This is a genomic window from Streptomyces sp. NPDC014676 (assembly GCF_043084105.1).
Taxonomy (GTDB): Bacteria; Actinomycetota; Actinomycetes; order Streptomycetales; family Streptomycetaceae; genus Streptomyces.
Window position 1 is genome coordinate 867,417 of the sequence record NZ_JBIBZI010000001.1, and the last position, 56,480, is coordinate 923,896.

The window sequence follows — 56,480 nt, forward strand, 5'->3', positions numbered from 1 at the left end:
ACGCGGCGTCTCTACGCCGAGAGCCAGGCGGCCCGCGCCTGGCACGCCGAGCGGGAACAGGAGCAGCGCGTCCGGCTGGCCGCGACCCGGGAGCGGGCCGAGATCGCCCGTGAACTGCACGACGTGGTGGCGCACAGCCTGGCCGTGATGATCCTCCAGGCCGACGGCGCCGAGGCCGTGCTGCGCAAGTCGCCGGACAGGGCGCAGTCCGCGCTGAGGACGATCGCCGCCACCGGCCGGGACGCGATCGACGACATGCACCGCATCGTCCGGGTGCTGCGCGAGGGAAACCCGGACCCCGGCGACCCGGACTCCGCCGACGGCGGCCCGCCACGACGGCTGGTCACCCTCGACGAGATCGAGGTCGTCGCCGAACGCGCCCGGGCCGCCGGGCTCACCGTGGACGTGTCGGTCGAGGTCGGCGAGGGACGGCTGTCCCCGGCGGAGGAGATGACGGCCTTCCGCATCGTCCAGGAGTGCCTCACCAACGTGCTCCGCCACGCCGGAGCCGGGGCCGGGGTCGACATCCGGCTCCACGAGGAGCAGGGCACCTTGCTGATCAGCGTGGTCGACGACGGGGCGGGCACCCTCGCCGGCCACGGCGTCGGCGGACGCTCCGGAGGGAACGGACTCGTGGGGATGCGGGAACGGGTGGAGCTCGCCGGGGGCAGCTTCGAGGCCGGCCCCCGGCTCGGCAGCGGATGGCACGTACGTGCCTCGATTCCGACAAGGACGAAGTGATGACGCAGGCGGACAGGCCGATCCGGGTGGCCGTGGTGGACGACCAGCCGCTGATCCGGGCCGGTTTCTCCATGGTGCTGGCCGGTCAGGACGACATCGAGGTCGTCGGCGAGGCGGAGAACGGGGCGGACGCCCTCGACCTGCTGGAGAAGGTCGAGGCGGACGTCGTCATCATGGACGTCCGCATGCCCGTCATGGACGGCATCCAGGCCACGGAGCGGCTGATGCGGCTCGACGATCCGCCCGGCGTGCTGGTGCTGACCACCTTCGACAACGACGAGGACGCGTTCGCGGCGCTGCGCGCCGGAGCCGGCGGCTTCCTGCTGAAGAACGCCCCCGCCGCGGAGGTCGTGAACGCCATCCGGGTCCTGGCCGCGGGGGAGTCGGTGGTGGCGCCGCGCATCACCCGGCTGCTCCTCGACCGGGTCTCGGACCGGCTGGCACCGGCGAACGGACAGGCCGAACGGCTGGACGTCCTCACCGCGCGCGAGCGGGACGTGCTCGCGCTGGTAGCCCGGGGGCTGTCCAACGCCGAGATCGCGGAGGAGCTGTACGTCGCGAGGGCCACGGTGAAGACGCACCTGGGCAACCTCATGGCGAAGCTGCACCTGCGGGACCGTGCCCAGGCCGTCGCGTTCGCCTACGAGTCCGGGCTGGTCCGTCCCTCCCCCTGAGGGTGCGGAAGCGCCCCCGGGTTCTGCCCCCGGGGGTGCAGGGGCACCCCGTCCGGTGTGCCAGATCCGCCGCCTCCGATCTCGGGTCCGTGGCCGATGTCCGGCGGGTCGCCGAACTCCAGACTTCTCACTGTCGCCGAACGCGGCCGAGAAGACATCCGGAGGATCCGATGAACGCCACGCCCACCACGCCCACCCCGCGGAACCGCGAGCGGAACCGTCTCGTCGTCGGCGCGGCCGCGGCCGTGATCGCCGCGGCCCTGGCCGCCGGAGCGGGGTACTGGTGGCTGGACCGCGACGAGCTCAGCCAGGCCTCCGCCGAGGACTGCCGGCTGGCGCAGCGCATCGTCACCGAGGCCGAGGAGGTCTCCACCGGCCCCGCCCCGGACGCGGAGAAGTGGTGGCAGGAGACCGGCGACGAGCGCCGCGCGCAGATGGAGGACGGCTACCTCGGAGCCAAGATCTCCCGGTACGAGGGCTGGGCGCTCGCGACCGCCCGGAAGTCCCCCGAAGCGCCGTCCGCGAAGGACGTGAAGAACCTCCAGGAAGAGGCGCGGGGACACTGCTCGGACTCCGGCGTCACCCTCACCATGCCGCCGCTCGGCGCCTGACCCGGATCACGGGAACCGTCCCCATGGCTGTCCACACCGCCGCCCGCGACCGCGCACCGGACGACGTCATCACCGCCACCGGCCTGGTGAAGACCTACCGCCAGGGCACCGCCGAGGTGCGGGCCCTCGACGGGGTGTCCGTCGGTATCCGGCGCGCCCGGTTCACCGCCGTCGTCGGCCCCTCCGGGGCGGGCAAGTCGACCCTGATGCACTGCGTCGCCGGACTCGACACCGTCACCTCCGGCAGCATCGTCCTGGACGGGACGGAGATCACCGGCCTGTCCGACCGGCAGCTGACCCGGGTGCGCCGGGAGCGGATCGGATTCGTCTTCCAGTCGTTCAACCTGCTGCCGCAACTCACGGCGTACGAGAACATCGTGCTGCCCGTCACCATGTCCGGCGGGCGCCCGGACCGCGCCCTGGTGGACCACCTCTGCGAGGTCCTCGGCATCGCCCACCGGCTCTCGCACCGCCCCGCCGAGCTGTCCGGGGGCCAGCAGCAGCGGGTCGCCGTGGCCCGGGCGCTGGTGGCCCGACCGGCCGTGCTCTTCGCCGACGAACCCACCGGCAACCTCGACTCCAGGGCCGGCGCCGAAGTCCTCACCATGCTGCGCCGGTCCGTCGACGACCTCGGCCAGACGGTCGTGATGGTCACCCACGACCCCGCGGCAGCACGGTACGCGGACCGGGTGCTGACCCTCGCGGACGGACGCGTCGTCAAGGACGAGCACACCGCTCCCGTCGGCGACGTCATGGGGAGGCGGCGATGAGCACCCCGTGGCGCGCGACCGTCCTGGGCTCCCAGGTGGCGGAACTCCTGCGGCGGCCCGGACGGTTCGCGGCGACCGGACTGTCGCTGCTGATCGCGGCGTTCGTCGTCTTCGGGACCGTCATGGCCCAGCAGATCATCACCGCGACCGTCGTCGAGAAGTTCCGCGGCACGCCCGAAGCGGTGTCGCTGGTGGTCACGCCCGGCGACGGGGAGGACATCGGCGAGGACCGCCTGCGCGAGATCCTGAAGACGCCCGGAGTCGCCGAGGCCGTCGGCCGGCTCGACGGCGGCAGCCCGCTGGACGGCAGCGCCGTCGAACGCTACCTCGCCCTGTCCGCGGACCCGGGCACCGGCGCCCTGGCGGAAGTCCGGCTGGTCGAAGGCACCTACCCCTCCGGCCCGGGCCGGCTCGCCGTCGACACGCGGGCCGCCCGGGAGTACGGCCTCGCCCCGGGATCGTCGCTCACCCTGCTGCAACCCGAGTCCGACGGCGAAGGCACCCGACGGGTGACGGTCGAGGTCAGCGGCATCGTCCGCAGCACCGTCACGGACGACACGGGGCCCACGGGGTACGCCCCCGGCCCGCGGATCGGGGAACTGCTCGGCGTGCCGGGCTACTCCCGCATCGACATCCGCACCGACACCGCGTCCGGTTCCGTGGATCCGGCGGAACGGATCCGGCAGGCGGTGCCCGGAGCACAGGTGCGGTCCGGGGACGAGGTGCGGGAGGAGGAGGCCCGCGAGGCGGTGGCGGAGGCGAAGGACACCCTGGAGCTGGTCACCGTCTTCCTCGCCGTCGCCGTCGGCGCGGCCGTCCTCGTCGCGACCTCCACCTTCCGCATCGTCTTCGCGCGGCGCGTAAGCCAGTTGGCGCTGCTGCGCGCCATCGGGGCGACCCCGCGACGGCTCGCCGCCGCGCTCGTCGCCGAAGGGGCGGTGGTCGGCCTGCTGGCCGGCGCGACCGGTGTGCTGGCGGCCTGGGGCTGCGGGCGGCTCGTCCCCCCGGTCGCCGGGCGGTTCGGGTACGACCTGTCCGTCCCCTCCCACCTTCCGCTGACGGAGGCCGCTCTCACCGTTCTCGGCACCGGTCTGCTCGCGGTCCTGGCGGTCCTGGCCCCGTCCCTGAGCGCCTCACGGGTCTCCCCGCTGCAGGCCCTGCGCAGTGCGGCGTCCGGTGAGGGCGCGGCGGGCGGTACCGGCCGGACTCTGCTGGGCCTGCTGTGCGCGGCGGGCGCCGCGTTCCTCGCCCGGCAGCAGTACGGCGGGCTGCCCCAGCCGGGCGACACGGAGTACGACCGTTTCGCGGCGCTGACCGTCGTGGTGCTCTCGGGCGGGCTGGCCTTCCTGGCCCTGATCGCCCTCGGCCCCCGTCTGGTCCGGCCGGTGCTGGCGGCCGTCGCCGTGCCTCTGCGCCGCACCGGTGCGGCCGGCCGGCTCGCGGTCGCGGGCGTCGGGGGCGCGCCGGGCAGGGCGGCCTCGGTCTCGGTCGTCGTGGCCCTCGGCGTCTGCCTGGTCGGCTCGACCCTGACCTGCCTCGCCTCCCTGCACGCCTACGAGCGCTACCGGCAGGCGGTGGAGGCACCCGCCGACTTCCACCTGTACCCACGGGACAGCGAGACGCTGGACCGGTCGCTCGCCGCCGATCTGGCCTCCCACCCCGAACTCGCCGACGTGACCGCGTTCCGCACGGCGGAGGTCGTCGAGGACTCCCGCAGCGCGACCCTCTCCGACCTCGACCTCGGCACCGTCGGCTCCGGCGTGGGCCTGACCGCCCGTACCGGCTCCCTCGACCACCTCGAACCCGGCCACGTCGTCGTGGACGCCGACCACGCCCACCGGCTCGGCGTCCGGGCCGGCGACCGCGTGACGCTGACGTTCGAGGACCGCCCCGTCGAACTCACCGTGGCGGCGACGCTGCCCGGAGCCGGGCCCTACGGAGGGAACTTCTTCGTCCCCGCCGCGGACCTCACCCGTATGGGAGCGGGCGCCGCGCCCACCACGGTCACCGCCAACGCCTCGCAGGACGACGCCCGGGGGCGGATACGCGCGCAGCGGGCCATCACCGACACGCTGACCGGCCCGGAGCGCGGCGACGGTCGCGTCATCGCCGAGGACTCGACCGCACAGGCCGGCGAGTCGGACGACCTGCGGACGATGGCCACGACAGTGATCATGGTTCTGGGGCTCACCGTCCTGGTGGCGGTCGCGGGAGTCGCGACCACGGCGAGTCTCACCGTCGTCGAGCGCAAGCGCGAGTTCGGGCTGCTGCGGGCCCTGGGGCTCAGCGGGGCGGCCGTGCACCGCATGGTCACGGTGGAGTGCGCGCTCTACGGCGTCCTGGGCGGGGTCCTCGGTCTGGCCCTCGGCCTGCCGTACTCCTGGCTGGTGGTCCGGGTCGCCGAGACGAGCGCCCCGTTCAGCGTTCCCGCGGGAGAACTCGCGGCGGTCTTCACCGCCCTCGTCCTGGTGACCGCCGCCGCGGGCACGGTGCCTGCCCTCCGCGCCTCCCGGACCTCACCGACGGTCGCCGTCGCCCGGGCCGACTAGCCGGGATCAGTACGGGCGGAAGCCGACGTAGCCGAGCAGCACGATCACCGCCACGACGCAGCCGAGCACCACGGCCGTCGACACCCACGACGAGCGCCCGGCCGATCCCCGGTACTCCGGTTCGCCGCGGAACGGGACCGGTCCGGGCGGGTTCTCCTTCCAGCGGGCGGCGAGCATCCGGGCCCGTGCCGACGGCTCCTTGTGCTCGGCGCCGTCCGCCCACTTGATGTCGAACTCCCGCTTCTCCTCGTCCTGTTCGGACATCCCCGTGACCTTCTCTCGAACAACGGTGTCAGATCAAGGATCCCTCTCCGCGTACGGAGAGGGAAGCTTTCCGGTCATACGACGGCAGCGGGGGAGGCGGAGAGCTCACGGCTCCGTCCCGTTCCCGGGGCGGACGACGCCCGGCAGGGTGCGGGACCGGGCTCGCCGTAGGTCCCGGAGGCGCCGTATCAGGGCAGGCAGCCAGGGCAGGGCACCGGACAGCGCCAGGAGCGACAGCAGCGGGACGCGCCACCACGCCGGGACGGTCGCCGGCGGCGGGGGCGGTACCTCCGCCACCCACGGCCGGGCGGTCTTCGACCAGGCCAGGAACGCGTCGCCGACCGGGAGCAGACCGAAGGCGTACCGCTTGGTCCACGGAGTGCCGACCGGGACGCCCGCCAGTTCGCTGACGCCCGCGAGCGCGCCGGCGAGCCGGGCGTCGCCGTGGACCTGGGCCGCGCCGATGGTGACGACGCTCGCCGACAGGCTCACCCCGAGCGGAAGCGGGCCGGAGTCGACGTCGGCGGGTCCGTCCATGCCGTCCGGGTACTCCCGCACCGCCGGTCCGAGACCGAGCGGTGTGGTGAGGTACAGGTCGCGGAAGCGGGAGTACTGCCCGGCCGCGAAGGCGGGGTCGATGTCGACCAGGAAGCGCTGGACGAGGCTCTGCGAGGTGCCCCTGGCCACTTCGGCCGGCTCCCCGGTGACCGGGTCGGCCCGGTGCGGGAGCAGTCCGGTGCGGGGATCGAGCCGCTCGCGCGACTCCCGCAGCCACCGCCGGACGGTGGGGCCGAACCGGTCCGGCAGCAGACGGTCGTGCAGCCGCAGCGACGCGACCGCCACGGTCGAGTCCACCGGCCACGCCTGACCGGGGTACGCCTCCAGGTACGGCGAGGACGAGGCGTCGAACGCCGCGCCGAGTTCGGCCGAGTCGCGCGCGAACCGGCGCACCTCGGCGACGTCGCGCTGCCCGGCCGGCTGGAGGCTCAGCACCCCGCCGCGCAGCCAGTTGCTCCACCCGCGGTGGAAGACGCCGTACGGCGGGGTGAGCTCCGGGCTGAACGGGGCCAGGCCCGCCGGGGAGTCCAGCTGCCGAAGCGCCCACCTGGCCTCCCGCAACGCCGTCGACCGCTCGCCGGCGGGGGCGCGCATGCCGAGCTCGACCCGGCTCAGCCCGTAGAGCACGTGCAGGAAGAAGTGCCCCTCGGGGAACATGGCCTGCGCCTCGTCACCGGCCCCGTCGTCCAGTGCCTCCCGCAGGAACGCCAACTGCCGCTCGACGCCGGGTGGTTCGCCGTCCGGTCCTGCGGTGGCGGGCGCCACCAGCCGCACCGCCCCCACCAGGGCGCAGAGGCTCACCGGCACGGCCGCGAGCAGGCGCAGCCGGCGCGCCACCACCCGGCGCCCCCGCGCCGTCGGCGTCACGCCCCGGCCCCCGGCGCCGTCCGTCCCGGCCTGAGCCCCGGGACGGACGACGGCCGTCCCCTCACCGGCGTCCGACATGTCGCCCCCTCGTCCGGATCCGCGGTCAGCAGTTGTACGCCTGCCGGACGCGGTCGAAGCGCTGTGCCAGCAGGTCGTCGCGGTTGATGATCCAGCCCACCTCGCCGTCGCCCCAGTCGAAGACGTCGGCCTGAGTGAGCTCCAGGAGGTTCAGCCACGGGCCTCCCTCCTTGGTCGCCGCTTCCGCCATGGCCCGGGCGTACAGTTCCTCGAACCTCTCGGGGGCGTCCCGGCAGACGACCACGGCCTCCTCGCACTTCCTCAGGAACTCCGCGTCGTACACGGCCCGGTAGTACGGAGGGTTCAGCTCCACCCCGCGCAGCCCGCCCCTGCGCTCCACGCGCGGGAGGGTCCCGGTCCGCTCGGCGTACTCCCGGACAGCGGCCAGGAGCAGGCCGAGCCCCTCCCGCCTGTCGTCGTCGAGCCCTTCCTGGAGGGACAGCAGCTCGATCGTCTGCCCCTCCCTGGGGACCTCGGGGTCCCATGACCAGCCGAGCACGTCCCACGACGTGCCGGGGTCACAGACCAGCACCTGCCGCCTCAGCGGCTCCAGCTCGTACGGTTCGCCGTCCCAGCTCTCGCCCACGGGAACGGGGCGCACGGCCGTCTCGGTACCCGGCGGAACGTGGATCACCGGCACGACGTCGTCCTCGGCGTGGCAGTCCTCGAAGGCGAAGAACAGCAGGTGCCCTTCGCGCGGGAGGCCGTCGTCCAGCGGCTGCCTCGGCAGCGCGGCGAGGTCGAGGGCCGCGACGAAGTGGTGCCCCGCGTCCCACTCGGCGTCCGCGGACAGCTCCGGCAGTCCGCCGACGTACCCCACCACGAGCTCCTCGGGGGCGACATCGCCCTCATCGACCGTGCGTGTGTGTATGTGGAAGGACGGCTGCATGTTCCACATGATCCGGGTGATCGCGTCGCTCGATACGCCGTGCCGGGAGGCGAAGGCGCGGAACTCGTCCGTGTATGACATGGCGTCATTCTGTGGTGCCCCACTGACAATCCATCCGGCCGGACCGCCGCCGGTCGCACGGCGAAGGCCGCCACCCCTGATCCGGGGTGACGGCCTTCGCGGGTGCGGCTTCGCTCTTTACACGTCGAAGTACAGCTCGAACTCGTGCGGGTGCGGGCGGAGCTGGAGCGGGGCGATCTCGTTGGCGCGCTTGAAGTCGATCCACGTCTCGATCAGGTCCGGCGTGAAGACGTCGCCCTGGAGGAGGAACTCGTGGTCGGCCTCCAGGCGGTCGAGGACCGCGCCGAGGGAGGTCGGGACCTGGGCCACGTTCGCGTGCTCCTCGGGAGCCAGCTCGTAGAGGTCCTTGTCGATCGGCTCGGCCGGCTCGATCTTGTTCTTGATGCCGTCCAGGCCCGCGAGCAGCAGGGCCGAGAAGGCCAGGTACGGGTTGCCGGAGGCGTCCGGGGCGCGGAACTCGACGCGCTTGGCCTTCGGGTTGGAGCCGGTGATCGGGATGCGCATCGCGGCGGAGCGGTTGCGCTGCGAGTACACCAGGTTCACCGGGGCCTCGAAGCCCGGCACCAGGCGGTGGTACGAGTTCACCGTCGGGTTGGTGAAGGCCAGCAGCGACGGGGCGTGCTTGAGGATGCCGCCGATGTAGTAGCGGGCGGTGTCCGACAGGCCGGCGTAACCCTGCTCGTCGTAGAAGAGCGGCTCGCCGCCCGCCCACAGCGACTGGTGGACGTGCATGCCCGAGCCGTTGTCACCGAAGATCGGCTTCGGCATGAAGGTCGCGGTCTTGCCGTTGCGCCAGGCGACGTTCTTCACGATGTACTTGAAGAGCTGCAGGTCGTCGGCGGCGGCGAGCAGCGTGTTGAACCGGTAGTTGATCTCGGCCTGGCCGGCGGTGCCCACCTCGTGGTGCTGGCGCTCGACCTTCAGGCCGGCCTTGGCCAGCTCCAGGGACATCTCGGCGCGCAGGTCGGCGAAGTGGTCGACCGGCGGGACCGGGAAGTAGCCGCCCTTGTAGCGGACCTTGTAACCGCGGTTGTCCTCCAGCGCACCGGTGTTCCAGGCGCCGGCCTCGGAGTCGATGTGGTAGAAGGACTCGTTCTCGGAGGTCTTGAAGCGGACGCTGTCGAAGACGTAGAACTCGGCCTCGGGACCGAAGTACGCGGTGTCCGCGATCCCGGTGGAGGCCAGGTACGCCTCGGCCTTCTTGGCCACGTTGCGCGGGTCGCGGGAGTACTGCTCGCCCGTGATCGGGTCGTGGATGAAGAAGTTGATGTTCAGCGTCTTGTCACGGCGGAACGGGTCGACCCGGGCGGTCGACAGGTCCGCGCGCAGCGACATGTCGGACTCGTGGATGGCCTGGAAGCCGCGGATCGACGATCCGTCGAACGCCAGCTCCTCGTCCGGGTCGAACGCCTCGGCAGGGATCGTGACGTGCTGCATCACACCCGGGAGGTCGCAGAACCGGACATCGATGAACTTGACGTCCTCGTCCGCGAGGTACTTCTTGGCGTCGTCGGCGTTCTGGAACATCCAGCTCCTCCTACTCCCGACCGTCCCGCCGGGGTGGTAGATCGTTCGTGTGACCAGTGCGGGTGGCACACGCTCCCCTCGACCCTAGGGACGGGTCATTTCTCGGGCGTGACCCATTTGTTTCGCACAAGTTAACCGGGTTCTCTCCCACGGTAGCCCCGGCGCACCCCGCCGTCCTGCGGGCATATCCGGGCGCAGTACCGTGGACGGGTGGACAACAGGCAAGCAATCGGATCATGGCTCTCGGGGCCCCGCGCGGCCCTGGAGGACGCCGGTGCCGAGTTCGGCTACCGGGGTGAGCAGCTGGGGCTGCCGGAGAACGGACCGGGCTCGATCGCGGGCCCCGGCCGCAGGCTCGGCGCCCTCGCCGTGGACTGGGGTCTGTGCGTCCTGATCGCATACGGTCTGATCACCGAGGGCTACGAGGGGCAGGCGACCAGTAACTGGGCGCTGCTGGTGTTCCTCGTGCTGAGCGTTCTCACCGTCGGCACGGTCGGCTTCACCCCCGGCAAGCGGCTGTTCGGGCTGCGGGTGGTCGCCCTCGACAGCGGCCGGATCCAGCCGCTGCGCGGGCTGGTGCGCTCGGTGCTGCTGTGCCTGGCCGTCCCCGCCCTCGTCTGGGACCGTGACGGCCGCGGACTGCACGACCGGCTGGCCCGCACGGTCGAGGTGCGGATCTGACAGCCGCTTTTGACGGGATGCGACGATCGGTCCCGGGATACGACGACGGGGGCGCCGGAATCACTTCCGGCGCCCCCGTCGTCGTATCGGGAGAGGGTGGGTCAGCGGCCCCTCGGGCCGCCGCCCTTCGGCAGCCTCATGCCCTTGGGCATCGGGCCCTTCGGCAGCGGCATGTTGCTCATCAGGTCGCCCAGGGCGCGCAGCCGGTCGTTGGTCGCGGTGACCTGCGGGCCGGTGAGCACGCGGGGCAGCTTGAGCATGGTCGTGCGGACCTTCTTCAGCTCGACCTGGCCCTCGCCGGTGCCCACGATCAGGTCGTGCACCGGGACGTCCGCGACGATGCGGTTCATCTTCTTCTTCTCGGCGGCCAGCAGGCCCTTCACCCGGTTCGGGTTGCCCTCGGCGACCAGCACGATGCCGGCCTTGCCGACCGCGCGGTGCACCACGTCCTGGTTGCGGTTCATCGCCACCGCGGGGGTCGTCGTCCAGCCCCGGCCGATGTTGTCGAGCACGGCCGCGGCGGCGCCCGGCTGTCCCTCCATCTGCCCGAAGGCGGCCCGCTCGGCCCTGCGCCCGAAGACGATCGCCGTCGCGAGGAAGGCGAGCAGGAGGCCCAGGATACCGAGATAGATGGGGTGCCCGATCAAGAAACCGATCGCGAGGAAGACACCGAAGGTGACGATTCCGACAGCCGCGAGTACAAGACCGATCTTCTTGTCGGCCCTGCGGGTCATTTTGTAGGTCAGGGCGATCTGCTTCAGTCGCCCGGGGTTCGCAGCGTCCGCTGCGGTTTCCTTCCTCGCCATGTCATGAAGTCTACGTGTCCCGGCGGGGGGCGGTAGGTCAGGGGCGGGTCGGCAGGGACGGGGCGCTCAGGGGCGGGGCGCTCGGGGTCTGGTCGAGGACGCGCTGTGCCTCGACCCGGTCCCTGGCGCGACGGCGGTCCTCCAGCACCGAGGTCCAGGCGTTGCGGCGGGCGGTGCGCTGACCGCCGCTCATCAGCAGCGACTCGACGGCGCGCAGTGCGGTGGCGAAGGACGGGATGGCGGTGGCGCGGACGGGCGCGGCCTGCATGGTGGAGGTCTCCCTCGGTGCCGGCGGACAGGGGTGCACGTGCTGTGATTCCAGGCTCACTGACTGGTGTTACCAGGGCGTGACCGGCCGGTCAAACAGGCATGAAGCTCCGGTGGGAGGGTCCGGAGCGCCGACGCGGCCCCGACCTGTTCCCTCATCTGCGAGGACGGTCGGGGCCGCGTGGTCTCGGCCACTACCGGCGGGTAGGGCCTTGTGTGTGAATTCACACGCCGTCGGCGGTGTGCCGCCGGACGGCTCCGGGCGAGGTCAGACGGCCTGGGAGGCCACGTACGCGCCCCGCTTCTCGACCGCCATCCGGTAGAGGCGGCCGGCGCGGTACGAGGAGCGGACCAGCGGGCCGGACATCACACCGGAGAAGCCGATCTGCTCGGCCTCCTCCTTCAGCTCCACGAACTCCTGCGGCTTCACCCAGCGCTCCACGGGGTGGTGGCGCACGGAGGGCCGCAGGTACTGCGTGATGGTGACCAGCTCGCAGCCCGCGTCGTGCAGCTGCCTCAGCGCGTCACTGACCTCCTCACGGGTCTCGCCCATGCCGAGGATCAGGTTCGACTTGGTGACCAGGCCGTAGTCGCGGGCCTCGGTGATGACCTTCAGGGAGCGGTCGTAGCGGAAGCCGGGGCGGATCCGCTTGAAGATCCGGGGGACCGTCTCGACGTTGTGCGCGAACACCTCGGGACGGGAGGAGAAGACCTCCTCCAACTGCTCGGGGACCGCGTTGAAGTCGGGGGCGAGCAGCTCGACCTTGGTGCGGCCCTCCGCGCGGCCGGCGGTCTGCGCGTGGATCTGGCGCACGGTCTCCGCGTACAGCCAGGCGCCGCCGTCCTCCAGGTCGTCGCGGGCGACGCCGGTGATGGTGGCGTAGTTCAGGTCCATGGTGACGACCGACTCGCCCACGCGGCGCGGCTCGTCACGGTCCAGCGCCTCGGGCTTGCCGGTGTCGATCTGGCAGAAGTCGCAGCGCCGGGTGCACTGGTCGCCGCCGATGAGGAAGGTCGCCTCGCGGTCCTCCCAGCACTCGTAGATGTTCGGACAGCCGGCTTCCTGGCAGACCGTGTGCAGCCCTTCGCTCTTGACGAGGTTCTGCATCTTGGAGTATTCGGGGCCCATTTTCGCCCGGGTCTTGATCCACTCGGGCTTGCGCTCGATGGGGGTCTGGCTGTTGCGGACCTCCAGGCGCAGCATCTTGCGTCCGTCGGGTGCGACTGCGGACACGACCGGCTCCCTAGCGATTGATTCTTCGGCGTGCTCAAGGGTACGCCCGTTGATTTGAAACCCGGCGTGGGTGCCGGGGCTGCCGGGGACTGCCGCCCCCGGGCCCCGCCCCGGCCCTGGACGGGCCCTGTCCTGGAACGCCGGACGGGCTGTCTCTATGCCGGTGTCCTTTCGATGACCCGGGGCTTGGGTTCCGCGTTCTCCAGGACGTCCCGGAGGTGGCGTTCCGCCACCGGGAGCACCTCGGCGATCGTGATGTCGCGGCCCAGCTCGTTCGCCAGGGAGGCGACGCCCGCGTCGCGGATGCCGCACGGGATGATCTTGTCGAACCACTTGTTGTCGGGGTTCACGTTCAGCGCGAAGCCGTGCATCGTGACGCCCTTGGCCACCCGGATGCCGATCGCGGCGATCTTGCGGTCCTCGCGGCGCTGGCCGGCGTTGGAGGGCGCGTACTCCGGGCCGTTGAGGCGGGGGTCGAACTCGTCGTCGGTGAGCCGGGGGTCGAAGTCCAGGGAGAGTCCGCCGAGCGCGGGGCGCCGCTCCACCGGGTCGCCGAGGACCCAGACGCCGCTGCGGCCCTCGACCCGGGTGGTCTCCAGGCCGAACTCCGCGCAGGTGCGGATCAGGGCCTCCTCCAGGCGGCGGACGTGTGCGACCACGTCCACCGGGCGGGGCAGCTTCTGGATCGGGTAGCCCACGAGCTGGCCGGGGCCGTGCCAGGTGATCTTGCCGCCGCGGTCCACGTCGATGACCGGGGTGCCGTCGAGGGGGCGCTCGTTCTCCGCGGTGCGCCGGCCGGCCGTGTAGACCGGGGGGTGCTCCAGGAGGATCACGGTGTCGGGCACCTCGTCGGCGAACCGTGCCGCGTGCACCCGGCGCTGCTCGTCCCAGGCCAGCTGGTAGTCCACGGCCTCGGCCCCGAAGCCCATCCGTACGAACCGCACATCGCTCACGGCAAAGCGCCTCCCTAGAAGGTCGTCAGGCACGAAACGCGCCCACGCCACTGTACGACCGTTCGAGCGGAGGATGACCGGGGGCCGGTCGGGGCTGGTCGGGCCGGCCGAGTCGGCCGGGGCTGGTCGGGGCGACTGTCAGCCTTCGGGTAATCCTCACACGATCGGATGAATGCCGGTCGAATTCTGCGATCGGGTGCTTACTCTCCGCTACATTCACGCCGTCCGTGTGTCCATAAGGGCTGCTCACAGGCAATCCGGGCACCTCGCTCAGCCGGAAGGCAGGAGACCGCACCGCAGATGACGGAACGACCCGCGCAGCGCACCCCCAACCGACAGCTCGCCGCGCTCATCGCAGAAGCGGGGTTCTCCAACGCGGGACTCGCCCGTCGCGTGGACCAGCTCGGTCTCGAACACGGGCTCGACCTGAGATACGACAAGACCTCCGTCACCCGCTGGCTGCGCGGGCAGCAGCCCCGCGGTACGACGCCGGCGCTGATCGCCGAGGTCTTCACCCGGCGTCTGGGCCGCCGCCTGACCGCGCAGGACCTGGGGCTGGACGCCTGTGCGCCGGTCTACGCGGGACTGGAGTTCGCCGCCACCCCCGAGGAGGCCGTCGACATCGTCAGCGGGCTGTGGCGCAAGGACTCCGGCAGCCACGCCGAGCTGCGGAAGATCGCCTTCACCTCGGCGGGGCTGGTCGTGCCGAGCCGGGACTGGCTGATCGGGCGGGCGGACGAGAAGGTGGCCCGGGCGGAGCCGCCGGTACGGGTGCCGGCGCAGGGCCGGCCGCCGCTGCGGCCGGCCGAACCGCTCGCGCGCCGGCGTGCCGCGGCCGAACGCGGTCCGGGCCACCGGGTCACCGGCGGTGACATCGCGGCGCTGCGGTCGGTCGGCGAGCTGTTCCGCACGCTCGACGACGCGTACGGCGGCGGGCACGCCCGCCAGGCCCTCGTGCGGTACCTGGAGCACGAGTGCGAGCCGATGCTGCGCGGCACGTACGGCGAGCAGACCGGGCGGCGGCTGTTCGCGGCCGCCGCGGACCTGACGCGGCTGGCCGGGTGGACGTCGTACGACATCGCGGCGCACGGGCTCGCGCAGCGGTACTTCGTGCAGGCGCTGCGGCTGGCACAGGCGGCGGGGGACCGGGCGTACGGCGCTTACGTCCTGGTCACCATGAGCCGGCAGGCCGTCTACCTCGGGCACGGACGGGAGGCCGTGCAGCTCGCGCGGGTCGCCCAGCAGGGGGCGGGCGGGTCGGGACCGCCGGCCGTGCAGGCGCTGCTGCACGCGGCCGAGGCGCGGGGGCACGGAGTGCTGGGGGAGGTGCGGGCCTGCACGGCGGCGCTGGTGCGCGCGGAGCGGGCGCTGGAGGGGGCGCGGCCCGGTGACGAGGTTCCGTACTGGGCGCGCTTCTTCGACGAGGCGCAGCTCGCCGACGAGTTCGGGCACTGCCACCGGGATCTGCAGCAGTTCCGGGCCGCCGCGCAGCACGCGGAGCGGTCACTGCGGTTGCGGGCGCCGGGGTACGCCCGCAGCCGGCTCTTCTGCCGGGTGGTGCTGGCGACCGCCCGGCTCGGTCTGGGGGAGCTGGACCAGGCGTGCCAGCTGGCGGCCGAGGCGGCCGGGGCGGCGGCGGAGATGCGCTCGGTGCGGGCCGTCGAGTACGTCCGGGACTTCGAACGCAGGCTGGAGCCGTACCGGGACGCCGCCCCCGTACGCACGTACCGCGACAGGGTCGCGGCCTACGGCTGACCGGGGCAGCGCCCGCGGCTTCCGTCACCCACGCCGGGGCCCCGCGAGGTGCCGGGCGGTGCGAACACCCCGGCCCGCACCCACGCGGGGCACCCGCGAAGCGCCGCCCCCGGCTCACGCCGCGCGAGCGCTCGGTACAGGATCCGCCCGGTGCATCGACCGCCCCACCCCCAGATCCGCCAGGATCGCCGCGGCCGCCCGGTGCGCCGAGTGCAACGCCCCCTGCACCGTCCCGGTGTCCCGGTGATCACCACACACGTACAGCCCCGCCAGCAACCGCACCGGCCGCAGCAGATCGTGCGGCGGCCGCATCGCCGGCACCGCCTCCGCCGTGTGGTACACCCCCAGCGTCTCCCACCGCGCCGTCGACGCCCCGTACAGCCGGGCCAGATGCATGCGTACGGCCGTGTCCACCCCCGGCGCCGGCGGCCCCAGGACCGTCGAGCTGACCAGCGTGCGACCGGCCGGGGCCCGGGACGGGTCGACCCGGCTGACGACCGCCGTGTGCGCCACCGGCCCGCCCCGCTCGGCGTCGAGCAGCAGCGAGGCACCGGCCCCCGGGACCTCGTCGACGCTGTGGTGCACCACCGTCACGGGGTGGAAGTCCGGCACCCGCAGCCCGGGCAGCAGCTCGGCGGCGGCCCGCGCCCCGGTCGCGATCAGCACCGCGCCGCACCGGAACTCCCCGTGCTCCGCGGTGGTCACCGAGGTCGTCGACACGGAGGTGACCCGCACCCCCGTGTGCACCGTGCCCGGCGGCAGCGTCCGCGCCAGTGCCCGCGGCAGCGCCTCCGCACCGCCCTCCGGCACGCACAGCCGCCCGCTCGCGAACGCCCGCAGCGCCAGATCCGCGCACCGGCTGGACGTGGTGAGGTCCGGGTCGCACAGCAGAGCGGCGAGGAGAGGGCGCAGGAAGCCGTCGATGGTCCGGGCGGGCAGGCCCCGGGCCGGCAGCGCCTCGGCCGCCGTCGTCTCGGGCCGGGCCAGCAGCCGTTCCACCGGCGTGCCCGCGAGTTTGCTGAACGCGGCGCCCAGGCGGGCCTGGTCGACCGCCGTGCCCAGCGGGGCGCCGGTGCGGCTGCGGGGCACGGACACCTGCCGTCCGGGCACGGCCACCGGCCTTCCGGGCCCGCAGCCCGGCCGTGGGGCGCTCGCCAGGGCGCGCACGGCATGGAGTGCGCCCCTCGCGCTCCGCGCCCCTCTCGCGCCCGGCTGCACGCCCGCACGGTGGTGCCGTCCGTCGCTGTGCAGCAGGACACCGGGTGCGAAGGGCCGCAGCACCAGCCCGTCGAGGCCCGAGGCCGGCCGTAGTTCGGGATACGCCGTGGACAGCAGTCGTCCGACCCGGTCGAGCCGGAAGCCGTCGATCTTCTCGGTCGCCATCCGGCCGCCCACCTCATGGGCGGCCTCCAGGACCAGGGTGGTGACTCCTGCGCTGGTCAGTCGTCGCGCCGCGGAGAGTCCGGCGACCCCGGCTCCCACGACGACGACGTCCGCCTGGTACGTGGGCTCAAGCACGTGCCCCTCCTCGAGGTTGCGCGGGCGCTGGAGACGTCATGCCCTCAACAGGCCCCAGGGATACCCGAGTTCGGGTCGAGGTTAGGGCCGTGGCCGAGTACCTGGTCAGTCGCGCATGGACAGAGCACGGGCGCACGACGGTCGCATACGCACGCCGGACGGGCACGAGGTGGTCGCAGAGGGCTCGGAGACGGATCGGTTCCGGGCGGATCGTGGTCACGCGGGCGCGCCCTCCCGCCTTCACGCGGGCGTGCCCTTCCGCCTCCGTACGGGCGTGCCCTTCCACCTCCGTACGGCCGTGCCCGCCCGCCCGTACGCCTTCGCGCCCGCGCGCTCACAGCGCCGCCCGGACCGCCCCCTCGATCCGGGGGAACGCGAACCGGAAGCCGGACTCCAGCAGCCGGGCCGGCAGCACCCGGGCGCTGCCGAGGACATCCCCGGCCATCTCCCCGAGCACGGCCCGCAGCACCGGCGCCGGCACCGCGAACACCGCCGGGCGGCGCAGCACGCGCGCCATCGCCGCGGTGATCTCACGGTTGGTCACCGGGTGGGGCGCGGTCAGGTTGAACGGTCCGGACAGCCCGTCGGTGTCGAGGAGGTGGCGCAGGGCCGCCACCTCGTCGTGCAGGGCGATGAACGACCAGTACTGGCGTCCGTCGCCCATCCGTCCGCCCAGCCCGGCCCGGAAGAGGGGGAAGAGCCTGCCCCACGCCCCGCCCCCGCGCGCCACCACCAGGCCGGTGCGCGCGAACACCGTCCGTACGCCCGCCTCCCGCGCCGGTGCCGCGGCCGCCTCCCACTCGACGCACAGCTCCGGCAGGAAGCCCTCGCCGGGCGGCGCGCTCTCGTCCACCGGCCGGTCGCCGGTCTCGCCGTAGTAGCCGATCGCGCTGCCGTTGAGGAACACCCGGGGCCGTACGTCCCCGGGCAGCCCGGCGACGGCCTCGGCGAGCGCGGTCGTGCCGCCGACCCGGCTGGCCCTGATCCGTGCCTTGTAGGCCGCCGTCCAGCGCCGGCCGCCGACCCCGGCGCCCGCCAGATTGACCACCGCGTCGCACCCGGCGAGGCCGGCCGCGTCCACCGACCCGCGCTCCGGGTCCCAGCGGACCTCGTCCGCCGCCCGCGGAACGCGCCGCACCAGCCGGACCACCTCGTGCCCGTCCGCCGTCAGGGACCGCGCCAGCGCGCCACCGATGAGCCCGGACGCACCGGCCACCGCGATTCGGGAACGTTCCATGGCGTCCATCCTGCCCCTCGCGGCACGGAATCACGGCCGGGGCGACGCGATCCGCCCGTACAGTGGCACTCATGTCCGAGCCGTCCATACGCGTCGCCCGTTCCGACGACGAGCGGGAGCTGGCCCGCCTCGACCGGGAGACCTGGTCCACCGTGCACGCCGTCGTCCCGCCGCCGGCGGACGACTCGTTCTTCAGCGAGCGGTCCGGGCCCCGGGACCACCGTGTCGCCGAGTACGGGGGCCGGATCGTGGGGTACGTCCGTCTCGGCTTCCCCACCGAACTCGCCAGCAACGCGCACGTACGGCAGATCCGCGGCCTCGCCGTCGCCGAGGAGGCGCGCGGTCTGGGCGTGGGCCGGGCCCTGGTGCGGGCCGCCGTCGCGGAGGCACGGGAGCGCGGCGCCCGCCGGATCACCCTGCGCGTGCTCGGCCACAACACCGCCGCACGCGCGCTGTACGCGTCCGAGGGCTTCGTCGTGGAGGGCGTGCAGCCGGGGGAGTTCTTCATCGGGGGCGAGTACGTCGACGACGTCATGATGGGGCGGTCGCTGGTCTGACGGGGACCGCGGGGTCTATGACGTCACCGGCTCCCCCGTGTCCACCGGCGCCGTCGCGTCCGCCGCGCGCTCGGCGTCGTCCGCCACCTCGTCCGCCGTCAGCACGTAGCCGGTCTCCGCGTCCGAGGTGGAACGCGCGAACACCACGCCGTACACCCGGCCCTCGGTGGTCAGCAGCGGGCCGCCGGAGTTGCCGGGGCGGACGGTCGAGCGGATCGAGTAGATCTCACGGGTGACCACAGCGTCGTTGTAGATGTTCTGCCCCCGGGCCCGCACCCGGTGGGCGACCGTCGCCGCCTGAAGGTTCAGGTCGCCGTCCTGCGGGTAGCCCGCGACGACCGCGGAGTCGCCGCGATCGGCGTCGTCGTCGAATTCCAGGACGGGCGCCCGCAGCTCCGGCACGTACAGCACGGCCACGTCCTTGCGCGGGTCGAAGAGCACCACCCGTGCCGCGTACGTCCGTCCCACCCCGCCCACGCGCACGGTCGGCTCGTCGATGCCGGCCACCACGTGGGCGTTGGTCATCACGTGCTCCGTCGCGTACACGAAGCCGCTGCCCTCGCGGCCCTGGAGGCCCGTCACGCCCTCGACCTTCACCGTGCCGCGCTGCGCGGCCCGGGTGGCGGCGGCGGTGACGCTGTCGCCGGTGGGTGCGGCGACCTCGGCGGTCGACTCGTTCTCGAACGGGTTGAAGACCTGTGGGAAACCCGCCTCGGTCAGCGCCGACGTGGCCCGGGAGAACCAGCCCGGAGTGGTGTCCGGCATCGCGTCCTGCACCGCGCCCAGCAGCCGTGAGTCCCGGATCGCCGACGTCACCAGCGGGGAGGAGGAGGCGCCCAGCACGCTCGCCACCACCCACGCCACGATCAGCACGGCCACCGAGTTGGCCGCCGCCCCGCCGACCCCGTCCGCCACCCGCAGCGGGCCCCGGTCCAGCTCCCGCCGCAGTCTGAGCGCCAGCCGCCCCGCCAGTTCATGGCCCGTCACGGCCGGCAGCAGCACCGTGAACACGGCCGTCACCGTCGCCCGGGTCGTCCCCGGCGTCACCAGGTCCATCACCCACGGCAGGATCCACACACCCACGACCGCACCGCCCACGAAACCGGCCAGCGAGACGCAGCCCGCCAGCAGCCCGCGCCGGTAACCGGACGCCGCGTAGGCCAGGACCACCAGCAACAGCAGGATGTCGAGCAGGTCCACGCACGCCGCCTCTCTCTCGGGACCACCGGACCATCAGTACGTGGGGGAGGGGCCCGGTGATCAGCCACGCGCGGTCGACCACCGGAAAGCGGCCGCACGCGCGTGTACCCGGAAGAACGCCGCGGACCCGGACGATGGTTCCGCCGCTGACCGGACGGCGGGTCCACCGGTTGGCACGGCCACGTCGCGGGCTCGCCCGATCGGCTCCACAGTGAAGAGCATGCGTGTACTCAGAAGACCGAACGGGGGAGCACGGCTGCGTCTCGCTCCCCGAATATCCCGCAGGACCGGCGGCGCCGGCATGCCCCGAACCCTCAAGGTGCTGCTCGGCTGCGTGCCGGGCTTCGCCGCGGCGGTCGCCCTGGTGCTGTGTGCGTACGGCGTCGAGCGGGCCGCGGAGCCCTCGGCCGCAGCCCCCGCACGCAAGACGGCCGCCCACACGGCGCCCAGGCCGCACATCGTGCCGAGAACGGTCTGGGCGGGCGACACCGACCGCGAACAGCCGCCCCCGCGCTACGACGACAAGGTCGTCGCCGTCTTCGTACACCACACCGACTCGCCCAACGACTACGACTGCGCCGAGGCCCCCGCCCACATACGCAGCCTCTACGAGGGCCAGACCACCGCTCGGGGCTGGGACGACATCGGCTACAACTTCCTGGTCGACCGCTGCGGCACCATCTACGAAGGCCGCGCGGGCGGCGCGGGCCGTCCCGTCACCGGCGCCCACACCTTGGGCTTCAACCACCGCAGCACCGGCATAGCCGCGCTCGGCACCTTCACCGCCGGGGTGCCCGTGCCACCCGCGATGGAGCGCGCGATCGCCGAACTGGCGGCCTGGAAGCTCGGTACGTCCGGCACCGACCCGCGATCCGACGTCCGGCTGGTCTCCAGCAACGGCGGCAGCCGGTACGCGACCGGCACCACCGCGATGCTGCCCGCCCTCGCGGGCCACAGCGACGGCTTCATGACGAGCTGTCCGGGGGCCGCCCTGCAAGCCCGTCTGCCGCGGATCAGGGAGATGGCGGCGGAGCTGCAGGGCCGCAAGCCGGACGCCGGAGGCCGTCAGGAGCGGCAGGAAAAGGCGCAGAAGGCGACGCGGAAGCAGAACGGCCGGATCGCGGGGGCCCCGAGGTGAGCCCCGTTCCACTGAGCGGCTCCCCGTCGCTCAGCCCCCGAACCGCTCCCACAGCCGCGGGTAGCGTTCGGCGAGCAGGGCCTCGTTCTCGAAGTCGAGCGGCGTGCCCTCCGGCTCCGCGGGGGCCGGGGGCAGGTCGAGGTCGGGTGCCACCGTCCCGGTGAGCTGCTCGTACGCCTCGTCCGCGGCGTAACCGAGGTCCTCGCCGTCGCCGTCGACCTCCTCGTCGAACTCGTCCAGCAGATCGGCCAGCGCGTCCGGGTCGTGCAGCGCCCCCTCGAACACCTCCCGGCCCTGGCCGATCAGCCAGCACCGGAAGTAGTCGAAGGCGTCGTCGCTCGCCCCGCCCAGCAGCACCCAGGCGGCGCCCCACAGATCCCAGTGGTAGGCGCGGTGGTACCGGGACTCGAAGTGACGGGCGAAGTCCAGGACCGCCTCCGGGTCCAGCCGCAGCAGCCGCTCCACCAACAGATCGGCCTGCTCCTCCGGATCACCCCCGGCGTCCTCACGGGCGGCGTCCACCAGCTCCCAGAACTCCGTCTCGTCCATCACGAGGTCAAGCATCGACCCTACGGTCCACGGACGCACCCGCAGCGCATGAAGGGGGTCCGGGCAAACAGGGGCGCGGGGAACCGCGCACGGGGGTCTGGGGGCGCAGCCCCCAGGGACGGGACGGGAAGGGGCGGCGGGGGGCGAAACCCCCGGAAGGCATCCCACCCCCGCACCAGGGAATCGAAAGGACCCCCTTTTCACAACCCGTACAGCTCCGCCAGCCGCGCGGCCTCCGCCACGAACCGCTCCCGCAGGGTCAAAGGCGCCAGCACCTCCACCTCCGCCCCCAGCGCCGCCAACTGCTCATGGGCGACCTCCTCGGACTCCACCGGCAGAGTCACCGTCACCCACCCGCCCCCCTCCGGCTCCCCCGCCCGCGCCAACGCCTCCCGCGCCGCGACCGCGTCCACGGCATACGGCAGCCGGCGCGCCCCCTCCGCCGACAGCCGCACCACGACCTCCGCCCGCAGGATCGACCGCGCGAACTGTTCCGCCCGCTCCCCCCAGAACGCCGGCAGATCGAAATCCTCCGCCCGCTCGAAACGTTCCGCGCCCGCCTCCACCGCCGTGAACCGGTCGATCCGGTACACCCGGAAGGACCCCTGCCCGGCCACCCGCGCACACAGGTACCAGACCCCCGCCTTGAGCACGAGCCCGTACGGCTCCAGCTCCCGTTCCACCTCGCCGCCGTCACGCCGGTACCGGGCGGTGACCCGCCGGTCGTCCCACACCGCGTCCGCGACCGCCGGCAGCAGCCCGGGCGTCTCCGGCTCATGGAACCAGTTCGGCGCGTCCAGATGGAACCGCTGCGCCGCCGTACGGGGGGCGTCCCGCAGGGACGGCGACAAGGCCGCCGACACCTTCAGCCGGGCCGCCGACGCCGCGTCCTCCAGCCCCATCTCGCGCAGCGCCCCCGGCACCCCGGACAGGAACAGCGCCTCCGCCTCCCCGCGCGCCAGCCCCGTCAGCCGCGTCCGGTACCCGCCGACCAGCCGGTAGCCGCCGATCCGCCCCCGGTCCGCGTACACCGGCACCCCGGCCTCCGACAGCGCCTGCGCGTCCCGGGTGACCGTCCGCTCCGACACCTCCAGTTCCCGCGCCAGCTCGGCGGCGGTCATGGAGGGCCGGGACTGGAGCAGCAGCACCATCTTGATCAGCCGGGCAGCGCGCATGCGCCCATCATGCAAGAAGCCCCCGCCCGGGGTGGGCGGGGGCCTCCTGCACGGTCAGGCCGTCACAGGCCGTACTTCTCGCGCGCTTCCTTCACCGAGGCCGCCTGGACCTCACCACGGCGGGCGAGCTGGGCCAGGGCCGCGACGACGATGGACTCGGCGTCGACGCCGAAGTGGCGGCGGGCCGCGTCACGGGTGTCCGACAGACCGAAGCCGTCGGCGCCCAGCGACGAGTAGTCCTGCTCGACCCACTGCGCGATCTGGTCCGGGACCTGGCGCATGTAGTCGGAGACCGCGAGCACCGGACCCTCGGCGCCCTGGAGCGCCTGCCGGACGAACGGCACCCGGTCCTCGCCGCGCAGCAGTGCCTCGTCCGCCTCCATGGCGTCCCGGCGCAGCTCGGTCCACGAGGTGGCGGACCACACGTCGGCGGCCACGCCCCACTCCTCGGCGAGCAGCTTCTGCGCCTTCAGCGCCCAGTGGATCGCCGTACCGGAGCCCAGGAGCTGGATGCGCGGCGCGTTCGCGGCCGGGGACAGGCCCGCGGACTCCGCCGTGTTGAAGCGGTACAGGCCCTTGACGATGCCCTCGTCGATGCCGGCCGCCTGCGGTTTGGCGGGCTGCGGCAGCGGCTCGTTGTAGACCGTCAGGTAGTAGAAGACGTTCTGGTCCTCGTCCGGCTTGGCCTCGCCGAACATCCGGCGCAGACCCTCCTTGACGATGACGCCGATCTCGTACGCGAACGCCGGGTCGTACGTCAGTGCCGCCGGGTTGGTCGCGGCGATGACCGGCGAGTGGCCGTCGGCGTGCTGGAGGCCCTCGCCCGTCAGCGTCGTACGGCCGGCCGTGGCGCCGACGAGGAAGCCGCGGCCGAGCTGGTCGCCGAGCTGCCACATCTGGTCGCCGGTGCGCTGCCAGCCGAACATCGAGTAGTAGATGTAGAACGGGATCATCGTCTCGCCGTGCGTCGCGTACGACGTCGAGGCGGCGACGAACTCGGCCATGGCACCGGCCTCGGTGATGCCCTCGTTGAAGATCTGGCCGTTCTTGGCTTCCTTGTAGTACATGAGCTGGTCGCGGTCGACCGGCTCGTACGTCTGGCCCATCGGCGAGTAGATGCCGAGGGACGGGAAGAGGCTCTCCATGCCGAAGGTGCGCGCCTCGTCGGGGACGATCGGCACCCAGCGCTTGCCGGTCTCCTTGTCGCGGACCAGGTCCTTGACCAGGCGGACGAAGGCCATGGTGGTGGCCACGTTCTGCGAGCCGGAGCCCTTGTCGAAGGCGGCGAACGCCTTGTCGGCGGGCTGCGGCAGCGGCGCGACCGGGTGCACGCGGCGGGCCGGGGCCGGACCGCCGAGGGCGGCACGGCGCTCCTGGAGGTAGCGGACCTCGGGGGAGTCGGCGCCCGGGTGGACGTAGGGGACCTGGCCGTCGACGAACTGCGCGTCGGAGATCGGCAGTTCCAGCCGGTCGCGCATCGCCTTGAACTCGTCCACCGTCAGCTTCTTCATCTGGTGGTTGGCGTTCTTGGAGGCGAAGCCCTCACCGAGGGTGTGGCCCTTGACCGTCTGCGCCAGGATCACGGTCGGCGCGCCCTTGTGGGCGAGCGCGGCCTTGTACGCGGCGTACACCTTGCGGGACTCGTGGCCGCCGCGCGAGAGGTGGAAGCACTCGAGGATCTTGTCGTCGCTCAGCAGCTTCGCCATCTCGACGAGCGCCGGGTCCTTGCCGAAGAAGTCCTCGCGGATGTAGGCGGCGTCGCGCGTCTGGTACGTCTGCACCTGCGCGTCGGGTACCTCGCGCAGGCGTCGTACGAGAGCGCCGGTGGTGTCGAGCCGGAACAGCTCGTCCCAGGCCGTGCCCCACAGGGTCTTGATGACGTTCCAGCCGGCGCCGCGGAACTGGGCCTCCAGCTCCTGCACGATCTTGAAGTTGGCGCGCACCGGACCGTCGAGGCGCTGCAGGTTGCAGTTGATGACGAAGGTCAGGTTGTCGAGCTGCTCGCGGGAGGCGAGGGTGAGCGCGGTCGTCGACTCGGGCTCGTCCATCTCGCCGTCACCGAGGAACGCCCAGACGTGGGAGTCGGAGACGTCCTTGATGCCGCGGCTGGTCAGATAGCGGTTGAAGCGCGCCTGGTAGATCGCGGAGATCGGCCCGAGGCCCATGGAGACGGTGGGGAACTCCCACAGCCAGGGCAGGCGGCGCGGGTGCGGGTACGACGGCAGGCCGTTGCCGCCCGCCTCACGGCGGAAGTTGTCGAGCTGCTGCTCGCCGATCCGGCCGTCGAGGAAGGCGCGGGCGTAGATGCCGGGGGAGGCGTGGCCCTGGATGTAGAGCTGGTCGCCGGAGCCGTCACCCTCCTTGCCGCGGAAGAAGTGGTTGAAGCCGGTCTCGTAGAGCCAGGCCGCGGAGGCGAAGGTGGCGATGTGGCCGCCGACGCCGTACTTGCTGCCGCGGGTCACCATGGCCGCCGCGTTCCAGCGGTTCCAGGCGGTGATCCGCTGCTCCAGCGCCTCGTCGCCGTCCACGGCGGGCTCGGCGGCGGTGGGGATGGTGTTGACGTAGTCCGTCTCGAGGAGCTTCGGCAGCGCGAGGCCGGCTCCCTCGGCACGCTCCAGCGTGCGGCGCATCAGGTACGCGGCACGGTGCGGCCCGGCCGCCTTGGTGACGGCGTCCAGGGAGGCCTGCCACTCGGCGGTCTCCTCGGGGTCGCGGTCCGGGAGCTGGTCGAGCTCGCTCGGCTGGATGGCGTTGGGGTCGGTCGTCATGTCGCCGCCTTCCTCAGTCGAAGGGGGGTGCCCTTGTGTCTTTGGCAGGACAGGGCGGAGGGCTCGGGTGCAAGCCCGCTGGCGACTGTAACTCCCTGATCGATGATCGATCAAAGGGTTGAGGGGCAAAATCTCTCGATCTCGAGAAAGTAGGCACGGGGTGCCTCCGGCGGTGGCACGGGGTGACTGTTCAGTCGGGGTGTTTGCGCAGGTGAGGGGGTGTGCGCGCAGAAGAGCTCGGGCGGCTCGGTGGTATGACGGCTGCGGCCCGTCGGTGGCCGATCGCGCAGTTCCCCGCGCCCCTGCAGGGGCGCGGGGCTGTGCCGACATGCGGCTCCGCCGCGCGGGCGCGAAGGGGGTCCGGGGGCGAAGCCCCCAGGGACGGGACGGGAAGGGGCGGCGGGGGCGAAAAAAGCTCCCGGCGCTACGCCCGAGGCGCGCATCCCAGCACATGCGCCTTCACCAGCTCCGCGATCCGCGGATCCCGCCTCCGGAACGCGGCGACCAGCTCCTCGTGCTCCTCCGCGTAGGACTGCTGCACCGTCCCCAGCCACCGTATCGACAACGCCGTGAACACCTCGATCCCCAGCCCCTCCCACGTGTGCAGCAGCACCGAGTTCCCGGCGGCCCGCACCAACTCCCGGTGAAATCCCACGGTGTGCCGCACCTGCCCCGTCCCGTCGGACAGCCGGTCGGCTTCGTACAGCGCGGCGACGTGCGGCTCCAGCGCCGAGCAGTCCTCCGCCAGCCGCCCCGCGGCCAGCTCCGCCGCGATCGCCTCGAGACCGGCCCGCACCGGGTAACTCTCCTCCAGGTCGGCCGCCGTGAGGTTCCGCACCCGTACGCCCTTGTTGGGCGCCGACTCGATCAGCCGCAGCGACTCCAGCTCGCGCAGCGCCTCCCGTACGGGAGTCTGGCTGACCTCCAGCTCGGTCGCGATCCGCCGCTCCACGATCCGCTCGCCCGGCTGCCAGCGTCCGCTGATGATCCCTTCCAGGATGTGCTCGCGGATCTGTTCGCGCAGCGAGTGGACGACGGGCGCGGTCATGAGGGGCTCCTTAGCGGGGCCCACGGGCCCCCGGGGGGCTTTGACGCTTAGACAATACGGCGACCGGCCCGCCCGGGAGGGGCGCACAGGGGCGCTTTCGCCCAGGTGAGACGAGACTTACATGTTCCATACGCCGATGCCCCCGCCCGGGAAGCCGTGAGGACTTCCCGGGCGGGGGCACCGTAGGACCGTGTCAGCGACGGCGGGTCACCCGGTCACAGACCGAGCTCGACCTCGAACTCGCCGGCCTCCAGGATCGCCTTGACCGCCGTCAGGTAACGGGCCGCGTCGGCACCGTCCACCAGGCGGTGGTCGTAGGAGAGGGTCAGGTAGGTCATGTCGCGGACGCCGATGACCGTGCCCTCCTCGGTCTCGATGACGGCCGGACGCTTGACCGTGGCACCGATGCCGAGGATCGCGACCTGGCCCGGGGGCACGATGATCGTGTCGAACAGCGCACCGCGCGAACCGGTGTTGGAGATGGTGAAGGTCGCGCCGGCCAGCTCGTCCGGGCTGATCTTGCTGGCCCGGACCTTGCCCGCCAGGTCGGCGGTCGCCTTGGCGATACCGGCGATGTTGAGGTCACCGGCGTTCTTGATGACCGGGGTCATCAGGCCCTTCTCGGAGTCCACCGCGATACCGATGTTCTCGGTGTCGAAGTAGGTGATGGTCCCCTCGGCCTCGTTGATCTTGGCGTTGATCGGCGCGTGCGCCTTCAGCGCCTGGGCGGCGGCCTTGACGAAGAACGGCATCGGGGAGAGCTTGACGCCCTCACGTGCCGCGAACGCGTCCTTGGCGCGGGCGCGCAGCTTCATCAGGCGGGTGACGTCGACCTCGACCACCGAGGAGAGCTGGGCCTGCTCGTGCAGGGCCTTGACCATGTTGTCGCCGATGACCTTGCGGATCCGCGGCATCTTCACGGTCTGGCCGCGCAGCGGGGAGGCCTCGAGGGACGGGGCCTTCTTCGCGGCGGGCGCCGCAGCGGCGGCCGGGGCCGGGGCGGCGGTGGCGGCCTTCGCGGCCTCGGCGGCGGCGATGACGTCCTGCTTGCGGATGCGGCCGCCGACGCCGGTGCCCTTGACGGTGGACAGGTCGACGCCGTTCTCGGCGGCGAGCTTGCGCACCAGCGGGGTCACGTAGGCGCCCTCGTCCGTGGGCTGGGCGGCGGCCGGAGCGGCCGGAGCGGCAGCCGGGGCCGGGGCGGGCGCCGGAGCGGCCGGGGCTGCGGGCGCCTGCGGGGCCGGAGCCGGGGCGGCCGGGGCCGCAGCGGGGGCCGGGGCGGCCTGCTGCGGGGCCGGAGCCGGAGCCGGGGCAGCCGGGGCGGGAGCCGGGGCCGGGGCGGGCTGCGCCGGGGCCTCGGGGGCGGCCGGGGCCGGGGCGGCGGCCGGAGCGGCACCCGCCTCGCCGATGACGGCGAGCTTGGCGCCGACCTCGGCGGTCTCGTCCTCGCCGACCACGATCTCCAGCAGCGTGCCGGACGCGGGGGCGGGGATCTCGGTGTCGACCTTGTCCGTCGACACCTCCAGCAGCGGCTCGTCGGCCTCGACGGTGTCACCGACCGACTTCAGCCAGCGGGTGACGGTGCCCTCGGTGACGGACTCGCCGAGCGCGGGCAGGACCACGTCCGTGCCCTGGGCGGAGCCGCCGCCGGCCGTGGCCTCGGCGGTGGGCGCCGGGGCCGGGGCGGCCTGCTCGGTGGAGGGCTGGGCCTGAGGCTCCGGGGCGGGGGCCGGCGGGGCGGCCTGCTCGGCGGCCGGGGCCTGCTCGGCCGCGGGGGCGCCGGTGCCGTCGTCGATCAGCGCCAGCTCGGCGCCGACCTCGACCGTCTCGTCCTCGGCGACCTTGATGGAGGACAGCACGCCGGAGGCGGGAGCGGGGATCTCGGTGTCGACCTTGTCGGTGGAGACCTCGAGCAGCGGCTCGTCGGCCTCGACGCGCTCGCCCTCGGCCTTCAGCCAGCGGGTGACAGTGCCCTCGGTGACGCTCTCGCCGAGCGCCGGAAGGGTTACGGAAACCGCCATGGTTTCGGTTGCTCCTTTAAAAGTGCGGAAGTCTGTGTCGTCGCGCCCGATGCCCGAGAGCGTCAGTCGTGGGAGTGGAGGGGCTTTCCGGCCAGCGCCAGGTGGGCCTCGCCCATCGCCTCGTTCTGCGTCGGGTGGGCGTGGATGAGCTGGGCCACCTCGGCCGGCAGCGCCTCCCAGTTGTAGATCAGCTGGGCCTCGCCGACCTGCTCGCCCATACGGTCGCCGACCATGTGGACGCCGACCACCGCACCGTCCTTGACCTGGACGAGCTTGATCTCGCCCGCGGTCTTCAGGATCTTGCTCCTGCCGTTGCCCGCCAGGTTGTACTTCAGGGCGACGACCTTGTCCGCGCCGTAGATCTCCTTGGCCTTGGCCTCGGTGACGCCGACGGAGGCGACCTCCGGGTGGCAGTACGTCACCCGCGGGACACCGTCGTAGTCGATCGGAACGGTCTTCAGACCCGCCAGACGCTCCGCCACCAGGATGCCCTCGGCGAAGCCGACGTGCGCGAGCTGGAGCGTCGGGACGAGGTCACCGACGGCGGAGATGGTGGGCACGTTGGTGCGCATGTACTCGTCGACCAGGACGTAGCCGCGGTCCATGGCGACGCCCTGCTCCTCGTAGCCCAGGCCCTGCGAGACCGGGCCGCGGCCGATGGCGACGAGCAGGACCTCGGCCTCGAACTCCTTGCCGTCGGCGAGGGTGACCTTGACGCCGTCCTGGGTGTACTCGGCCTTCTGGAAGAAGGTGCCCAGGTTGAACTTGATGCCCCGCTTGCGGAAGGCGCGCTCCAGCAGCTTGGAGCTGTTCTCGTCCTCGACCGGGACGAGGTGCTTGAGGCCCTCGACGATCGTGACGTCGGCACCGAAGGACTTCCACGCGGAGGCGAACTCGACGCCGATGACGCCGCCGCCCAGGATGATCGCGGACTTCGGCACGCGGTCCAGGACGAGGGCGTGGTCGGAGGAGATGATCCGGTTGCCGTCGATGTCCAGGCCCGGCAGCGACTTCGGCACGGAGCCGGTCGCCAGCAGGACGTGGCGGCCCTGGACGCGCTGACCGTTGACATCGACGGAGGTGGGGGAGGACAGCCGGCCCTCACCCTCGATGTAGGTCACCTTGCGGGAGGCGACCAGACCCTGCAGGCCCTTGTACAGGCCGGCGATCACGTCGTCCTTGTACTTGTGCACGCCCGCCATGTCGACGCCCTCGAAGGTCGTCTTGATGCCGAACTGCTCGCTCTCGCGGGCCTGGTCGGCGATCTCGCCCGCGTGCAGCAGGGCCTTGGTGGGGATGCAGCCGTTGTGCAGGCAGGTGCCGCCGAGCTTGTTCTTCTCGATCAGGGCGACGTCCAGGCCCAGCTGCGCCCCGCGCAGGGCCGCGGCGTAGCCACCGCTTCCACCGCCGAGAATCACTAGGTCGAAAACGGTGCTGGCGTCGTTCGCCACGTCACGTCCTCCATGCATGTGCGCCACGCCGGTCTCCAGTGACCGGTCGGCGGCTGGTGTCCGGCCGCTCTATGTTCTCGGCCCTTAGGTGGGGCCCTGTCCTGCCGAGCCCCATCTTCGCACCTGCGGGACCCGAACGAGACGCCGGGCCGTGGTGTGAGACACCCCACTTCCTCGAAGGGGGGTGCCCCTTCGATCCCGGACCGCCCGGGCGGGCGGGGCCTGCCCGGGCCTCAGAGGGGGCGCTGCCCCTTGATTTCGGACGCGCGGGCGGGTGGGGGTTGCTCGCGCAGTTCTCCGCGCCCCTGAGGGGGCGCGACCGGCGGACGGCACCTGCCAGGAGGGGCCGTCCGCAGCCGCCCCAAAGGGGCGCGGGGCGGTATTTGATCTGCGGCTCCGCCGCGCGGGCGCGACCGGCCACAACGGACCCGCAGTCGCGCAACTCCCCGCACGTCCGACCTCTTGGGCGCGCCCAAGAGCCCTTAGCCGAGATCCCCCGAAGCCGCCAGCTCGGCAACCCGCACCAGCGTGCGGACAGCCGACCCCGTTCCGCCCTTCGGCGTGTACCCGAACGGCCCGCCCTCGTTGAACGCCGGCCCGGCGATGTCCAGGTGCGCCCAGGTGATCCCCTCACCCACGAACTCGCGCAGGAAGAGGCCCGCGACCAGCCCGCCGCCCATTCGCTCACCCATGTTGGCGATGTCGGCGGTCGCCGAGTCCATGCCCTTGCGCAGGTGCTCCGGCAGCGGCATCGGCCATGCCGGCTCGCCGGCCTCCTCCGCCGCCTCGAGCACCGCGGAGCGGAACGCGTCGTCGTTCGCCATGATCCCGAACGTCCGGCTGCCCAGCGCCAGCACCATCGCCCCGGTCAGCGTCGCGACGTCCACGATCGCGTCCGGCTTCTCCTGCGAGGCCGCCCACAGCGCGTCCGCGAGGACCAGCCGGCCCTCGGCGTCCGTGTTGAGCACCTCCACCGTCTTGCCGCTGTACATGCGCAGCACGTCACCCGGGCGCGTCGCCGAGCCGGACGGCATGTTCTCGGCCAGCGCCAGCCAGCCGGTCACGTTGACCTCAAGGCCCAGCCGCGCGGCGGCGACGACCGCGGCGAACACGGCGGCGGCACCGCTCATGTCGCACTTCATCGTCTCGTTGTGCCCGGCCGGCTTCAGCGAGATGCCGCCCGAGTCGTAGGTGATGCCCTTGCCGACCAGCGCGAGGTGCTTCTTCGCCTTGGACGAGGTGTACGACAGCTTCACCAGCCGCGGCCCCGACGCCGACCCGGCGCCGACGCCGAGGATGCCGCCGTAACCGCCCTTGGTCAGGGCCTTCTCGTCGAGCACCTGCACCTTGATGCCGTGCTCCTTGGCCGCCGCCTGGGCGATGGCCGCGAACGCCTCGGGGTTGAGGTCGTTCGGCGGCGTGTTGATCAGGTCGCGGGCGCGGTTCAGCTCCTCGGCGACGGCGGTGGCGCGCTCGACCGCGGCCTTGTACGCCTTGTCGCGGGGCTTGCCGCCGAGCAGCACGGCCTCGGCGAGCGGCGCCTTGCCGTTCTTGCCGTTCTCCTTGTAGGCGTCGAAGGAGTACGCGCCCAGCAGCACGCCCTCGGCGACCGCGCCGGCGTCGGCGGCGTCCGTCAGGGGCAGGGCGAACGCGGCCTTCTTGGAACCGGCGAGGGCACGGGCGGCCACACCGGCCGCCTTGCGCAGCGCCTCGGCGTCGTAACCGGCGTCCTTCCCGGGCTGGGTGCCGAGGCCCACCGCCACCACGAGCGGCGCCTTGAAGCCGGCGGGCGCGGGGAGCTTCGTCACCTCGCCCTCGGCACCGGACGCGCCGAGGGTCTCCAGGACGCCGGCGAGCCCGCCGTCGTACGCCTGGTCCACGGCCTCGGCGCCCGGTGCGACGACGGGACCTCCCGGCTCTGACGTGGAGCCCTTGGCGACACCGATCACGATCGCGTCGGCCCGCAGGCCGGGGACCGCGGCGGTGCTGAGAGTGAGAGCAGTCACGGTGGTGAAATCTCGCTTCCGATGTGAAGTTGCTGTGGCCGAAAGGTGTGGGTCGACCGGGCCCGGCAGCCGACCCTAGTTCCGACATACGGGCGCGGTGCCGTCGGGGTCGTCCCCGGGCGGCGGACACTCGGCACGAGCCTACGCGCGTGTGAGCGTTCGCTCACTCCTGCGGGCGTTCACCTCGCGGTGGCGCCATGGCCGTTTCCCGTACCCCGCCGCCGTACCCGGGGACGGCGACGATGATCCTTGAGGTTCCTGTGTACCGCCCGCGGTGCCGACCACACCGCCGCCCGTTCTGGAGACCGCCCGGTGAGACGACCCTTCCTCCTTCTTCCGCTGTTCGCCCTGCTGCTGGCGGCCTGTACGGCCGGGCCAGGACCCGGCGCCGACGCCGACGGCGCCGCGAAGACACCGGCCGGCGACCGCTGGCGGCCCCGGCCCGGCACCGGCTGGCAGTGGCAGCTCAGCGGACGGCTCGACACCTCCGTCGACGTCCCGGTCTACGACATCGACGGCTTCGACCACTCGGAGGAGACGGTCGCGAAGCTGCACCGCGACGGCCGGAAGGTCATCTGTTACCTCTCCACCGGCGCCTGGGAGGACTTCCGCCCGGACGCCGACGACTTCCCGAAGTCGGTGATCGGCCGCGGCAACGGCTGGGAGGGCGAGCGCTGGCTCGACATCCGCCGTACCGACGTGCTGGAGCCGCTCATGGCCGAGCGCCTCGACATGTGCCGGGAGAAGGGCTTCGACGCGGTGGAGCCGGACAACATGGACGGCTACCGCAACCGCACCGGGTTCCCGCTCACCGCCGGCGACCAGCTCCGCTACAACCGGCTGATCGCCCGGCTCGCCCACGAGCGCGGCATGGCCGTCGGCCTGAAGAACGACCTCGACCAGATCCCCGAACTGGTCGACGACTTCGACTTCGCGGTCAACGAACAGTGCGCCCAGTACGGCGAGTGCGCCGAGCTGACCCCGTTCGTCGAGGCGGACAAGGCCGTCTTCCACGTCGAGTACGAGCTGACCACCGACCGCTTCTGCGCCGGCTCCCGCCGGCTGGGGCTGAGTTCCCTGCTCAAGAAGTACGAACTGGACGCGTGGCGGCAGGCCTGCTGAGGCCGGGCCCCGTCACCGGCGTGCCCGCCACCCGGCCGGCCAGGGAACGGCGGCCGGTGGCGGGCACGGACAGCGTGCACCGTCCCTCGATCGGCAGCACGCAGGCCACGGCGTACACGGCGACGTCCCCCGTCGTTCCGTCTGTTCGGCGGCTCGGGCCGGCGGCGCGGACGGCGGGTCCCCAGGGGTACGGGGAGATCGTTCCAGCCCGGTGACATGACGACGGGCGCGGCGGTCACCGGCACGGAAGTTCGACGTCACCCGAATGCCGGGTGGGAAAGCGCGCCACGGCGCCCGGCTTCGGATGCGGTCGGCCGTCGTCCCGGCATGCTGCCTCAGGAAGGCTCCCCCGAGCCCGTAGGAGGATGTGGACAGTGGCGGACAAGAGCATGGTGGGCTCACTCGACGAGGAGACGTACGAGGACGAGCTGCCGGTACGGCGCCAGAGGCGTGGCTACGTGGTCGTCAAGTGGCTGACGACGACGGACCACAAGACGATCGGCACGCTGTATCTGACGACGTCGTTCGGTTTCTTCCTGCTGGGCGGGGTCCTGGCGCTGGTGATGCGCGCCGAGCTGGCCCGGCCGGGCCTGCAGGTCGTGTCGAGCGAGCAGTACAACCAGTCGTTCACGATGCACGGCGCGATCATGCTGCTGATGTTCGCGACGCCGCTGTTCGCCGGCTTCGCCAACTGGATCATGCCGCTGCAGATCGGTGCGCCGGACGTCGCCTTCCCGCGGCTGAACATGTTCGCCTACTGGCTGTACCTGCTCGGCTCGCTGATCGCGGTCGCCGGCTTCCTCACCCCCAACGGGGCGGCCGACTTCGGCTGGTTCGCCTATACCCCGCTGTCGACCGAGTCCTATTCGCCGAACACCGGCGCCGACCTGTGGATCATGGGTCTGGCGTTCTCCGGCTTCGGCACCATCCTCGGCTCGGTCAACTTCATCACCACGATCATCTGCATGCGCGCTCCGGGCATGACGATGTTCCGCATGCCGATCTTCACCTGGAACGTGCTGCTGACCGGTGTGCTGGTCCTGCTCGCCTTCCCGGTCCTCGCGGCGGCGCTGTTCGCCCTGGAGGCGGACCGCAAGTTCGGCGCGCACATCTTCGACGCGGCCAACGGCGGGCCGATCCTGTGGCAGCACCTGTTCTGGTTCTTCGGCCACCCCGAGGTGTACATCATCGCGCTGCCGTTCTTCGGCATCATCACCGAGGTCATCCCGGTCTTCTCCCGCACGCCGATCTTCGGCTACATGGGTCTGGTCGGCGCGACCATCGCGATCGCGGGCCTGTCGGCGACGGTGTGGGCGCACCACATGTTCCCCACCGGTGCGGTGCTGCTGCCGTTCTTCTCCTTCATGACGTTCCTGATCGCGGTGCCCACCGGGGTGAAGTTCTTCAACTGGATCGGCACCATGTGGAAGGGCAGTCTCTCCTTCGAGACGCCGATGCTGTGGGCGCTGGGCTTCCTCCTCACCTTCCTCTTCGGCGGTCTGACCGGCGTCCTGCTGGCCTCGCCGCCGCTGGACTTCCACGTCACGGACTCGTACTTCGTCGTCGCGCATTTCCACTACGTGGTCTTCGGCACCGTGGTGTTCGCGATGTTCGCCGGCTTCCACTTCTGGTGGCCGAAGTTCACCGGCAAGCTGCTCGACGAACGGCTCGGCAAGATCACCTTCTGGACGCTGTTCTTCGGTTTCCACGGCACCTTCCTCATCCAGCACTGGCTGGGTGCCGAGGGCATGCCGCGCCGCTACGCCGACTATCTCGCGGCCGACGGCTTCACCGCCCTGAACACGGTCTCGACGATCGCCTCGTTCCTGCTGGGCCTGTCGATGCTGCCGTTCCTCTACAACGTCTGGAGGACGGCCAAGTACGGCAAGCCGGTCGGCGTCGACGACCCGTGGGGCTACGGCCGTTCGCTGGAGTGGGCGACCTCCTGCCCGCCCCCGCGGCACAACTTCCTCACCCTGCCGAGGGTCCGCAGCGAGTCCCCGGCGTTCGACCTGCACCACCCGGACATCGCCGCGCTGGACGACAGCGAGAACCGTCCCGGGGCCTCCGTGACCGTGGCCCCCGGTGACAAGCAGCGATGAGGTCACGGCCCGGAACGTGGAGGAGCGTGTGAACCCCCGTCAGGACAGCGCCCTCGGCTGGAACCGGCTCGAAGGCCACCTCCTGTGGGCCGCCGAGGTCGAGGAGGCCCGGCGGCAGGCCCACCGGTTCGCCGGGGAACTGCCGTGGCTGACGACCGCGCAGCGCGAAGAGGTGGAACGCGTGTACCGGGCCGACCGGATCGCCGCCTCCCGGGCCGCACTGGTGCGGATCCGCGACCGGGCGGCCGAGCTGCGCACCGAGTACGAGGCCCGCTACCGGCGGCTGAGGGCGCGCTGCGTGGCCCTGGCGGTCGTGGCGGGGGCGGGCGGCGTGGCCACGGCGGTCGCCGCGTTCCTCGTCCGGTGACGACGGCCCGGTCCCGCGGCGGTCTCAGCCCAGTGACATGACGACGAGCGCGGTCGTCGCCGCCGTCTCCGCGAGGCCGCCGAACACATCACCCGTGACCCCGCCGAAACGGCGGACACAGTGCCGCAGCAGCAGTTCGGCGACGGCGACGGCCAGGACCACGGCGAGTACGGCGCGCAGGACGTCGTACGCCCCCAGGGGCGCGCCCCCGGCCGCGGCGAGCCCGGCGACCGCGAGCGCGACGCCCACCGCGCCCGCCACCGGCACCACCCCCGCGACCGCCGCGCCCAGCCCCTCCGGGCGGGCGGGCGGCACACCGGCGCGGGCGGCCAGGGTGAGCGCCAGCCGCGCCACGACCGCCGACACGACGGCGGCGAACGCGCCCCGCGCCCCGCCGTGGCCGTACGCCTGCGCCAGTGCGGCCACCTGGGCCAGCAGCACGAGGACGAGCGTGAGCACCCCGAACGGGCCGATGTCCGACTGCTTCATGATCCGCAGCGCGTCCCCGGCGGGCTTGGCGCTGCCGAGCCCGTCCGCGGTGTCGGCGAGCCCGTCGAGGTGCAGACCGCGGGTCAGGGCGGCCGGTACGGCGACGGTGGCGACGGCGGCGAGCGGTGCGCCCGCGCCGAGGAGCAGCAGCAGGAGCCCTGTGGCGGCGGCCAGGGCGCCGACCGCCAGCCCGGCCGCCGGGGCGCACAGCATGCCGGCGCGCGCGGCCGGCCGGTCCCAGCGGGTGACCCGGACCGGGAGCGCGGTGAGGGTGCCGAAGGCGAAGCGGAGGCCGTCGGCGACGGATGCGGGGGAGGGGGGTGCGGGCACCGGCGCAGATTACCCGGCGGTCACCGGGGCGCCCGCGGCCGCTGTGGATAAAGTGCCCATATGGGACATTGGCTGGATCGGAACATCATCGAGCCGGGCAAGCTTCCGCTGCTCCTCGCGCTCGCCGCCTTCGTCCTCACCTTCGTGATCACCCGGATCATCACCCGTCTGATCCGGGCCGGGAAGGGCCCCTTCGGCAACGTCACGGCGGGCTCGGTGCACATTCACCATGTGGTGCCCGGCGTCATCCTCACGGTCGTCGGCGGCTTCGGCGCGGTGGCGAGCGGCGGGGAAGGGCTGGGCTCCGCCTTCGCCGCGGTGCTGTTCGGGATCGGCGCGGGGCTGGTCCTGGACGAGTTCGCGCTCATCCTGCACCTCGACGACGTGTACTGGACCGAGGCGGGGCGCAAGAGCGTGGAGATGGTCGTCCTCACCGCCGCGCTGGTCGGGCTGCTGCTCGCCGGATTCGTGCCGTTCGGTGTCAACGACCTGTCCCAGGAGGAGCTGCAGAACCGCGCGGGTGCAGCGGCGAGCATCGGCGCGAACTTCCTGTTCGCGCTGATCGCCCTGAGCAAGGGCAAGGCGCGTGTCGCCGTCTTCGGCGTGATCATCCCGGTCGTCGCCGTGATCGGGTCGCTGCGGCTGGCCCGGCCGGGATCGCTGTGGGCCCGGCGCTTCTACCGGCGCCGGCCGCGTGCCCGTGCCCGCGCGATCCTGCGTGCCTACCGCCACGACCGCCGCTGGTCCGGCCCCCGCCGTGCCGTCGAGAACTGGCTCGGCGGCACACCGGACTCCACACCGCGGCCCCTGGAACGGGGCTGACCCGAAGTCCTTTCGCCCCGGCGCCCCTTCCCTCCCCCACTTCCGGCCTCGCCCGGGCGGGAGACACCCCCCTCGTCCCTGAGGGCCGGCCGTGCCCCGGGCCCCCCTTCGGGCCCACGCGGCGGAGCCGCATACCGGCACAGCCCCGCGCCCCTGAGGGGCGCGGGGAACTGCGCGAGGAACCACCCACCCACCCACCCACCCGCGCGTGCGGGGTCGAAGGGGCGGCGCCCCTTGAAGGACGGGACGGGAAGGGGCGGCGGGGGCGGGGAAACCCTTCCGCTCAGCCCCCCGAGCTCATGCCTCTTCCGCGTGGAGGCTCATCGGGCCGTAGATCTCCGTGGTGTCCTCCAGCAGCCGCACCTGGTCCGCACCACCCTCGAGCAGAGCCTTCCAGTGCTCCCCGATCCAGGACTCGGCGTCCCCCTGCGTGGGGAACTCCTCCGGCGGCACCGCGGGCTCGACCTGCGTCCCGTCGGCCTTCTCGAACCGCCACGTCCATGCCGCCATGTACGCCTCCCAAGAGTGTGATCACACCGGACCCAAAGACTAGTCGGACGGGCAGTCACCGTGGGGGCAGGCGAGAATCGGGGCGTGGAACTGACTCTGCTCGGCACCGGTGCCCCGGCGGGGCTGCCCCGCCCCGACTGTCCCTGCGCCGCGTGCGCGTCCGCGCTCGGCGCGGACGCGCGGGCGGCCACCTCGCTGCTCGTGGACGGGACGCTGCTGCTCGACCTCACGCCGGGCACCGCGTTCGCGGCCGCCCGCGCGGGGCGCTCGCTGGGCGGCGTACGCCAGGTGCTGCTGTCGCACCCGCACGACGGCCCCGCTCTCGAGGTGCCGGCCGGGCTGCCGCAGCCGGGACGGGTGCCGGACGGGCGGGAGTTGGCACTGCTGACGGGGCATCGGGTGCGGGCGGTGGCGCTGGACGCGCCCGGCACCGGGTACGCGGTGACCGGACCGGACGGGCAGCGGCTGCTGTACCTGCCGCCGGGCGGGGCGCCGGCCGGTCTCGAGGGGCCGGCCGAGCCGTACGCCATGGTGCTGCTGGACGTCGTGGGGCGGCCGGACGCGCTGGCGAGGCTGCGGGAGGCGGGGGCGGTGGGCCCGGCCACGGACGTCGTCGCCGTCCACCTGGACCACGACGTGCCGCCGGGCGCGGAGTCACGGCGCCGGCTCGCGGCGGCCGGGGCGCGCACCGTACCGGACGGGGCCACGCTGGAGGTGGGCGCCTGCGAGGACGCGCCCGGCGTGCCGCGCCGGACGCTGGTGCTGGGCGGGGCGCGCTCGGGCAAGTCGGTGGAGGCCGAGCGGCGGCTGGAGTCGTTCCCGGAGGTGCTGTACGTGGCGACCGGCGGGTCACGCAACGGGGACACGGAGTGGGCGGCGCGGGTGTCGGCGCACCAGGAGCGGCGGCCGGGGTCGTGGCGGACCGTCGAGACGTGCGACCTGGTGCCGCTGCTGAAGGACGACGGGCCGCCGCTGCTGGTCGACTGTCTGTCGCTGTGGCTGACGGACGCGATGGACGCCGTGGGGGCGTGGGACGACGCGGAGTGGGCGGACGGCGGGGAACGGGTGCTGCGGGACCGGACGCGTGAGCTGACGGACGCGGTGCGCGGGACACGGCGGACGGTGGTCGCCGTGTCCAACGAGGTCGGCTCGGGCATCGTGCCCGCGACCGCGTCCGGCCGCCGGTACCGGGACGAACTCGGGCGGCTGAACACGGCGTTCGCGCGGGAGTGCGAGCAGGTGCTGCTGGTGGTGGCGGGGCAGGCGGTCGTCCTGCGGGGATGAGCCCCCGGGCACGGTGCTACGGCTACGGCTTCGGTTACGGCTTCCGCGCGATGATCCGGTAGGCGTTGGCGAACGGGGTGTGCCGCACCACGGGTGCGAGGGCCAGGTCCGTCACCGCCGCCGCGACCACCAGCGGGGTGCCCGCGCGGAGCAGCACCGCGCGCAGGCGCTGCTGGAACGGGGTCGGCGGGACGGCGCGCCAGGGGGTGTCCGGGGCGGGCAGCGCGTGGGAGAGGACGAGGGCGGTCAGGCCGGCCAGGTCGTGCGGTACGTGCGCGGCGCGGTGCCCGGCGGTGACGATGGCGCAGCCGCGCCCCTCGAGCTCCGCGCGGAGGTTGCGCTGGGGCAGCAGGTGCGGCCGGCGGGGCTGGTCGTAGGGCAGCCACCAGCGGCCGAACAGGGCGGCGAAGGCGCAGCGCGGGTCCAGGGTCTCGATGAGCAGATGGCCGCCGGGGCGCAGGGCGTCGAGGGCGGCGTGGAGCTCCGCGCGGGGGTCGGTGGTGTGCTCCAGGTGGTGCAGCAGGCTGACGACGTCGTAGCGGCCGGCCAGCCGGGCCAGGACCCGCGGATCGGTCAGCGGCCCGATGTGGGCCTCCTCGACGCGGCCGAGCGCACGGGCCCGCTCGACGCGCGCGGTGAGGTCGGTGCCGTCGAAGGCGGTGTACGGGAAGAACTCCCGCGCGGTCAGCGGGAAGCGGGCGAGTCCGGTGCCGACGTCGAGCCAGCTCTCCGGTTCGCCGAAGGGGAGCATCGCGCGGGCCGCGCCCCGGTGGCGGTGCCGGACGGCGTGCAGGGCGAGGACGCGTTCGGTGGCGGGGTCGCGGGGGGCGCCGCGCACGGTCCGCCGGTAGAAGGCGAGGCCCTCGGCGGTGAGGCGGGGGTTCTGGAAGGTGTGGCCGCAGTCCCGGCACTCGTCGACGGTGAACAGGCCCGGCCGGTGCCGGCGCAGATCGCCCGTTCTCAGCCGGTTGCGCAGCCGTGCGGAACCGCACCAGGGGCAGTCCGCGCGGCGCGGCTCGTGCACCCGGGCGGAGCCGCGGGAGGCGGCGGGGATCGCGCCGGCTGGGTCGGTTGCGGACATGGGCGGCTCCCGGCGTGAGGGCGTACGGCACCCGGGCGGCGCGACGTACGGGGACGGGTGGGACGCACGGACGGATGTCCGGCGATCCATGGCAAAACGTTACGGATGGGAGGGCGTCACGGGGTGGAACGGCGCCGGGGTGGCGTGGTGGGGGTGAGGCCCCGTACGGGAGGCCGACCGGTGGGCCGTCGGGTTCGGCGGGGGCCGGTACTGTTCGGCGAATGAGCTCGCTTAATCTCGACGACTTCACCGATCTGATCGAGCGTCCGGACGGCGGGGTGCGCCGTGACGCGGAGGCGCGCCGGGAGCGCCAGATCGTGCCGCCCGGATCGCTGGGCCGCCTGGACGACCTGGGCGAGTGGCTGGCGGCGGCGCAGTCCGCGGTGCCGGTGCGGCCGATCGAACGGCCGCGGGTCGTGCTGTTCGCCGGCGATCACGGGATCGCCGAACTGGGTGTCTCCGCGCGGGCCGCGGGCAGCGCCGTGGAACTGGTGCGGGAGGTGCTGGAGGGCGGCCGTCCGGTGTCCGTGCTCGCCCGGCGGCAGGACGTGCCGGTACGGGTGGTCGACATGTCCCTGGACTGCGACCCGGAATCACTGCCCGAGGACGTCGTACGCCACCGGGTGCGGAGGGGCAGCGGGCGCGTCGACATCGAGGACGCGCTGACTCCCCAGGAGACGGAGGCGGCCTTCCGCGCGGGGATGGCCGTGGCCGACGAGGAGGCCGACTCCGGCACGGATCTGGTGGTGCTCGGCGATGTGAGCGTGGGCGGGACCACGGTGGCGGGCGTGCTGGTGGCCGCGCTGTGCGGGACGGACGCGTCGGTGGTGACCGGGCGCGGCGGACTGGCGATCGACGACCTGGCGTGGATGCGCAAGTGCGCGGCGATCCGGGACGCGCTGCGGCGGGCGCGGCCGGTGCTGGGCGATCAGCTGCGGTTGCTGGGGACGGTCGGCGGGGCCGACCTGACCGCGATGACGGGGTTCCTGCTGCAGGCGGCGGTGCGGAAGCTGCCGGTCGTGCTGGACGGCGTGGTGACGGCGGCGTGTGCGCTGGTGGCGCAGCGGGTGGCGTTCCGGGCGCCGGACTGGTGGCTCGCGGCGCACGACAGCGGCGAGCCGGGACAGGCGAAGGCGCTGGACCGGATGGCGCTGGACCCCGTGCTGTCGCACGGGGTCACGGTCGGGGAGGGCGTGGGCGGTCTGCTGGCACTGCCCCTGGTCCAGGCGGCGGCGGCCCTGGCGGCGGAACTTCCGGAGACTCCGGCGAAGCCGGAGTGACGGGGCGGGGACCCGCACTCCTCCTCGCTCCCGCCGCCTCTTCGGCCCCGGACGCGCGGGTGGCCGCACGCCGCCGGCACGGCCCCGCGCTTGTGAGGCGTCGTCGCCTAGGGTTCGGGTGAGGGCTGGGCGGCCCGGGGGAGACCCAGTTCGTCGAGCAGCGTGCCGAAGAGGTCTTCCACGAAGGTCTCGTGGGAGCGGAGCAGCTCTTCGATCCTGGCTGTCCGCGGCGGGACCGGGACACCGGCGGCCGCGGCCCAGGCGACGGCGCCCCCGGCGTCGGTGGGTATCTCCGCGTCGAGTTCCGCGCGCTTGTCCCTGACGGCGTCGTGGAACTCCGGCGTGTCCAGCCACAGGAGCTGATCGTCGATGTCCTCGGGCTCCTCGACCAGGAGCCCGGCGGCGATGTCCGGGTTGAGCCATGCCTGCCAACGCCGTCCGGTGGTGTCCAGCCCGGTCACGAGGGCGAGGGAACTGTCGGAGACGTCGGCGACACAGGCCGGTGCGCCGCTCCACTCGACCAGGGCGGGCAGGTCCGCGTCGTCCCATGTCCCGGAATCGAACCGGAGCGTCCGCCAGCCACCCGGCCGTGACTCCCAGGTGTCCACGGTGGCCTTGAGCTCTTCGCCGAGGTCGTCGAACACGGGAGCTTCCAGCAGAGGACGGCTGCTGCGAGCGAAGACCAGGTGCCCCGAGAATCCCACGGTGGTTCCCTTTCCGAGATGTCGGACGCACCTTATGGGCCGCCACTGACGACACGGGCACGGCCGGTGTCCACTCGCGGCCGGTCCGGCTCGTCCGCTGAGGACCGCGTCGACCCCTGAAAGGGACGGGGGGCTGTGCCGACATGCGGCTTTGCCGCGTGGGCGCGAAGAGGGTCCGGGGCGCAGCCCCCGGGGACGATGGGGGTACCTCCCGCTCATGGGGCCCCGCTCATGGGGGAGGCCGAGAGGGGGGAGAGGGAAGGAGCGGCGGGGGCGGAAAAAAAGGGGCAGGCCCCTGCCCGCGTCCCCCAGGCTCCTCAGCCGTCCGGGGCCGAGGTCTCAGCCCCGGACCCCGCACAGGTGCAGCAGTGCCGCCACCCCGCGGTACGGGTCCGTGCGGCCGGCCCGGTCCTCGAGGGTGAGCAGGTCGTCCAGGTCGTCCGGGACCGCCGCGTCGTCCGGCGCCGTGTCCGTGAAGACCCGTACGCCGTACCAGGTGTGCAGCGGCGCCCCGATCCCGGCGAGCGTCGACGTCAGCCTCTTCAGCCCGTACGCCGTCGTGCAGAAACCCGCCAGCGCCCCGGCCCAGTCGCCGGACAGGCCGGGCCGCATCGCCGGCGCGTCCCCGTTGCGCACCAGCAGGGACAGCAGGCCCCCGGGCGCGAGCATCCGTGCCATCCCCGCCAACAGCGCGTCCGGCTCCTCGGCGTCCATGAGCACGCCATGACACAGCACGACGTCGAAGCTCCCCGGCAGGAAATGCACACCGGTGTCCCCGGCGTGACCCTCGATGATCCGCATGCGCTCCCGGATGCCCTCCGGCTCCCCGGCGAACGCCTCCCGCGCGGCGGCGATCATCGTCGCGTCCTGCTCGACGCCGGTCACCTGGTGACCGGCCCGGGCCAGCCGCAGCGCCTGCGTCCCCCGGCCCATGCCCACGTCGAGCACCCGCAGGCGCCGCCCGACCGGGAAGCGCCCGACTATCTGCTCCTCCAGCTGGCGGGCCACCAGCTCCTCCCGGACGACATCGCGCAGCCCGCCGAGCTCGCTCGGCGGGCCCGGGACCGCGTCATCCGTGAACGGCGTGGCGCTCAGGGCCGCTCCCCACGCTTGACCTGGGGCTTGGGCAGCCGCAGTCGGCGCATCTGGAGCGTGCGCATCAGCGCGTAGGCCACCGCGCCGCGCCGGCGGTCGTCGGGGAAGCGCTCCGCCAGCCGCTTCTTCAGCCGGAACCCGGTCACGACCGAGTCGAGGACGATCATCACGATCACCACGAGCCACAGCAGCAGCGCGGCGTTCTGCAGCTGCGGCACCTGGATCATGCTCAGCACCAGGATGATCACGGCCATCGGCAGGAAGTACTCCGCGATGTTGAACCGCGAGTCCACGAAGTCACGCGCGAACCGGCGCACCGGCCCCTTGTCGCGGGCGGGCAGATAGCGCTCGTCGCCGCTGGCCAGCGCCTGGCGCTGACGCTCCATCGCGGCACGGCGCTCCTCACGCTGCCGCTTGGCGGCCTCCTTGCGCGTCATCGTCGTGTTGGCGACGCTGCGACGCTGCGACTGGGCCACGCTCCGCTTGGGCGTGGGGCGGCCCTTCGGGGCCTCCGGGTGACGGGTCTGCTTGGAGTCGGTCACCGTCGCCTTGTCGGCGACCGATGCCTTCTCTTCCTTGGCGCGGCTACGGAACACAAAACCCAAGGGTACGGGGTGCCCGGGGTTGGACCCCAGCCCCATGGGGAACGATCCGGCAACACCGGACGTCTCAAAAGGACAGAGCGGACGTTGCGGGGGTCTCCGGGTGGTCCGGCCGGCGGGCCCCGGGGAGCACCTACTCCCTACGCCGGATCGGGAGGGTACTCAGTCGTCCTTGGGGATGAGCGCATCCGTCCTCGAACAGTGCGGTAATGGATGTGGGGCCCGTACTGTGGGTTCTGTCGCAGGTGCTGGAGTCGGAGTCGGTCAGAAGGGGGCGCGCGAAGCCCATGAGCGGTGTCATGAAGCGTATGGGGATGATCTTCCGCGCGAAGGCGAACAAGGCCCTCGACAGGGCCGAGGACCCGCGCGAGACCCTCGATTACTCGTACCAGAAGCAGCTGGAGCTGCTCCAGAAGGTCCGCCGCGGCGTCGCCGACGTGGCCACCTCGCGCAAGCGCCTGGAGCTCCAGCTCAACCAGCTCCAGTCCCAGTCGGGCAAGCTGGAGGACCAGGGCCGCAAGGCGCTCGCGCTCGGCCGCGAGGACCTGGCCCGTGAGGCCCTCTCCCGCCGCGCCGCGCTCCAGCAGCAGGTGACGGACCTGGAGACCCAGCACGCCACGCTCCAGGGCGAGGAGGAGAAGCTCACCCTCGCGGCCCAGCGCCTCCAGGCCAAGGTGGACGCCTTCCGCACCAAGAAGGAGACCATCAAGGCCACGTACACCGCCGCCCAGGCGCAGACCCGGATCGGCGAGGCCTTCTCCGGCATCTCCGAGGAGATGGGCGACGTCGGCATGGCGATCCAGCGGGCCGAGGACAAGACCGCCCAGCTCCAGGCGCGGGCCGGCGCGATCGACGAGCTGCTCGCCTCCGGCGCCCTCGACGACCAGTCCGGCATGCACAAGGACGACATCCAGGCCGAGCTGGACCGGCTCTCCGGTGGCACGGATGTGGAGCTGGAACTGCAGCGCATGAAGGCCGAGCTGGCCGGTGGTACCGGCCAGCAGCAGGCCATCGAGGGCGGCGGCGGCCAGCAGCAGGCTGAACAGCGGTCGCAGGACACCCCGCGCTTCGACAAGCACTGACGCCCTCTCCTGCCCGAGGGCAGGAGATTCCGGTCCGTACCGCGACGCGGCACCACCTTGGGTTCCTGTTTCACAGGCCTCTGCCGACCGGTGAGGATCGGTCTTACGTGGCCTCCGCAGGCCTGACTTCCCGCCCGTCCGGCGGTAGGTCGGACACATTGCGTCGTCCGGCACGGCGAGCGTAGCCATGCCGCTGCGGCGCTCGGGTCAGGATGCCCTGCACTTCCACCCTGAAGGGTGGAACACTGGGCGGGTGTCCGGTAGCTCACGCCGAGGAGGGCGACATGATCGTACGGATTATGGGGGAGGGGCAGGTGACGCTGGACGGGAGCCGGCTCGCCGAGCTGGACAAGCTGGACGAGGAACTGCTCGCCGAGATGGAGAACGGCGACGGGCCGGGCTTCCGCGCGACCTTGCAGGCGCTGCTGGCCAAGGTCCGCGAACTCGGCGAGCCCCTGCCGGACGACTCCCTGGAGCCCTCCGACCTGATCCTCCCGTCCCCCGACGCGACGCTCGAGGAGGTCCGGAACCTCCTGAGCGACGACGGCCTGATCCCGGGGACGACGTAGACGCAACCGCGGGCCGTAGCGCCGTCGCCGTCACTGCGGGCAATCGTGCCGCAGGGCGGCACGGGTGGGCTGGGGGTGCCCCCTCTGGGGGAGGCACCCCGCAAACGCCGGGCTGCGCGACCCCACCCGGGCCGGAGCACCCCCGGTCACCGCCCGGGCCGGAGCACCCCGGTCACCATCCACCCGGCCCCCGGCTACCGTGAACAGCCGTGAGCACCCTGACCCGGGCCCGGTGCCGAGCACAGGCACACCCCTTCGCACTGGACGCAGCCCTCGCCGCGGGCGTCCTCCTCTGCATGGTCGCCGGCTCCTTCGTCGACCCCCACGGTCCCGAGGGCGTCAAATGGGGCCTGCGCACCCCCGACCCGCTCAGCCTCGTCCTCATGACCCTCGGCGCCGCCGCGGTCGTCTTCCGCCGCCGCGCCCCCCGCACCGTCCTCACCCTCGCCGGCTGTCTCTCCGTCGCGGAGTCCGTCACCGGCGACCCCCGCGCCCCCGTCGCCATGTGCGCCGTGATCGCGCTCTACACCGTCGCCTCCACCACCGACCGCCCCACCACCTGGCGGATCGGCCTGCTCACCATGACCGTCCTCACCGGTGCCGCGATGGCGGCCGGCCCCCTGCCCTGGTACGCCCAGGAGAACCTGGCGATCTTCGCCTGGACCGGCATCGGCGCCACCGCCGGGGACGCCGTCCGCAGCCGCCGCGCCTTCGTCCAGGCCATCCGTGAGCGCGCCGAGAGGGCCGAGCGCACCCGCGAGGAGGAGGCCCGCCGCCGCGTCGCCGAGGAGCGCCTGCGCATCGCCCGCGATCTGCACGACGTGGTCGCCCACCACATCGCCCTGGTCAACGTCCAGGCCGGGGTCGCCGCCCACGTCATGGACAAGCGGCCCGACCAGGCCAAGGAGGCCCTCGCCCACGTCCGTGAGGCCAGCCGCTCCGCGCTCGGCGAGCTGCGGGCCACCGTCGGCCTGCTGCGCCAGTCCGGCGACCCGGAGGCCCCCACCGAACCCGCGCCGGGACTGGACCGCCTCGACGAACTCGCCGGCACCTTCCGCAGCGCCGGACTGCGCGTCGAGGTGGCCCGTGGCGACGAGGGTGCCGACCTGCCCGCCGCCGTCGACCTGGCCGCGTACAGGATCATCCAGGAGGCCCTGACCAACGTGCAGAAGCACGCCGGCACCGACGCGCGGGCCGAGGTCAGCGTCGTCCGCGTCGGACCCCACATCGAGATCACCGTCCTCGACGACGGCACCGGCGAGGACCAGGACCACACCCCCGGCGGCGGGCACGGACTGCTCGGCATGCGCGAACGCGTCACCGCGCTGCGCGGCACCCTCACCACCGGCCCCCGCTACGGCGGCGGTTTCCGCGTCCATGCGATCCTGCCCGTCAAGCCCCGTACGTCCGCCGCTCAGGACAGCGGCCCGTGACCACCGATCACCCCGCTGGAGCCCGTATGACGATCCGTGTCCTGCTCGCCGACGACCAGGCACTGCTGCGCAGCGCCTTCCGGGTGCTCGTGGACTCCGAGCCGGACATGGAGGTGGTGGGGGAGGCGTCCGACGGCGCGGAGGCGGTCCGGCTGGCCCGGGAGCGGCGCGCGGACGTCGTCCTCATGGACATCCGGATGCCCGGCACCGACGGACTCGCCGCCACCCGCATGATCAGCGCGGACCCGGAGCTCGCCGGGGTCCGGGTGGTCATCCTGACGACCTTCGAGGTCGACGACTACGTGGTGCAGTCGCTGCGGGCCGGCGCCTCCGGCTTCCTCGGCAAGGGCTCCGAGCCCGAGGAGATGCTGAACGCCATCCGGATCGCCGCCGGGGGAGAGGCCCTGCTGTCCCCGGTGGCCACCAAGGGCCTGATCGCCCGTTTCCTCGCCCAGGAGGGCACGTCCGGGGCCGACCACGACCCGGCCCGCGCCGAGCGGCTGGAGTCGCTCACGGTGCGCGAGCGCGAGGTGCTGGTCCAGGTCGCCGGCGGGCACTCCAACGACGAGATCGCCGAACGCCTGGAGGTCAGCCCGCTCACCGTGAAGACCCACGTCAACCGGGCCATGGCCAAGCTGGGCGCCCGCGACCGGGCCCAGCTGGTGGTCACCGCCTACGAGTCGGGGCTGGTCCGCCCAAGGGTGGAGTGAGCTCCGCGGGACGTACTGCGGCGGGAGTATGCGCCGCATAAGGGATGGGACCTCGGGGCTACGGATCGGCCCCCGTCGATGGCTCAGGGTGTAGAGCGGGCGCCCACTTGTGCGCGCGCCCGCTTGCCGGACTTCTGCCGCTCCACGGAAAAGAGACCCTGACCATGTCCTGGCTGTCCAGATTCAGCCTCGCGCAACGGGCGCTGATCGGACTGATGTCGATCATCGCGCTCGTCTTCGGGGCGATCGCGATACCCCAGCTCAAACAGCAGCTGCTGCCGACCATCGAACTGCCCATGGTGTCCGTGATCGCCCCGTACCAGGGCGCCTCCCCGGACGTGGTCGAGAAGCAGGTCGTCGAACCCATCGAGGACAGCCTGGAGGCCGTCGACGGCATCTCCGGCGTCACCTCGACGGCGAGCGAGGGCAACGCCGTGATCATGGCGTCCTTCGACTACGGCAACGACACCCAGCAGCTCGTCGCCGACGTCCAGCAGGCCGTCAACCGGGCCGGCGCCCGCCTCCCGGACGACGTCGACCCGCAGGTCGTCGCCGGTTCCACCGACGACATCCCGACCGTCGTCCTCGCCGTCACCTCCGGCCAGGACCAGCAGGCGCTCGCCGACCGGCTCGACCGGACCGTGGTGCCCGCGCTGGAGGGCATCGACGGCGTCGGCCAGGTCACCGTGGACGGCGTGCGCGACGTCCAGGTCACCGTCACCCCCGACGACGCGAAGCTGGCGAAGGCCGGTCTCACCCCGCAGTCGCTGTCGACGGCCCTCCAGGCCGGCGGGGTGACCGTCCCGGCCGGCTCCTTCGACGAGGACGGCGCCAACCGCACCGTCCAGGTCGGCGGCGGCTTCACCTCGTTGCGGCAGATCGAGGACCTGAGGATCACCGGCGAGCCCGGCAAGGGCAAGCCGGTCCGTCTCGGCGACGTCGCCACGGTGAAGGAGGAGGAGGCCAGGGCCGACTCCCTCACCCGCACCAACGGCAAGCCGAGCCTCGCCGTGATGGCGACGATGGACCACGACGGCAGCGCGGTCGCGATCTCGGAGGCCGTCGAGGAGAAGCTGCCCGACCTGCGCGAGGACCTCGGTGACGGGGCCACCCTCACCGTCGTCAGCGACCAGGGCCCGGCGGTCTCCAAGGCCATCGACGGCCTCACCACCGAGGGCGCGCTCGGTCTGCTCTTCGCCGTCCTGGTGATCCTGGTCTTCCTGGCGTCGGTCCGCTCGACCCTCGTCACGGCGGTCTCCATCCCGCTGTCCGTGGTGCTCGCCCTGATCGTGCTGTGGACGCGCGACCTGTCGCTGAACATGCTGACGCTGGGCGCGCTGACCATCGCCATCGGCCGGGTCGTGGACGACTCCATCGTCGTCCTGGAGAACATCAAGCGGCACCTCGGCTACGGCGAGGAGCGCCAGTCGGCGATCATGAACGCGGTGCGTGAGGTGGCCGGCGCGGTGACGTCCTCGACGCTCACCACGGTCGCCGTGTTCCTGCCGATCGGCCTGGTCGGCGGCATGGTGGGCGAGCTGTTCGGCTCCTTCAGCCTCACCGTCACGGCGGCGCTCCTTGCGTCCCTGCTGGTGTCGCTGACGGTCGTGCCCGTCCTGTCGTACTGGTTCCTGCGGCCCCCGAAGGGCACCCCGGAGGACGCCGAGGAGGCGCGCAGGATCGCCGAGGAGAAGGAGGCCAAGAGCCGCCTCCAGCGCCTCTACGTCCCCGTGCTGCGCTTCGCCACCCGGCGCAGGCTGACCAGCGTGGCCATCGCGGTCGTCGTCCTGATCGCCACCTTCGCCATGGCGCCGCTGCTGAAGACCAACTTCTTCGACGCGGGCGAGCAGCAGGTCCTCACCGTCCGGCAGGAGCTGGAGCCCGGCACCAGCCTGGCCGCGACCGACGCCCAGGCGGCGAAGGTCGAGAAGCTGCTCGGCGACACCGAGGGCGTCAAGGACTACCAGGTGACCATCGGTTCGTCCGGCTGGATGGCGGCCTTCGGCGGCGGTACGGACACCAACCAGGCGACGTACCAGGTGATGCTGGAGGACGACGCGTCCTCCGAGGACGTGACGGACAGCGTCGAGAAGGGCCTGGAGAAGCTCGACGGCATCGGCACCACCACCATCGCGGCCGGTGACGGTTTCGGCAGCCAGGACCTGAGCGTCGTCGTCAAGGCGGCCGACGCGCAGGCGCTGCGCAAGGCGGCGGACCAGGTCCAAGGCGCGGTCGCCTCCCTGGACGACGTCACGGACGTCACCAGCGACCTGGCGCAGAGCGTGCCCCGTGTCTCGGTGAAGGCCAACGACAAGGCCGCCGCGGCCGGGTTCGACGACCAGACCCTCGGCGCGGCCGTCTCCCTGGCGGTGAAGGGCACCCCGGCCGCCAAGGCGGTCCTGGACGACACCGAGCGTGACATCGTCATCCGTTCGGCGAAGCCGGCCACCACCGTGGACGAGCTGAAGAACCTGCGCCTGGGCGCGGTGAAGCTGGGTGACATCGCCACCGTCGAGGTGGTGGACGGCCCCGTCTCCATGACCCGGATCGACGGTCAGCGCTCGGCCACCGTCACCGCGAAGCCGACCGGTGACAACACCGGCGCGGTGGGCGTGGACCTCCAGAAGAAGATCGACGGGCTGACGCTGCCCGCGGGCGCGACGGCGGAGATCGGCGGCGTGACCGAGGACCAGGACGAGGCGTTCCTCAACCTGGCCCTGGCGATGCTGGCCGCGATCGCGATCGTCTTCATGCTGCTGGTCGGCACCTTCCGGTCGCTCGCCCAGCCGCTGATCCTGCTGGTCTCCATCCCGTTCGCGGCGACCGGCGCCATCGGCCTGCTGCTGATCACCGGCACCCCGATGGGTGTCCCGGCGATGATCGGCATGCTGATGCTGATCGGCATCGTGGTCACCAACGCGATCGTGCTGATCGACCTGATCAACCAGTACCGCAAGCAGGGCTACGGCGTCGTCGAGGCCGTGCTGGAGGGTGGCCGCCACCGTCTGCGGCCGATCCTGATGACGGCCCTGGCGACCATCTTCGCCCTGCTCCCGATGGCGCTGGGCGTCACCGGCGAGGGCGGCTTCATCGCCCAGCCGCTGGCGGTCGTGGTGATCGGCGGTCTGATCACGTCGACCCTGCTCACCCTGCTGCTGGTCCCGACGCTCTACGCGATGCTGGAGCTCCGCAAGGAGCGGCGCGCGAAGAAGCGGGCGGCGAAGAAGGGCCTCTCCGCCCAGGGGGAGGCTCCCCAGGAGCCGAAGCCGGTCCAGGTCTGACGTCGTCCGGCCGGACGACGAGTCCGACGTCCGGCCGGACGACGAAGGGGCGCCCCGTGGATCCACGGGGCGCCCCTTCGCACATGGTCCTACGGCAGCGCCAGCATCCGCTCCAGCGCCAGCTTCGCGAACGCCTCGGTCTCCTTGTCCACCTCGATGCGGTTGACCAGGTTGCCCTCGGCGAGCGACTCCAGGGCCCACACCAGGTGCGGCAGGTCGATGCGGTTCATCGTGGAGCAGAAGCAGACCGTCTTGTCGAGGAAGACGATCTCCTTGCCCTCGGACGCGAAACGGTTCGCCAGCCGGCGGACCAGGTTCAGCTCGGTGCCGATGGCCCACTTGGAACCGGCCGGGGCCGCCTCCAGCGTCTTGATGATGTACTCGGTCGAGCCGACGTGGTCCGCGGCGGCGACGACCTCGTGCCTGCACTCCGGGTGCACCAGGACGTTCACGCCGGGGATGCGCTCGCGCACGTCGTTCACCGAGTCCAGGCTGAACCGGCCGTGCACCGAGCAGTGGCCGCGCCACAGGATCATCTTCGCGGCGCGCAGCTCGTCCGCCGTCAGCCCGCCGTTCGGCTTGTGCGGGTTGTAGACGACGCAGTCCTCCAGGGACATCCCCATGTCCCGCACCGCCGTGTTGCGGCCCAGGTGCTGGTCGGGCAGGAAGAGGACCTTCTCGCCCTGCTCGAAGGCCCAGTCCAGGGCCCGCCTGGCGTTGGAGGAGGTGCAGATGGTGCCGCCGTGCTTGCCCGTGAAGGCCTTGATGTCGGCGGAGGAGTTCATGTACGAGACGGGGACGACCCGCTCGGCTATCCCGGCCTCGGTCAGCACGTCCCAGCACTCGGCGACCTGCTCGGCGGTCGCCATGTCGGCCATGGAGCAGCCGGCCGCGAGGTCGGGCAGGACCACCTTCTGGTCGTCACCGGTGAGGATGTCCGCCGACTCGGCCATGAAGTGCACACCGCAGAAGACGATGTACTCGGCCTGCGGGCGGGCGGCGGCGTCGCGGGCCAGCTTGAAGGAGTCGCCCGTGACGTCGGCGAACTGGATGACCTCGTCGCGCTGGTAGTGGTGGCCGAGCACGAAGACCTTGTCGCCGAGCTTCTCCTTGGCGGCGCGGGCGCGCTCCACCAGGTCCGGGTCGGACGGTGAGGGAAGGTCGCCGGGACACTCCACACCGCGCTCGCTCCTCGGGTCGGCCTCACGGCCGAGCAGCAGCAGGGCGAGGGGCGTCGGCTGTACGTCGAGCTCCTGGGTCTGGGCGGTGGTCACGGCACGCACCCTTTCTGTTCTGGCGACTTCTCGTCCGACTTCTCGTCGAAATGACGCTATCTATCATAACCGGTTCACGTCACTTTGACGACGGCCATAACGTCCATGTGACGTGAATCCCGGCGGGCGCCGGTCCCTTCCCGGAAGGCCCACCGGAGCCGGTTTCCGCTCCGTACCGCGTGTGCGAGCATGAGGAGGGAGGCGAGGAAGACACGCGCCCGGCCCGGAATGAATCCGCGGTCCCGCCGGTTGCAACCGTCGGCAAGCAGTCTCCGTACAACCCGGGAGAGATGTAGATGTCCGTATCGGACGAGACCACCACCGTCACCGACGGCATCGTCCTGACCGACGCCGCCGCGTCCAAGGTCAAGGCCCTGCTCGACCAGGAAGGCCGTGACGACCTCGCCCTGCGTGTCGCCGTCCAGCCCGGCGGCTGCTCCGGCCTGCGCTACCAGCTCTTCTTCGACGAGCGCTCGCTCGACGGCGACGTGCTGAAGGACTTCGACGGTGTGAAGGTCGTCACCGACCGCATGAGCGCTCCGTACCTGGGCGGCGCCACCATCGACTTCGTCGACACCATCGAGAAGCAGGGCTTCACGATCGACAACCCCAACGCCACCGGTTCCTGCGCCTGCGGCGACTCCTTCAGCTGAGCCGGATCCCCGTCCCGGACAGCACGTGACGAAGGCGGCGGCCCCCTCCGAGGGGGCCGCCGCCTTCGCGTTCTCCTCCCGGAGCTACCGGGCGGGCGGTGCCGGCAGCCGGGCACCGTCCTTCCGCAGCGGGACCGGCTCGCCGTCCGCGCCCACGACCTCGCGGTCGCCGAGCGGGGCGTCCAGCCGCACCGTCCGCTGGTACTGCTTGGCGATCAGGATGCACACCTTGTCCGGCCAGGGCGTCTCGGTCACCCGCACGGTCACCCGGTCGCCGCTCTCCCTCGCCGTCGCCTCGTAGTCGGCGCACACGCCGCCCGTGAAGGTCACGGTCAGCTCGTCGCCCTCGGCGGTGTAGCCCTCGACGTCGACATCACGGGTGGAGGGGGCCGCGGTCGGCTCGTCGCCGGGCTCCGTGGGCCGCGGGCTCGCCTCTCCGGACCCGGATTCCGTCCGCGGAGCGAGGAACTCCGGGTCGACCGCCGGATGCGTCACCGTGAAGGCGTCCTCCGCGCCCCGGGGCCGTACCTCGAACAGCCAGGACGGCACGAGCGCCGGCCGCCCGTCCACGGAGTGCGAGGCCAGCCCGAACACCGCGTCGCCGACCGTGACGGTGTCGCCCTTCGGCTTCGTCGCCGGGGCACACGGCTCCTGCTGCCCGTCCTCCAGCGGTACGGGACTGGCGCAGCCGCCGACTCCCGCGCCCGGGCCGGCGTCCGGCGCCGCGTTCAGCAGCTTCAGCGCGTCGGCGGCGCTCACCACGGGGTAGGTGTCGCCCTTCACCGGCTCCGCGAGCCGGCCGTTGCCGCCGACCACCTCGCCCTTGGCGCCGACGACCACACCGGTCGTCCAGCCGTGGGTCGGCAGCCCGCCGATCTCGGGGTCGGCGTTCACCACGCGCCTGCCGCCCATGATCCGGCCCGCGTCGAGCTTCGCGTCGTCCTGGCCCACCGCCTTCAGCACGGGCGCGGCGGCCTTCTTCGCGACGGACTCGCTCACGACCGGACCGCCCGTGGACGGGGCCGGGCACGTAGCGCCCTTGCAGTTGTCGGTGCCCGGGGTGTTCCGGCTGAACGTCCAGGAGCCGGGGGCCTCCCGGTCCACCCGCAGCGTGGGCCCCGAACCGTCCTTGCCGCCGATCCGCCAGGAGCCGCCCTCCGCGACCGGCCTCCCCTCCAGCCCCAGGGCCTTCGCCAGCGTGACCACCCGCTCCTCGGTGACCTGCCCCCGGGCGCGGTACACCGGCGCCGAACCGGGACCCTCCGGGAGCGAGCCGTCGGCGCGGTAGACGACGCCGTAGGGATTGGGCTCGCCGGGGGCGATCCCGTTCGCGGCGCCCTCGGAGGGGCCGTCCAGGGCGAGCGGCGGGGGAGTGGCGTCACCGTTCGCCCCCGGGGTCGTACCGCCTCCCGAGTCCCCGGAACCACCGGCGGCACCGGAGGCGAGACAGGCCCCGCCGCCCCCCACCAGCAGCACGGCGGCGGCGACGGAGGCGATCAGCAGGGACGGACGCCGCCGGGGTGACGCCTCGTCGGCGTGCCCCTCCCCGGAGGGCGGGCCGCCGGCCCGGCGCTCCCCTGCGACGGTCTCGTCCGCGCCGGACGCGGGCTCGTCGTCCGGGGCCTCACCGGTGGGGGTGCCGGTGGCGGCGTCCGCCTTCCCGGCACCGGGCGCGCCGTCGGCCGGCCGTGCCGTACCCAGCTCGGGGGCGGCGGGTTCCGGCTCCCGCCGCTTCGGGGCGCCCGTCTCCCCGTCGTGGCCCGAAGCGCCCCCGGAGTCGGGCGCGCCGCCCGGGGCGGTGCGCGCCTCGTCGTCGTTGTCGGGTCGCTCGGTGTTCACCGCATCGCTCCTTCGGCTGCGCGACTGTCCCGGAAAGACCCTTCCCGGTCGTGCCGGGACCGCTCGTGGGTCGTATCCCGCATCCCCTTTACGGGGGACAGCGATGGGACGCAGCGGGGGAGCGCGCGGTTCCCCGGGAGCGCCGAACCGGCCGGAGCCGGCTCAGTCGCCGTACTCGGCCATCGCGTCCAGCAGCCGCGCCGAGCCGGGCGGCACGGTCACGCCGTGGATCGAGGACGGGGAGACCGGCCGGGCGGCCACCCGGTCGGGCACCGCCCAGTGGGGGACCATCCGGGCGCAGTCGCCGCGCAGCGACGCCAGGCCGCCTTCGAGGTCCGCCGGGGCGGGGGCGGGGGCGGGGGCAGGGGTATGGGCCCTGGGGTTCGTCATATCGGCACCGTACGCACGGAGAAGGTCACGAAGAAAGATCTACTATCGGGTATTTTAGGCCGCTTCTGCGGGCCCTTCCCAACCGGTAGCGTGAAGTGTCAAACCGCCTCCCTCAGGAGAATCCACGCCGTGCGCATCGCAGTCACCGGCTCCATCGCCACCGACCACCTCATGACCTTCCCCGGGCGCTTCGCCGACCAGTTCGTCGCGGACCAGCTCCACACGGTCTCGCTGTCCTTCCTGGTCGACAACCTCGACGTGCGCAGGGGCGGCGTGGGCGCGAACATCGCCTTCGGGATGGGCCAGCTCGGCACCCGCCCGATCCTCGTCGGGGCCGCCGGCTTCGACTTCGACGAATACCGGGCCTGGCTGGACCGGCACGGCGTCGACACCGAGTCCGTCCGCATCTCCGACACCCTGCACACCGCCCGCTTCGTGTGCACCACGGACGCCGACCACAACCAGATCGGCTCCTTCTACACGGGTGCGATGAGCGAGGCCCGGCTGATCGAGCTGAAGACCGTCGCCGACCGCGTGGGCGGACTCGACCTGGTCTCCATCGGCGCGGACGACCCCGAGGCGATGCTCCGGCACACCGAGGAGTGCCGCTCCCGGGGCATCCCGTTCGCCGCCGACTTCTCCCAGCAGATCGCCCGGATGAACGGCGAGGAGATCCGGATACTGCTGGACGGGGCGACCTACCTCTTCTCCAACGAGTACGAGAAGGGGCTCATCGAGACGAAGACCGGCTGGAGCGACGCGGAGATCCTCGGCAAGGTGGGCCACCGTGTCACCACCCTCGGCGCGCGGGGTGTCCGCATCGAGCGGGCCGGCGAGGAGACGATCGAGGTCGGGTGCCCGGACGAGGAACGCAAGGCCGATCCGACGGGTGTCGGCGACGCGTTCCGGGCGGGATTCCTGTCGGGGCTGGCGTGGGGGGTCTCGCTGGAGCGGGCGGCGCAGGTCGGCTGCATGCTGGCGACTCTCGTCATCGAGACGGTGGGTACGCAGGAGTACCAGTTGCGGCGCGGGCACTTCATGGAGCGCTTCACCAAGGCGTACGGGGATGAGGCGGCGGAGGAGGTCCGGGGGCATCTGGGCTGAGCCGTCGGGTGCGGGTGCGGGTGCGTGGGGGCTGGTCGCGCGGTTCCCCGCGCCCCTTGAAAGACGCGCGGTCTCCCGCGCCCCTGATGGCGTGCCGCTCCTCCTGCCCTTGAGGTGCGGGGTTCCTCGCGCCCCCAAAAACGCGCGGTTCCCCGCGCCCCTGAGGAGAGGGGGTCAGCTTGTCCGGCGGACCACGTAAGCCGTTCCTCGGGCCGCCGGCTCCTCGCCCACGTACTCCTGGCCGCGCATCTCGCACCAGGCCGGGATGTCCAGGCGGGCCGCCTCGTCGTCGGCGAGAACGCGGATCGTGCCGCCCACCGGGACGTCTCCGATGACCTTGGCCAGTTCGATGACCGGGATCGGGCAGCGCCGGCCCAGGGCGTC

At 72.7% G+C, this 56,480-nt stretch carries 50 protein-coding genes (2 of these 50 cut by a window edge); 22 read left to right on the forward strand and 28 right to left on the reverse strand.

All coding sequences use genetic code 11. The features are described from left to right. The 5 genes from ACF1DX_RS04045 to ACF1DX_RS04065 all read left to right on the forward strand — a co-directional run. Positions 1-741, forward strand: the 3' portion of a protein-coding gene (locus ACF1DX_RS04045) for a sensor histidine kinase (RefSeq protein WP_391789660.1). 507 nt of this gene lie to the left of the window's left edge; only the last 741 of its 1,248 coding nucleotides appear in the window; the start codon falls outside the window, past its left edge; its stop codon occupies positions 739-741. After that, positions 741-1,415, forward strand: a complete 675-nt coding sequence (locus ACF1DX_RS04050) for a response regulator (protein WP_391789661.1) — start codon at positions 741-743, stop codon at positions 1,413-1,415. The genes ACF1DX_RS04045 and ACF1DX_RS04050 overlap by 1 nt, the downstream gene beginning before the upstream one ends. A 170-nt stretch (positions 1,416-1,585) precedes the next feature. Further along, positions 1,586-2,026 carry a hypothetical protein gene (locus tag ACF1DX_RS04055; protein ID WP_391789662.1) on the forward strand — a complete coding sequence of 147 codons (441 nt, stop codon included), beginning with the start codon at positions 1,586-1,588 and terminating at the stop codon, positions 2,024-2,026. Positions 2,027-2,112: 86 nt separating this feature from the next. Then, entirely contained in the window at positions 2,113-2,796 is a 684-nt protein-coding gene (locus ACF1DX_RS04060) for an ABC transporter ATP-binding protein (RefSeq protein ID WP_391789736.1), read from the forward strand. Then, complete coding sequence (locus tag ACF1DX_RS04065; RefSeq protein WP_391789663.1) at positions 2,793-5,345, forward strand: FtsX-like permease family protein; 2,553 nt, start codon at positions 2,793-2,795, stop codon at positions 5,343-5,345. Before ACF1DX_RS04060 ends, ACF1DX_RS04065 begins: the two co-directional genes overlap by 4 nt. Before the next feature lie 6 nt (positions 5,346-5,351). On the opposite strand, the gene ACF1DX_RS04070 is transcribed toward ACF1DX_RS04065, so the two are convergent. The 4 genes from ACF1DX_RS04070 to glnA form a co-directional block, all read right to left on the reverse strand. After that, on the reverse strand, positions 5,352-5,609 hold the full coding sequence (locus ACF1DX_RS04070) for a hypothetical protein (RefSeq protein ID WP_391789664.1): 258 nt from the start codon (positions 5,607-5,609) through the stop codon (positions 5,352-5,354). Positions 5,610-5,714: 105 nt separating this feature from the next. Continuing rightward, positions 5,715-7,112, reverse strand: a complete 1,398-nt coding sequence (locus ACF1DX_RS04075; RefSeq protein WP_391789665.1) for a hypothetical protein — start codon at positions 7,110-7,112, stop codon at positions 5,715-5,717. A gap of 25 nt (positions 7,113-7,137) precedes the next feature. Further along, positions 7,138-8,082, reverse strand: coding sequence for a hypothetical protein (locus ACF1DX_RS04080; protein WP_391789666.1), 945 nt, complete (start codon positions 8,080-8,082; stop codon positions 7,138-7,140). Positions 8,083-8,199: 117 nt separating this feature from the next. Further along, a complete protein-coding gene (gene glnA, locus ACF1DX_RS04085; protein ID WP_217136728.1) occupies positions 8,200-9,609 on the reverse strand; it encodes a type I glutamate--ammonia ligase in 1,410 nt (469 codons plus the stop codon). A gap of 210 nt (positions 9,610-9,819) precedes the next feature. Here glnA and ACF1DX_RS04090 point away from each other — a divergent pair, with 210 nt between their 5' ends. Next, positions 9,820-10,290 carry an RDD family protein gene (locus ACF1DX_RS04090; RefSeq protein WP_391789667.1) on the forward strand — a complete coding sequence of 157 codons (471 nt, stop codon included), beginning with the start codon at positions 9,820-9,822 and terminating at the stop codon, positions 10,288-10,290. A gap of 101 nt (positions 10,291-10,391) precedes the next feature. Here the strand turns inward: ACF1DX_RS04090 and ACF1DX_RS04095 are convergent, their stop codons facing one another. The 4 genes from ACF1DX_RS04095 to lipB form a co-directional block, all read right to left on the reverse strand. After that, positions 10,392-11,096 carry a DUF4191 domain-containing protein gene (locus ACF1DX_RS04095; RefSeq protein WP_391789668.1) on the reverse strand — a complete coding sequence of 235 codons (705 nt, stop codon included), beginning with the start codon at positions 11,094-11,096 and terminating at the stop codon, positions 10,392-10,394. Positions 11,097-11,133: 37 nt separating this feature from the next. Then, positions 11,134-11,364 (reverse strand): hypothetical protein, encoded by a 231-nt coding sequence (locus ACF1DX_RS04100; protein ID WP_391789669.1) that lies wholly within the window; start codon positions 11,362-11,364, stop codon positions 11,134-11,136. Positions 11,365-11,631: 267 nt separating this feature from the next. Continuing rightward, the gene (gene lipA, locus ACF1DX_RS04105; RefSeq protein ID WP_391789670.1) at positions 11,632-12,597 is read right to left on the reverse strand and encodes a lipoyl synthase; all 966 of its coding nucleotides are present in this window, start codon (positions 12,595-12,597) and stop codon (positions 11,632-11,634) included. Between the two features lie 155 nt (positions 12,598-12,752). Beyond that, the gene (gene lipB, locus ACF1DX_RS04110; protein ID WP_391789671.1) at positions 12,753-13,550 is read right to left on the reverse strand and encodes a lipoyl(octanoyl) transferase LipB; all 798 of its coding nucleotides are present in this window, start codon (positions 13,548-13,550) and stop codon (positions 12,753-12,755) included. A gap of 300 nt (positions 13,551-13,850) precedes the next feature. On the opposite strand from lipB, the gene ACF1DX_RS04115 reads away from it, so the two are divergent. Next, the gene (locus tag ACF1DX_RS04115) at positions 13,851-15,305 is read left to right on the forward strand and encodes a regulator (protein ID WP_391789672.1); all 1,455 of its coding nucleotides are present in this window, start codon (positions 13,851-13,853) and stop codon (positions 15,303-15,305) included. 114 nt (positions 15,306-15,419) lie between these two features. On the opposite strand, the gene ACF1DX_RS04120 is transcribed toward ACF1DX_RS04115, so the two are convergent. Beyond that, complete coding sequence (locus ACF1DX_RS04120; protein ID WP_391789673.1) at positions 15,420-16,823, reverse strand: NAD(P)/FAD-dependent oxidoreductase; 1,404 nt, start codon at positions 16,821-16,823, stop codon at positions 15,420-15,422. A gap of 334 nt (positions 16,824-17,157) precedes the next feature. Continuing rightward, positions 17,158-18,060 carry a TIGR01777 family oxidoreductase gene (locus ACF1DX_RS04125; protein ID WP_391789674.1) on the reverse strand — a complete coding sequence of 301 codons (903 nt, stop codon included), beginning with the start codon at positions 18,058-18,060 and terminating at the stop codon, positions 17,158-17,160. Between the two features lie 71 nt (positions 18,061-18,131). Between ACF1DX_RS04125 and ACF1DX_RS04130 the strand changes: the two genes are divergently transcribed. Further along, positions 18,132-18,617, forward strand: a complete 486-nt coding sequence (locus ACF1DX_RS04130; RefSeq protein WP_391789675.1) for a GNAT family N-acetyltransferase — start codon at positions 18,132-18,134, stop codon at positions 18,615-18,617. A 15-nt stretch (positions 18,618-18,632) separates the two neighbouring features. Here ACF1DX_RS04130 and ACF1DX_RS04135 read toward each other — a convergent pair whose 3' ends face one another. Then, positions 18,633-19,817 carry a MarP family serine protease gene (locus ACF1DX_RS04135; protein WP_391789676.1) on the reverse strand — a complete coding sequence of 395 codons (1,185 nt, stop codon included), beginning with the start codon at positions 19,815-19,817 and terminating at the stop codon, positions 18,633-18,635. A gap of 301 nt (positions 19,818-20,118) precedes the next feature. Here ACF1DX_RS04135 and ACF1DX_RS04140 point away from each other — a divergent pair, with 301 nt between their 5' ends. Continuing rightward, positions 20,119-20,955 (forward strand): peptidoglycan recognition protein, encoded by an 837-nt coding sequence (locus ACF1DX_RS04140; protein ID WP_391789677.1) that lies wholly within the window; start codon positions 20,119-20,121, stop codon positions 20,953-20,955. A gap of 30 nt (positions 20,956-20,985) precedes the next feature. Here ACF1DX_RS04140 and ACF1DX_RS04145 read toward each other — a convergent pair whose 3' ends face one another. The 7 genes from ACF1DX_RS04145 to ACF1DX_RS04175 all read right to left on the reverse strand — a co-directional run bounded on the left by ACF1DX_RS04145 (position 20,986) and on the right by ACF1DX_RS04175 (position 31,973). After that, positions 20,986-21,504 carry a DUF4240 domain-containing protein gene (locus tag ACF1DX_RS04145; RefSeq protein ID WP_391789737.1) on the reverse strand — a complete coding sequence of 173 codons (519 nt, stop codon included), beginning with the start codon at positions 21,502-21,504 and terminating at the stop codon, positions 20,986-20,988. Positions 21,505-21,704: 200 nt separating this feature from the next. Continuing rightward, positions 21,705-22,679 carry a helix-turn-helix transcriptional regulator gene (locus ACF1DX_RS04150; RefSeq protein ID WP_391789678.1) on the reverse strand — a complete coding sequence of 325 codons (975 nt, stop codon included), beginning with the start codon at positions 22,677-22,679 and terminating at the stop codon, positions 21,705-21,707. A 62-nt stretch (positions 22,680-22,741) separates the two neighbouring features. Then, on the reverse strand, positions 22,742-25,447 hold the full coding sequence (gene aceE / locus ACF1DX_RS04155) for a pyruvate dehydrogenase (acetyl-transferring), homodimeric type (protein ID WP_391789679.1): 2,706 nt from the start codon (positions 25,445-25,447) through the stop codon (positions 22,742-22,744). A gap of 424 nt (positions 25,448-25,871) precedes the next feature. After that, the gene (locus ACF1DX_RS04160; protein ID WP_391789680.1) at positions 25,872-26,495 is read right to left on the reverse strand and encodes a GntR family transcriptional regulator; all 624 of its coding nucleotides are present in this window, start codon (positions 26,493-26,495) and stop codon (positions 25,872-25,874) included. A gap of 215 nt (positions 26,496-26,710) precedes the next feature. After that, positions 26,711-28,516, reverse strand: coding sequence for a 2-oxoglutarate dehydrogenase, E2 component, dihydrolipoamide succinyltransferase (gene sucB, locus ACF1DX_RS04165; protein WP_391789681.1), 1,806 nt, complete (start codon positions 28,514-28,516; stop codon positions 26,711-26,713). Between the two features lie 62 nt (positions 28,517-28,578). After that, positions 28,579-29,967, reverse strand: coding sequence for a dihydrolipoyl dehydrogenase (gene lpdA, locus ACF1DX_RS04170; RefSeq protein WP_391789682.1), 1,389 nt, complete (start codon positions 29,965-29,967; stop codon positions 28,579-28,581). 482 nt (positions 29,968-30,449) lie between these two features. Continuing rightward, positions 30,450-31,973, reverse strand: coding sequence for a leucyl aminopeptidase (locus ACF1DX_RS04175; RefSeq protein WP_391789683.1), 1,524 nt, complete (start codon positions 31,971-31,973; stop codon positions 30,450-30,452). Positions 31,974-32,285: 312 nt separating this feature from the next. On the opposite strand from ACF1DX_RS04175, the gene ACF1DX_RS04180 reads away from it, so the two are divergent. The 3 genes from ACF1DX_RS04180 to ACF1DX_RS04190 all read left to right on the forward strand — a co-directional run bounded on the left by ACF1DX_RS04180 (position 32,286) and on the right by ACF1DX_RS04190 (position 35,564). Continuing rightward, entirely contained in the window at positions 32,286-33,095 is an 810-nt protein-coding gene (locus ACF1DX_RS04180; RefSeq protein ID WP_391789684.1) for an endo alpha-1,4 polygalactosaminidase, read from the forward strand. A 389-nt stretch (positions 33,096-33,484) separates the two neighbouring features. Beyond that, positions 33,485-35,197 (forward strand): cytochrome c oxidase subunit I, encoded by a 1,713-nt coding sequence (gene ctaD, locus ACF1DX_RS04185; RefSeq protein WP_391789738.1) that lies wholly within the window; start codon positions 33,485-33,487, stop codon positions 35,195-35,197. A gap of 28 nt (positions 35,198-35,225) precedes the next feature. Continuing rightward, a complete protein-coding gene (locus ACF1DX_RS04190) occupies positions 35,226-35,564 on the forward strand; it encodes a hypothetical protein (protein ID WP_391789685.1) in 339 nt (112 codons plus the stop codon). 24 nt (positions 35,565-35,588) lie between these two features. Here the strand turns inward: ACF1DX_RS04190 and ACF1DX_RS04195 are convergent, their stop codons facing one another. After that, a complete protein-coding gene (locus tag ACF1DX_RS04195; RefSeq protein ID WP_391789686.1) occupies positions 35,589-36,383 on the reverse strand; it encodes an adenosylcobinamide-GDP ribazoletransferase in 795 nt (264 codons plus the stop codon). A 60-nt stretch (positions 36,384-36,443) separates the two neighbouring features. Here ACF1DX_RS04195 and ACF1DX_RS04200 point away from each other — a divergent pair, with 60 nt between their 5' ends. Next, complete coding sequence (locus ACF1DX_RS04200) at positions 36,444-37,205, forward strand: hypothetical protein (RefSeq protein WP_391789687.1); 762 nt, start codon at positions 36,444-36,446, stop codon at positions 37,203-37,205. Positions 37,206-37,502: 297 nt separating this feature from the next. Here ACF1DX_RS04200 and ACF1DX_RS04205 read toward each other — a convergent pair whose 3' ends face one another. After that, entirely contained in the window at positions 37,503-37,715 is a 213-nt protein-coding gene (locus tag ACF1DX_RS04205) for a hypothetical protein (RefSeq protein WP_030859144.1), read from the reverse strand. Positions 37,716-37,799: 84 nt separating this feature from the next. Here ACF1DX_RS04205 and ACF1DX_RS04210 point away from each other — a divergent pair, with 84 nt between their 5' ends. Then, positions 37,800-38,999: a bifunctional adenosylcobinamide kinase/adenosylcobinamide-phosphate guanylyltransferase gene (locus ACF1DX_RS04210; protein ID WP_391789688.1), complete on the forward strand. Its 1,200-nt coding sequence runs from the start codon at positions 37,800-37,802 to the stop codon at positions 38,997-38,999. A 34-nt stretch (positions 39,000-39,033) separates the two neighbouring features. Here the strand turns inward: ACF1DX_RS04210 and ACF1DX_RS04215 are convergent, their stop codons facing one another. Continuing rightward, the gene (locus ACF1DX_RS04215; protein ID WP_391789689.1) at positions 39,034-40,080 is read right to left on the reverse strand and encodes a class I SAM-dependent methyltransferase; all 1,047 of its coding nucleotides are present in this window, start codon (positions 40,078-40,080) and stop codon (positions 39,034-39,036) included. A 221-nt stretch (positions 40,081-40,301) separates the two neighbouring features. On the opposite strand from ACF1DX_RS04215, the gene cobT reads away from it, so the two are divergent. Beyond that, on the forward strand, positions 40,302-41,360 hold the full coding sequence (gene cobT / locus ACF1DX_RS04220) for a nicotinate-nucleotide--dimethylbenzimidazole phosphoribosyltransferase (protein WP_391789690.1): 1,059 nt from the start codon (positions 40,302-40,304) through the stop codon (positions 41,358-41,360). A gap of 107 nt (positions 41,361-41,467) precedes the next feature. On the opposite strand, the gene ACF1DX_RS04225 is transcribed toward cobT, so the two are convergent. The 3 genes from ACF1DX_RS04225 to ACF1DX_RS04235 form a co-directional block, all read right to left on the reverse strand. After that, the gene (locus ACF1DX_RS04225) at positions 41,468-42,064 is read right to left on the reverse strand and encodes a hypothetical protein (RefSeq protein ID WP_391789691.1); all 597 of its coding nucleotides are present in this window, start codon (positions 42,062-42,064) and stop codon (positions 41,468-41,470) included. 339 nt (positions 42,065-42,403) lie between these two features. Continuing rightward, complete coding sequence (locus ACF1DX_RS04230; protein ID WP_391789692.1) at positions 42,404-43,072, reverse strand: class I SAM-dependent methyltransferase; 669 nt, start codon at positions 43,070-43,072, stop codon at positions 42,404-42,406. 83 nt (positions 43,073-43,155) lie between these two features. After that, positions 43,156-43,800 carry a DUF3043 domain-containing protein gene (locus tag ACF1DX_RS04235; RefSeq protein WP_078913903.1) on the reverse strand — a complete coding sequence of 215 codons (645 nt, stop codon included), beginning with the start codon at positions 43,798-43,800 and terminating at the stop codon, positions 43,156-43,158. 260 nt (positions 43,801-44,060) lie between these two features. Here ACF1DX_RS04235 and ACF1DX_RS04240 point away from each other — a divergent pair, with 260 nt between their 5' ends. The 5 genes from ACF1DX_RS04240 (at position 44,061) to ACF1DX_RS04260 (ending at position 50,836) form a co-directional block, all read left to right on the forward strand. Beyond that, positions 44,061-44,843 (forward strand): PspA/IM30 family protein, encoded by a 783-nt coding sequence (locus ACF1DX_RS04240; RefSeq protein WP_391789693.1) that lies wholly within the window; start codon positions 44,061-44,063, stop codon positions 44,841-44,843. Between the two features lie 284 nt (positions 44,844-45,127). After that, positions 45,128-45,412 carry a hypothetical protein gene (locus tag ACF1DX_RS04245; protein WP_391789694.1) on the forward strand — a complete coding sequence of 95 codons (285 nt, stop codon included), beginning with the start codon at positions 45,128-45,130 and terminating at the stop codon, positions 45,410-45,412. Positions 45,413-45,621: 209 nt separating this feature from the next. Continuing rightward, entirely contained in the window at positions 45,622-46,845 is a 1,224-nt protein-coding gene (locus ACF1DX_RS04250) for a sensor histidine kinase (protein ID WP_391789695.1), read from the forward strand. A 26-nt stretch (positions 46,846-46,871) separates the two neighbouring features. Further along, positions 46,872-47,555: a response regulator gene (locus ACF1DX_RS04255; RefSeq protein WP_391789696.1), complete on the forward strand. Its 684-nt coding sequence runs from the start codon at positions 46,872-46,874 to the stop codon at positions 47,553-47,555. 164 nt (positions 47,556-47,719) lie between these two features. Beyond that, positions 47,720-50,836: an efflux RND transporter permease subunit gene (locus ACF1DX_RS04260; protein ID WP_391789697.1), complete on the forward strand. Its 3,117-nt coding sequence runs from the start codon at positions 47,720-47,722 to the stop codon at positions 50,834-50,836. Positions 50,837-50,925: 89 nt separating this feature from the next. On the opposite strand, the gene nadA is transcribed toward ACF1DX_RS04260, so the two are convergent. Beyond that, positions 50,926-52,110 carry a quinolinate synthase NadA gene (gene nadA, locus ACF1DX_RS04265; protein WP_391789698.1) on the reverse strand — a complete coding sequence of 395 codons (1,185 nt, stop codon included), beginning with the start codon at positions 52,108-52,110 and terminating at the stop codon, positions 50,926-50,928. A gap of 296 nt (positions 52,111-52,406) precedes the next feature. Here nadA and erpA point away from each other — a divergent pair, with 296 nt between their 5' ends. Beyond that, positions 52,407-52,763: an iron-sulfur cluster insertion protein ErpA gene (gene erpA, locus ACF1DX_RS04270; protein ID WP_030859125.1), complete on the forward strand. Its 357-nt coding sequence runs from the start codon at positions 52,407-52,409 to the stop codon at positions 52,761-52,763. Positions 52,764-52,847: 84 nt separating this feature from the next. Here erpA and ACF1DX_RS04275 read toward each other — a convergent pair whose 3' ends face one another. Beyond that, the gene (locus ACF1DX_RS04275; protein ID WP_391789699.1) at positions 52,848-54,602 is read right to left on the reverse strand and encodes a hypothetical protein; all 1,755 of its coding nucleotides are present in this window, start codon (positions 54,600-54,602) and stop codon (positions 52,848-52,850) included. A 162-nt stretch (positions 54,603-54,764) separates the two neighbouring features. Beyond that, positions 54,765-54,992 carry a hypothetical protein gene (locus ACF1DX_RS04280; protein ID WP_391789700.1) on the reverse strand — a complete coding sequence of 76 codons (228 nt, stop codon included), beginning with the start codon at positions 54,990-54,992 and terminating at the stop codon, positions 54,765-54,767. Positions 54,993-55,121: 129 nt separating this feature from the next. On the opposite strand from ACF1DX_RS04280, the gene ACF1DX_RS04285 reads away from it, so the two are divergent. Then, a complete protein-coding gene (locus tag ACF1DX_RS04285; RefSeq protein WP_391789701.1) occupies positions 55,122-56,096 on the forward strand; it encodes a carbohydrate kinase family protein in 975 nt (324 codons plus the stop codon). 174 nt (positions 56,097-56,270) lie between these two features. On the opposite strand, the gene ACF1DX_RS04290 is transcribed toward ACF1DX_RS04285, so the two are convergent. After that, a protein-coding gene (locus tag ACF1DX_RS04290; protein ID WP_391789702.1) for a cysteine desulfurase/sulfurtransferase TusA family protein crosses the window boundary here: on the reverse strand, positions 56,271-56,480 show its 3' end. Its footprint extends 1,179 nt past the window's final position; only the last 210 of its 1,389 coding nucleotides appear in the window; its start codon lies off the right edge, out of view — the gene reads right to left on this strand; the stop codon is at positions 56,271-56,273.

What these genes read in the sequence shown, in the direction of transcription:
- ACF1DX_RS04050 (WP_391789661.1), top strand. Translation starts at nt 741, where the DNA reads ATGACGCAGGCGGACAGGCCGATCCGGGTGGCCGTGGTGGACGACCAG.
- ACF1DX_RS04055 (WP_391789662.1), top strand. Translation starts at nt 1,586, where the DNA reads ATGAACGCCACGCCCACCACGCCCACCCCGCGGAACCGCGAGCGGAAC.
- ACF1DX_RS04065 (WP_391789663.1), top strand. Translation starts at nt 2,793, where the DNA reads ATGAGCACCCCGTGGCGCGCGACCGTCCTGGGCTCCCAGGTGGCGGAA.
- ACF1DX_RS04070 (WP_391789664.1), bottom strand. Translation starts at nt 5,609, where the DNA reads ATGTCCGAACAGGACGAGGAGAAGCGGGAGTTCGACATCAAGTGGGCG.
- ACF1DX_RS04075 (WP_391789665.1), bottom strand. Translation starts at nt 7,112, where the DNA reads ATGTCGGACGCCGGTGAGGGGACGGCCGTCGTCCGTCCCGGGGCTCAG.
- ACF1DX_RS04080 (WP_391789666.1), bottom strand. Translation starts at nt 8,082, where the DNA reads ATGTCATACACGGACGAGTTCCGCGCCTTCGCCTCCCGGCACGGCGTA.
- glnA (WP_217136728.1), bottom strand. Translation starts at nt 9,609, where the DNA reads ATGTTCCAGAACGCCGACGACGCCAAGAAGTACCTCGCGGACGAGGAC.
- ACF1DX_RS04095 (WP_391789668.1), bottom strand. Translation starts at nt 11,096, where the DNA reads ATGGCGAGGAAGGAAACCGCAGCGGACGCTGCGAACCCCGGGCGACTG.
- ACF1DX_RS04100 (WP_391789669.1), bottom strand. Translation starts at nt 11,364, where the DNA reads ATGCAGGCCGCGCCCGTCCGCGCCACCGCCATCCCGTCCTTCGCCACC.
- ACF1DX_RS04115 (WP_391789672.1), top strand. Translation starts at nt 13,851, where the DNA reads ATGACGGAACGACCCGCGCAGCGCACCCCCAACCGACAGCTCGCCGCG.
- ACF1DX_RS04125 (WP_391789674.1), bottom strand. Translation starts at nt 18,060, where the DNA reads ATGGAACGTTCCCGAATCGCGGTGGCCGGTGCGTCCGGGCTCATCGGT.
- ACF1DX_RS04130 (WP_391789675.1), top strand. Translation starts at nt 18,132, where the DNA reads ATGTCCGAGCCGTCCATACGCGTCGCCCGTTCCGACGACGAGCGGGAG.
- ACF1DX_RS04140 (WP_391789677.1), top strand. Translation starts at nt 20,119, where the DNA reads ATGCCCCGAACCCTCAAGGTGCTGCTCGGCTGCGTGCCGGGCTTCGCC.
- ACF1DX_RS04145 (WP_391789737.1), bottom strand. Translation starts at nt 21,504, where the DNA reads ATGGACGAGACGGAGTTCTGGGAGCTGGTGGACGCCGCCCGTGAGGAC.
- ACF1DX_RS04150 (WP_391789678.1), bottom strand. Translation starts at nt 22,679, where the DNA reads ATGCGCGCTGCCCGGCTGATCAAGATGGTGCTGCTGCTCCAGTCCCGG.
- aceE (WP_391789679.1), bottom strand. Translation starts at nt 25,447, where the DNA reads ATGACGACCGACCCCAACGCCATCCAGCCGAGCGAGCTCGACCAGCTC.
- ACF1DX_RS04160 (WP_391789680.1), bottom strand. Translation starts at nt 26,495, where the DNA reads ATGACCGCGCCCGTCGTCCACTCGCTGCGCGAACAGATCCGCGAGCAC.
- sucB (WP_391789681.1), bottom strand. Translation starts at nt 28,516, where the DNA reads ATGGCGGTTTCCGTAACCCTTCCGGCGCTCGGCGAGAGCGTCACCGAG.
- ctaD (WP_391789738.1), top strand. Translation starts at nt 33,485, where the DNA reads ATGGTGGGCTCACTCGACGAGGAGACGTACGAGGACGAGCTGCCGGTA.
- ACF1DX_RS04200 (WP_391789687.1), top strand. Translation starts at nt 36,444, where the DNA reads ATGGGACATTGGCTGGATCGGAACATCATCGAGCCGGGCAAGCTTCCG.
- ACF1DX_RS04205 (WP_030859144.1), bottom strand. Translation starts at nt 37,715, where the DNA reads ATGGCGGCATGGACGTGGCGGTTCGAGAAGGCCGACGGGACGCAGGTC.
- ACF1DX_RS04215 (WP_391789689.1), bottom strand. Translation starts at nt 40,080, where the DNA reads ATGTCCGCAACCGACCCAGCCGGCGCGATCCCCGCCGCCTCCCGCGGC.
- cobT (WP_391789690.1), top strand. Translation starts at nt 40,302, where the DNA reads ATGAGCTCGCTTAATCTCGACGACTTCACCGATCTGATCGAGCGTCCG.
- ACF1DX_RS04235 (WP_078913903.1), bottom strand. Translation starts at nt 43,800, where the DNA reads ATGGGGCTGGGGTCCAACCCCGGGCACCCCGTACCCTTGGGTTTTGTG.
- ACF1DX_RS04240 (WP_391789693.1), top strand. Translation starts at nt 44,061, where the DNA reads ATGAAGCGTATGGGGATGATCTTCCGCGCGAAGGCGAACAAGGCCCTC.
- ACF1DX_RS04245 (WP_391789694.1), top strand. Translation starts at nt 45,128, where the DNA reads ATGATCGTACGGATTATGGGGGAGGGGCAGGTGACGCTGGACGGGAGC.
- ACF1DX_RS04255 (WP_391789696.1), top strand. Translation starts at nt 46,872, where the DNA reads ATGACGATCCGTGTCCTGCTCGCCGACGACCAGGCACTGCTGCGCAGC.
- ACF1DX_RS04260 (WP_391789697.1), top strand. Translation starts at nt 47,720, where the DNA reads ATGTCCTGGCTGTCCAGATTCAGCCTCGCGCAACGGGCGCTGATCGGA.
- erpA (WP_030859125.1), top strand. Translation starts at nt 52,407, where the DNA reads ATGTCCGTATCGGACGAGACCACCACCGTCACCGACGGCATCGTCCTG.
- ACF1DX_RS04280 (WP_391789700.1), bottom strand. Translation starts at nt 54,992, where the DNA reads ATGACGAACCCCAGGGCCCATACCCCTGCCCCCGCCCCCGCCCCCGCC.